The 57428-nt window shown below is 69.6% G+C and carries 55 protein-coding genes (2 of these 55 cut by a window edge); 25 read left to right on the top strand and 30 right to left on the bottom strand.

The window, feature by feature from the left end; translation table 11 throughout:
• The 3 genes from VHA73_12480 to VHA73_12470 form a co-directional block, all read right to left on the bottom strand.
• A protein-coding gene (locus VHA73_12480) for a helix-turn-helix domain-containing protein (GenBank protein HVX18842.1) crosses the window boundary here: on the bottom strand, window positions 1-651 show its 5' portion. Its footprint begins 141 nt before the window's first position; the window shows 651 of its 792 coding nt (coding positions 1-651); it begins with the start codon at window positions 649-651; the stop codon falls past the left edge of the window.
• Between the two features lie 97 nt (window positions 652-748).
• Window positions 749-1645, bottom strand: a complete 897-nt coding sequence (locus tag VHA73_12475; GenBank protein ID HVX18841.1) for a metal-dependent hydrolase — start codon at window positions 1643-1645, stop codon at window positions 749-751.
• 26 nt (window positions 1646-1671) lie between these two features.
• Window positions 1672-2802 carry a ferritin-like domain-containing protein gene (locus VHA73_12470; GenBank protein HVX18840.1) on the bottom strand — a complete coding sequence of 377 codons (1131 nt, stop codon included), beginning with the start codon at window positions 2800-2802 and terminating at the stop codon, window positions 1672-1674.
• Window positions 2803-2850: 48 nt separating this feature from the next.
• On the opposite strand from VHA73_12470, the gene VHA73_12465 reads away from it, so the two are divergent.
• From VHA73_12465 to VHA73_12450, 4 genes are all read left to right on the top strand, one after another.
• Window positions 2851-3495 carry a hypothetical protein gene (locus tag VHA73_12465; protein HVX18839.1) on the top strand — a complete coding sequence of 215 codons (645 nt, stop codon included), beginning with the start codon at window positions 2851-2853 and terminating at the stop codon, window positions 3493-3495.
• Window positions 3492-4208 (top strand): hypothetical protein, encoded by a 717-nt coding sequence (locus tag VHA73_12460; protein ID HVX18838.1) that lies wholly within the window; start codon window positions 3492-3494, stop codon window positions 4206-4208. The genes VHA73_12465 and VHA73_12460 overlap by 4 nt, the downstream gene beginning before the upstream one ends.
• Window positions 4209-4426: 218 nt before the next feature.
• Entirely contained in the window at window positions 4427-6133 is a 1707-nt protein-coding gene (locus tag VHA73_12455; GenBank protein HVX18837.1) for an amidohydrolase family protein, read from the top strand.
• A complete protein-coding gene (locus VHA73_12450) occupies window positions 6130-7152 on the top strand; it encodes a TauD/TfdA family dioxygenase (protein HVX18836.1) in 1023 nt (340 codons plus the stop codon). The genes VHA73_12455 and VHA73_12450 overlap by 4 nt, the downstream gene beginning before the upstream one ends.
• Window positions 7153-7205: 53 nt before the next feature.
• Here VHA73_12450 and VHA73_12445 read toward each other — a convergent pair whose 3' ends face one another.
• The 4 genes from VHA73_12445 to VHA73_12430 all read right to left on the bottom strand — a co-directional run bounded on the left by VHA73_12445 (window position 7206) and on the right by VHA73_12430 (window position 11520).
• Window positions 7206-8072, bottom strand: coding sequence for a mycofactocin-coupled SDR family oxidoreductase (locus tag VHA73_12445; GenBank protein HVX18835.1), 867 nt, complete (start codon window positions 8070-8072; stop codon window positions 7206-7208).
• Window positions 8073-8095: 23 nt separating this feature from the next.
• Entirely contained in the window at window positions 8096-9223 is a 1128-nt protein-coding gene (locus VHA73_12440) for an amidohydrolase family protein (GenBank protein HVX18834.1), read from the bottom strand.
• 77 nt (window positions 9224-9300) lie between these two features.
• The gene (locus VHA73_12435) at window positions 9301-9972 is read right to left on the bottom strand and encodes a helix-turn-helix domain-containing protein (protein HVX18833.1); all 672 of its coding nucleotides are present in this window, start codon (window positions 9970-9972) and stop codon (window positions 9301-9303) included.
• Window positions 9973-9981: 9 nt separating this feature from the next.
• Window positions 9982-11520: an AMP-binding protein gene (locus VHA73_12430; protein HVX18832.1), complete on the bottom strand. Its 1539-nt coding sequence runs from the start codon at window positions 11518-11520 to the stop codon at window positions 9982-9984.
• A 100-nt stretch (window positions 11521-11620) separates the two neighbouring features.
• On the opposite strand from VHA73_12430, the gene VHA73_12425 reads away from it, so the two are divergent.
• Window positions 11621-13222: an AMP-binding protein gene (locus VHA73_12425; GenBank protein HVX18831.1), complete on the top strand. Its 1602-nt coding sequence runs from the start codon at window positions 11621-11623 to the stop codon at window positions 13220-13222.
• A 31-nt stretch (window positions 13223-13253) separates the two neighbouring features.
• Here the strand turns inward: VHA73_12425 and VHA73_12420 are convergent, their stop codons facing one another.
• The 8 genes from VHA73_12420 to VHA73_12385 all read right to left on the bottom strand — a co-directional run bounded on the left by VHA73_12420 (window position 13254) and on the right by VHA73_12385 (window position 21680).
• The gene (locus VHA73_12420; protein ID HVX18830.1) at window positions 13254-14105 is read right to left on the bottom strand and encodes an enoyl-CoA hydratase/isomerase family protein; all 852 of its coding nucleotides are present in this window, start codon (window positions 14103-14105) and stop codon (window positions 13254-13256) included.
• 11 nt (window positions 14106-14116) lie between these two features.
• Entirely contained in the window at window positions 14117-15595 is a 1479-nt protein-coding gene (locus tag VHA73_12415) for an aldehyde dehydrogenase (GenBank protein HVX18829.1), read from the bottom strand.
• A gap of 23 nt (window positions 15596-15618) precedes the next feature.
• Window positions 15619-16182, bottom strand: coding sequence for a VOC family protein (locus tag VHA73_12410; GenBank protein ID HVX18828.1), 564 nt, complete (start codon window positions 16180-16182; stop codon window positions 15619-15621).
• Window positions 16183-16195: 13 nt separating this feature from the next.
• Window positions 16196-17308 (bottom strand): hypothetical protein, encoded by a 1113-nt coding sequence (locus VHA73_12405; GenBank protein ID HVX18827.1) that lies wholly within the window; start codon window positions 17306-17308, stop codon window positions 16196-16198.
• Window positions 17305-17688 carry a hypothetical protein gene (locus VHA73_12400; GenBank protein ID HVX18826.1) on the bottom strand — a complete coding sequence of 128 codons (384 nt, stop codon included), beginning with the start codon at window positions 17686-17688 and terminating at the stop codon, window positions 17305-17307. Before VHA73_12400 ends, VHA73_12405 begins: the two co-directional genes overlap by 4 nt.
• Window positions 17685-18995 (bottom strand): aromatic ring-hydroxylating dioxygenase subunit alpha, encoded by a 1311-nt coding sequence (locus VHA73_12395; protein HVX18825.1) that lies wholly within the window; start codon window positions 18993-18995, stop codon window positions 17685-17687. The genes VHA73_12400 and VHA73_12395 overlap by 4 nt, the downstream gene beginning before the upstream one ends.
• A gap of 94 nt (window positions 18996-19089) precedes the next feature.
• Entirely contained in the window at window positions 19090-20346 is a 1257-nt protein-coding gene (locus VHA73_12390; protein ID HVX18824.1) for a cytochrome P450, read from the bottom strand.
• 131 nt (window positions 20347-20477) lie between these two features.
• Complete coding sequence (locus VHA73_12385) at window positions 20478-21680, bottom strand: cytochrome P450 (protein ID HVX18823.1); 1203 nt, start codon at window positions 21678-21680, stop codon at window positions 20478-20480.
• A 77-nt stretch (window positions 21681-21757) separates the two neighbouring features.
• Here VHA73_12385 and VHA73_12380 point away from each other — a divergent pair, with 77 nt between their 5' ends.
• The 3 genes from VHA73_12380 to VHA73_12370 are packed head-to-tail and all read left to right on the top strand — an operon-like array spanning window position 21758 to window position 24860.
• Window positions 21758-22564: a GntR family transcriptional regulator gene (locus VHA73_12380; protein HVX18822.1), complete on the top strand. Its 807-nt coding sequence runs from the start codon at window positions 21758-21760 to the stop codon at window positions 22562-22564.
• Between the two features lie 3 nt (window positions 22565-22567).
• Complete coding sequence (locus tag VHA73_12375; GenBank protein HVX18821.1) at window positions 22568-23383, top strand: SDR family NAD(P)-dependent oxidoreductase; 816 nt, start codon at window positions 22568-22570, stop codon at window positions 23381-23383.
• 31 nt (window positions 23384-23414) lie between these two features.
• Entirely contained in the window at window positions 23415-24860 is a 1446-nt protein-coding gene (locus VHA73_12370; protein ID HVX18820.1) for an FCD domain-containing protein, read from the top strand.
• 37 nt (window positions 24861-24897) lie between these two features.
• On the opposite strand, the gene VHA73_12365 is transcribed toward VHA73_12370, so the two are convergent.
• Window positions 24898-25782 (bottom strand): TIGR03619 family F420-dependent LLM class oxidoreductase, encoded by an 885-nt coding sequence (locus VHA73_12365; protein ID HVX18819.1) that lies wholly within the window; start codon window positions 25780-25782, stop codon window positions 24898-24900.
• Between the two features lie 21 nt (window positions 25783-25803).
• Here VHA73_12365 and VHA73_12360 point away from each other — a divergent pair, with 21 nt between their 5' ends.
• Window positions 25804-26661 carry an SDR family oxidoreductase gene (locus tag VHA73_12360; protein ID HVX18818.1) on the top strand — a complete coding sequence of 286 codons (858 nt, stop codon included), beginning with the start codon at window positions 25804-25806 and terminating at the stop codon, window positions 26659-26661.
• Between the two features lie 91 nt (window positions 26662-26752).
• Here the strand turns inward: VHA73_12360 and VHA73_12355 are convergent, their stop codons facing one another.
• Window positions 26753-28315: an AMP-binding protein gene (locus VHA73_12355; protein ID HVX18817.1), complete on the bottom strand. Its 1563-nt coding sequence runs from the start codon at window positions 28313-28315 to the stop codon at window positions 26753-26755.
• A 98-nt stretch (window positions 28316-28413) separates the two neighbouring features.
• On the opposite strand from VHA73_12355, the gene VHA73_12350 reads away from it, so the two are divergent.
• Window positions 28414-29667, top strand: a complete 1254-nt coding sequence (locus tag VHA73_12350) for a cytochrome P450 (protein ID HVX18816.1) — start codon at window positions 28414-28416, stop codon at window positions 29665-29667.
• The gene (locus VHA73_12345; protein ID HVX18815.1) at window positions 29664-30548 is read left to right on the top strand and encodes an enoyl-CoA hydratase/isomerase family protein; all 885 of its coding nucleotides are present in this window, start codon (window positions 29664-29666) and stop codon (window positions 30546-30548) included. The genes VHA73_12350 and VHA73_12345 overlap by 4 nt, the downstream gene beginning before the upstream one ends.
• Window positions 30549-30551: 3 nt before the next feature.
• Here the strand turns inward: VHA73_12345 and VHA73_12340 are convergent, their stop codons facing one another.
• Together VHA73_12340 and VHA73_12335 are read right to left on the bottom strand one after the other, a co-directional pair.
• Complete coding sequence (locus VHA73_12340) at window positions 30552-31838, bottom strand: cytochrome P450 (GenBank protein HVX18814.1); 1287 nt, start codon at window positions 31836-31838, stop codon at window positions 30552-30554.
• A gap of 87 nt (window positions 31839-31925) precedes the next feature.
• The gene (locus VHA73_12335; protein HVX18813.1) at window positions 31926-32552 is read right to left on the bottom strand and encodes a TetR/AcrR family transcriptional regulator; all 627 of its coding nucleotides are present in this window, start codon (window positions 32550-32552) and stop codon (window positions 31926-31928) included.
• A 116-nt stretch (window positions 32553-32668) separates the two neighbouring features.
• Here VHA73_12335 and VHA73_12330 point away from each other — a divergent pair, with 116 nt between their 5' ends.
• Genes VHA73_12330 through VHA73_12320 form a run of 3 tightly spaced genes read left to right on the top strand, consistent with a single transcriptional unit; the run spans window position 32669 to window position 35332 of the window.
• The gene (locus tag VHA73_12330) at window positions 32669-33487 is read left to right on the top strand and encodes a mycofactocin-coupled SDR family oxidoreductase (protein HVX18812.1); all 819 of its coding nucleotides are present in this window, start codon (window positions 32669-32671) and stop codon (window positions 33485-33487) included.
• A gap of 5 nt (window positions 33488-33492) precedes the next feature.
• Window positions 33493-33888 (top strand): hypothetical protein, encoded by a 396-nt coding sequence (locus VHA73_12325; GenBank protein HVX18811.1) that lies wholly within the window; start codon window positions 33493-33495, stop codon window positions 33886-33888.
• Entirely contained in the window at window positions 33818-35332 is a 1515-nt protein-coding gene (locus VHA73_12320) for a hypothetical protein (protein ID HVX18810.1), read from the top strand. The genes VHA73_12325 and VHA73_12320 overlap by 71 nt, the downstream gene beginning before the upstream one ends.
• Before the next feature lie 203 nt (window positions 35333-35535).
• Here the strand turns inward: VHA73_12320 and VHA73_12315 are convergent, their stop codons facing one another.
• Entirely contained in the window at window positions 35536-36300 is a 765-nt protein-coding gene (locus VHA73_12315; GenBank protein HVX18809.1) for an SDR family oxidoreductase, read from the bottom strand.
• A gap of 46 nt (window positions 36301-36346) precedes the next feature.
• On the bottom strand, window positions 36347-37198 hold the full coding sequence (locus tag VHA73_12310) for an SDR family NAD(P)-dependent oxidoreductase (GenBank protein HVX18808.1): 852 nt from the start codon (window positions 37196-37198) through the stop codon (window positions 36347-36349).
• A gap of 57 nt (window positions 37199-37255) precedes the next feature.
• Here VHA73_12310 and VHA73_12305 point away from each other — a divergent pair, with 57 nt between their 5' ends.
• The 6 genes from VHA73_12305 to VHA73_12280 all read left to right on the top strand — a co-directional run bounded on the left by VHA73_12305 (window position 37256) and on the right by VHA73_12280 (window position 45091).
• Window positions 37256-38485, top strand: coding sequence for a CoA transferase (locus tag VHA73_12305; protein ID HVX18807.1), 1230 nt, complete (start codon window positions 37256-37258; stop codon window positions 38483-38485).
• A 168-nt stretch (window positions 38486-38653) separates the two neighbouring features.
• Entirely contained in the window at window positions 38654-40210 is a 1557-nt protein-coding gene (locus VHA73_12300) for an ABC transporter substrate-binding protein (GenBank protein HVX18806.1), read from the top strand.
• Between the two features lie 3 nt (window positions 40211-40213).
• Window positions 40214-40948 carry an ABC transporter ATP-binding protein gene (locus VHA73_12295; protein ID HVX18805.1) on the top strand — a complete coding sequence of 245 codons (735 nt, stop codon included), beginning with the start codon at window positions 40214-40216 and terminating at the stop codon, window positions 40946-40948.
• Complete coding sequence (locus tag VHA73_12290; GenBank protein ID HVX18804.1) at window positions 40948-43968, top strand: ATP-binding cassette domain-containing protein; 3021 nt, start codon at window positions 40948-40950, stop codon at window positions 43966-43968. The genes VHA73_12295 and VHA73_12290 overlap by 1 nt, the downstream gene beginning before the upstream one ends.
• A complete protein-coding gene (locus VHA73_12285) occupies window positions 43965-44204 on the top strand; it encodes a hypothetical protein (GenBank protein HVX18803.1) in 240 nt (79 codons plus the stop codon). Before VHA73_12290 ends, VHA73_12285 begins: the two co-directional genes overlap by 4 nt.
• Complete coding sequence (locus VHA73_12280) at window positions 44201-45091, top strand: hypothetical protein (protein HVX18802.1); 891 nt, start codon at window positions 44201-44203, stop codon at window positions 45089-45091. Before VHA73_12285 ends, VHA73_12280 begins: the two co-directional genes overlap by 4 nt.
• Before the next feature lie 33 nt (window positions 45092-45124).
• On the opposite strand, the gene VHA73_12275 is transcribed toward VHA73_12280, so the two are convergent.
• A complete protein-coding gene (locus VHA73_12275; GenBank protein HVX18801.1) occupies window positions 45125-45751 on the bottom strand; it encodes a TetR/AcrR family transcriptional regulator in 627 nt (208 codons plus the stop codon).
• Window positions 45752-45952: 201 nt separating this feature from the next.
• On the opposite strand from VHA73_12275, the gene VHA73_12270 reads away from it, so the two are divergent.
• Window positions 45953-46687, top strand: coding sequence for an SDR family oxidoreductase (locus VHA73_12270; protein ID HVX18800.1), 735 nt, complete (start codon window positions 45953-45955; stop codon window positions 46685-46687).
• A gap of 66 nt (window positions 46688-46753) precedes the next feature.
• On the opposite strand, the gene VHA73_12265 is transcribed toward VHA73_12270, so the two are convergent.
• Both VHA73_12265 and VHA73_12260 read right to left on the bottom strand, forming a co-directional pair.
• A complete protein-coding gene (locus VHA73_12265) occupies window positions 46754-47278 on the bottom strand; it encodes a hypothetical protein (GenBank protein HVX18799.1) in 525 nt (174 codons plus the stop codon).
• Between the two features lie 256 nt (window positions 47279-47534).
• Entirely contained in the window at window positions 47535-48053 is a 519-nt protein-coding gene (locus tag VHA73_12260; protein ID HVX18798.1) for a DinB family protein, read from the bottom strand.
• 89 nt (window positions 48054-48142) lie between these two features.
• On the opposite strand from VHA73_12260, the gene VHA73_12255 reads away from it, so the two are divergent.
• From VHA73_12255 to VHA73_12240, 4 genes are all read left to right on the top strand, one after another.
• Complete coding sequence (locus VHA73_12255; protein HVX18797.1) at window positions 48143-48820, top strand: response regulator transcription factor; 678 nt, start codon at window positions 48143-48145, stop codon at window positions 48818-48820.
• A 33-nt stretch (window positions 48821-48853) separates the two neighbouring features.
• Window positions 48854-50008, top strand: coding sequence for a GAF domain-containing protein (locus VHA73_12250; protein ID HVX18796.1), 1155 nt, complete (start codon window positions 48854-48856; stop codon window positions 50006-50008).
• 153 nt (window positions 50009-50161) lie between these two features.
• Window positions 50162-50587, top strand: a complete 426-nt coding sequence (locus tag VHA73_12245; protein HVX18795.1) for a hypothetical protein — start codon at window positions 50162-50164, stop codon at window positions 50585-50587.
• Between the two features lie 34 nt (window positions 50588-50621).
• The gene (locus VHA73_12240; GenBank protein HVX18794.1) at window positions 50622-51254 is read left to right on the top strand and encodes a hypothetical protein; all 633 of its coding nucleotides are present in this window, start codon (window positions 50622-50624) and stop codon (window positions 51252-51254) included.
• A 46-nt stretch (window positions 51255-51300) separates the two neighbouring features.
• On the opposite strand, the gene VHA73_12235 is transcribed toward VHA73_12240, so the two are convergent.
• The 6 genes from VHA73_12235 to VHA73_12210 form a co-directional block, all read right to left on the bottom strand.
• A complete protein-coding gene (locus VHA73_12235) occupies window positions 51301-51681 on the bottom strand; it encodes an MmcQ/YjbR family DNA-binding protein (protein HVX18793.1) in 381 nt (126 codons plus the stop codon).
• A 161-nt stretch (window positions 51682-51842) separates the two neighbouring features.
• On the bottom strand, window positions 51843-52691 hold the full coding sequence (locus VHA73_12230; GenBank protein ID HVX18792.1) for an acyl-CoA thioesterase domain-containing protein: 849 nt from the start codon (window positions 52689-52691) through the stop codon (window positions 51843-51845).
• 77 nt (window positions 52692-52768) lie between these two features.
• Window positions 52769-53779 (bottom strand): adenosyl-hopene transferase HpnH, encoded by a 1011-nt coding sequence (gene hpnH, locus VHA73_12225; GenBank protein HVX18791.1) that lies wholly within the window; start codon window positions 53777-53779, stop codon window positions 52769-52771.
• Between the two features lie 36 nt (window positions 53780-53815).
• The gene (gene ispH, locus VHA73_12220; GenBank protein HVX18790.1) at window positions 53816-54766 is read right to left on the bottom strand and encodes a 4-hydroxy-3-methylbut-2-enyl diphosphate reductase; all 951 of its coding nucleotides are present in this window, start codon (window positions 54764-54766) and stop codon (window positions 53816-53818) included.
• On the bottom strand, window positions 54763-56661 hold the full coding sequence (gene shc, locus VHA73_12215) for a squalene--hopene cyclase (GenBank protein ID HVX18789.1): 1899 nt from the start codon (window positions 56659-56661) through the stop codon (window positions 54763-54765). The genes ispH and shc overlap by 4 nt, the downstream gene beginning before the upstream one ends.
• Window positions 56658-57428 carry the 3' portion of a polyprenyl synthetase family protein gene (locus tag VHA73_12210; protein ID HVX18788.1) on the bottom strand. The gene runs 243 nt beyond the window's last position, so only the last 771 of its 1014 coding nucleotides appear in the window; its start codon lies beyond the right edge, outside the window; it ends in the stop codon at window positions 56658-56660. Before VHA73_12210 ends, shc begins: the two co-directional genes overlap by 4 nt.

Raw genomic sequence — 57428 nt, 5'->3', positions numbered from 1 at the left:
AGCCCGTTCAGCGACGGCGGAACGGGTGCGCACCCGCGCCAGCGGTGCCGGCTCGTCGACTTCCTCTGCTTGGCTGGACTGCAACAAGAAGTCGATGAGCTGCACGAACGTCGGCGGCGACGGCGGCTCCAGCCCGAGCGCCTCCAAGACCAACAGGCCCGATACCAGAGCAGCGAGCAACCGGGCGAGATCGGTGGGCGACAGGGCGGGGTCGATGACACCGGCTGCCTGTCCTTCCTCGGTGGCCCGAGCCACCGCGTCGAGGTACGTGTCCGCGACGGTGCGCATCCTGGCCGCGGCGTCCGGGTCGCGGCGCGCCAAGACGATCACGTCGAGCAACAGCAGCGAGCGCTGGTCGGGACGCTGGGACAAGCCCGCGCTCATCGCGATGGCGGCTTCGCTCCACGGGAGTGCAGCGGCCGCGGCCACCGTCTGCCAGAAGTCTCGGACATCGCGACCGCCGATGGCCGCCACGAGCAGGTCGAGCTTGCCGTCGAAGTGGTTGTAGATGGCGCCGGTGGTGACGCCTGCCCGCGCGGCGATGCCGGCAAGCGTGGTCCGCTCGTAGCCCTTCTCGGAGAACTCACGAATCGCCGCCTCCAGCAACGGCCTGCGCGAGCTCGTTCGCTCCCGACGTGTTGGCTCGACCACGCGGCCGATGGTACGTCGCCGGTGACCGGGCCGGATCAGCTCCAGTGGCGAGTTGGCATGGCCGCAGACCCCGGTAGCTCAGCCAGCCGGCGCGCTCTCAAGCCGGACGTTGCAACAGCCGGTGGGTCAGGGTCCCCTCGCTGCCGAACAGGCGAACGCGCCACTCGGCGAGCAGCGCCGTGGTGTCGCGCTGGTTGGGGTGGAAGTCGGGTCGCTCGAAGTCGCGAATAGCGTCCATCGTCGACTTCGAGAACAGCGGGTTGGCGCGGATGCACTTGACGCTCGCCCACAGCGCGCGGGGTCGGCGGGCCGCCCGGTCGGTGAGCACGGCTTGCAGCACCACGCCCACAGCGAGCAGCGGCAGCGTCCAGCGCGTGAAGCGCATGGCGCGGATGCGGCGCTTGGGGTCGATGCCGACGGCGCGGTACACGTCGAAGGCCACGGCCTTGTGCTCCGACTCCTCGATCGCGTGCCACAGCAGCAGGTCGTGGATCTCGCCGAACGACTCGCGGAACCGCTCGTCGGACAGCGCCAGCTCGGCCATCAGCGCGGTGAGGTGCTCATAGACCGTGGTGAACGCAAGGTCCATCTCCGGCGACGGGAACTTGTAGATGAGCCAGTTCATCCGCTTGTGGAAGCGGTCGATGCCGTACACCGGGTAGCCGAGCTCGTGGAGTCGGTCGTTGAGCGCCTGGTGCGCGCGGCTGTGCTGGGCCTCCTGGCCGATGAAGCCGGCCACCTGCCGCTTGAGCACCGGGTCGGTGAGCTGGTCGCGGTAGTGGCGCACGGCGCGCACGAAGCTGTCTTCGCCTTCGGGGAACAGCGCCGACAGCACCGCCCAGAAGTGGCTGGTCAGCAAGTCGCCGTCGGGGGCGAAGTGCATGGGGATGCGTGCCGTGGCTTCGGCGAAGTCCATTCGCCGCGCGGCGATGGTGAGGTCAGGGCTGCTGGATTGCATGGGCTCCGCGTCGTAGGGCAGGCGAACGGGTGTCACCGGGCGCCGGTCTCGTCAAGTGTGGGTCAGCTGGCGGCTTCGCGGTCCTGGGTGACCGCATCGAGCATCTCGTACTCGATAGTGGTGTCGGTCCACGTCTCGAACTGGGTGACGCCGAGGGTGTCGAACCGTTGGCGCAGCCAGCCGCCGTTGCAGTCGAGCAGGCCGAGCTTCGAGAGGTTGGGCACGATCTTCGAGAACAGCAGCATCTGGAACGGGTCCCGGTTCTTGTCGTCGCCGAACGGGTTGAGCACCGAGATGGCTTCCTTCGGGTCGACACCCATGGTGTCCCACACCTCCGGGCCGATCAGCCGGTCGCGCATGCGCACGGCAGCCTCGAACGCGAACTCCTGTCGTTCCGCCAGCTCGGCGTCGGTGAGCTCTGTGTAGAACTCCTTGAGCGACAGCACCCCGAAGGCCACGTGACGGGCTTCGTCGCTCATCACGTAGCGGAGCAGCTGCTTGAGCAGCGGTTCGGGGGTGATCGCCTGCACCATGCCGAACGCCGCCAGCGCCAGGCCCTCGACCATGATCTGCATGCCGAGGTACGTGATGTCCCAGCGGTCATCCGCGATGATGTCGTCGAGCAGCAGGCCGAGGTGCGGGTTGATCGGGTAGTGCCCGTTCATCTTCTCGTCGAGGTAGCGGGAGAACACCTCGACGTGGCGAGCTTCGTCCATCACCTGCGTCGACGCGTAGTACTTGGCGTCGATCCACGGCACGGTCTCCACGATCTTGGCGGTGCACAGCAACGCGCCCTGCTCGCCGTGGAGGAACTGTGACAGCGCCCAGTTCTGCTGCTCGATGGCGGCCTGGGTCCACTCGGCCTTGCCCCACTTCTCGAAGCTGGTGCCATTGAGGTCGACGCCCGCGGCCTCGAGCATCTCGGGCCCCGCGAGCGGCGAAGTGGCGGCGAGGTGCTCTTGGTCGACCTCGGTCTCCCACGGCAGGTCGGTGCTCGCGTTCCACTGCGCGGTCTTCGCCTTCTCGTACAACTTCGACAGCGGCGCCCGGGTGCGCTCGTAGTTCCAAGTGAAGATCGACGGCGCCGCGTCCTTCACCGCGCGGTAGATCTCCCCGGGATCAGAACGCAGTGAGAGAATCGCGTCGAGGTCGTCGACATCGTCCCGGCCCAAGAGCTCGCTGTCGTCACGCATGGTGAAAACTTACATAGTGTCGATTTTTTCGTCAAGGGTCCCAACTCGATGACCACCAAGGCACGCCGCCCGGTCGGGCGGCCGCGCGGCCCCCGCCGCGACCCAACCGAGCGCCGCGAAGAACTGCTCGATGCCTGCGAGCGCGCCATCCGGGCGAAAGGCCCCGACCTCCCCATGGCGGAGCTGGCGGCCGAGGCCGGCGTCACGCGTCCGATCCTGTACGACAACATCGGCGACCGCGACGCCATCGCTGCCGCGCTCGCCCGCCGCTACACGGGCAACCTCGGCGAGGCGCTCGGGCCGGTGGTCGCCCGCGAGGCGCCCTTCGCCGACGTGTTGCGCCACGGCATCGGCGTGTTCTGCCACTTCGTCGACCGCGAACCCGAGTTGTGGCGCTTCCTCCAAGTCGCCACTCCGCCCACCCACGACGACTCGATCGAGCAGGCGGTGGCACGCGTGCTCGCGACCGCGCTCCGCACCGCACTCGGCCGAGCGGGCGCCGACCCCGACCTCGCCGACGTGTGGGCACCCGCGATCCTCGGCGCGGTGTTCCTGGCTGCGGGCACCTGGTCGATCAGCAGGCGGATCTCCCGCCAAGAGCTCGTCGACCAGATCACCGAGCTCCTCGTCGGCGGCCTCGCCGCCACCGGCGCCCACACCGTGTCGGGCCCCTTCGGCGAGGGCTCGCGATGATCGCCATTCCTTGCCTGCGGCAAGTGGCGCTGGTCGTGAGCGACGGTGCCGCGACAGCCGCCACGCTGCGGGCCACGTTCGGCTGGCCCGATCCGTTCCACGACCCGGGCGTGGGTGAGTTCGGGCTCACCAACTCCGTGTTCGCAGTGGGCGACACGTTCCTCGAGGTGGTGTCGCCCATGCGGCCGGGCACCACTGCCGGGCGTTACCTCGAGCGTCGCGGCGCCGACAGCGGCTACATGGCGATCTTCCAGGTGGCCGACGTCGTGGCCGCACGGGCTCGGGTCGCCGATGCGGGCATGCGGGTGGTGTGGATGATCGACCTCGACGACATCGCCGGCACCCACCTCCACCCGAAGGACACGCCGGGCGCGATCGTGTCGCTCGACTCCGCCTCCCCACCGGGCGCCTGGCGCTGGGCCGGCCCCGACTGGACCGGCGCCGTGCCCGATCACGGCCCCGGTGGCATCAGCGGCATCACGGTCGAGGTCGGCGACCCGGCGGCGGCCGCACGGCAGTGGGGGCGCGCGCTCGGGCTCGACGCGTCGACCGATGGGGCCGCGTCGGTCCTCTCTCTCGACGACGCCCGACAGACGTTGCGCTTCGTCGCCACGAGCCAGGGCCGGGGCGACGGCATCACCGAAGTGTGGCTGCGTGGCGACTGGCCCGAGGCCGAGCTCGCAGGCGTCCGCTTCCGCTCCGGCCGCCCCTGACTTCCCTGCTGTGCGCGCTCGGCCACCCCACAGGTGGCCAACTGCTCACAGCTCGACGGGTTCGGGTCGGGTTCGGGTCGGGTCGGGTGGGGTGGGGTCGGGTGGGGTGGGGTCGGATGGGGTGGGGTCGGGTGGGGTGGGGTCGGGTGGGGCGTCGGGTGGGGCGTCGGGTCTCGTGATCCGCGACACTGGGACGGCCGACATCCGGAGGTGCTGATGTGACTGCCGATCTCGTGATCCGAGGGGGAACCGTCATCGACGGGTCCGGCTCGCCGGCTCGAACCGCCGATGTGGCGATCACGGACGGGCGCGTCACCGAAGTCGGACGCGTCGCCGACAAGGGCCGGCGGGAGATCGACACCAGCGGCGCGCTGATCACGCCCGGCTTCGTCGACATCCACACGCACTACGACGCGCAGGCCACGTGGGACGAACGCCTCGCACCCTCGACGAGCCACGGGGTCACCACGGTCGTGGCCGGCAACTGCGGCGTCGGGTTCGCGCCGGTCCGGGCCGCGGACCGCACGATGCTCGTCGAGCTGATGGAAGGCGTCGAGGACCTCCCCGGCGTCGTGCTGGAGGAGGGGTTGTCGTGGGAGTGGGAGTCGATCGGGGACTACCTCGACTTCCTCGACCGCCGGCAGTTCGACGCCGACCTCGCCGCGCAGGTCTGCCACGCGCCGGTGCGGGTCTACGTCATGGGCGAGCGCGGCGCGAACCGCGAAGCCGCGACGCCCGACGACATCGCAGCCATGGCCGCGATCGTCACCGAAGGCATCCGCGCCGGAGCGCTCGGGTTCACCACCTCCCGCACGTTGAACCATCGGACCAGCCGGGGGGAGCCGACCCCCACGCTGACCGCCGCGCGCGAGGAGCTGGTCGGCCTGGCCAGAGGCGTCGGCGACGCGGGCGCGGGCGTGTTGCAGGTCGTGTCCGACTTCCGGGCCGACGACGAAGCCGGCACCCTGCTCGAGATGATGCGGGCCTCGGGTCGACCCCTGTCGTTCTCGCTGCTGCAGACCGAGCCGGGACCGCGCTACCGGCGCCAACTCGCGCTGCTCGACCAGGCGCGAGCCGAGGGTCTCGAGATGCGAGCGCAAGTGGCGCCGCGGGCCGTCGGCGTGCTGATCGGCCTCCAGGCATCGATCAACCCGCTGGCGTCCTGCCCGACGTACCAGCCGGTCGCCGGCTTGCCGGTCGCCGAGCAGGCCAGGGAGCTGTCGAGACTCGAACGCCGCGAGCAGATCCGCTCTGAGCTCGCCGAGAGCCCGACCGCCCGCTGGCTGCACAACATGTACGAGCTCGGCGAGCCGCTCGACTACGAACCGACGCCCGACCAGTCGGTGGCCCGGCGGGCCGCGGCGCTCGGCGTCGACCCCGTCGACTTCTACCTCGACCTGCTGATCGAAGGAGGCGGCACCAAGCTGCTGTACTCCCCGTTCCTCAACTACGCCGACAACAGCCTCGACCCGGCCGCCGAGATGCTCGCCCACCCCTACGCCGTCCCCGGCCTCGGCGACGGCGGCGCCCACGTCGGCACGATCTGCGACGCCAGCTTCCCGACCTCGCTGCTGACCCACTGGGGCCGCGACCGCACCCGAGGAGCACGGTTCGAGCTGCCGTTCCTCGTGCACCGACAGACCCGCGCGACGGCCGAGGCCGTCGGCCTCCTCGACCGGGGCCTGCTGGCGCCGGGCTACAAGGCCGACATCAACGTGATCGACATCGACCGGCTCTCGCTGTCCGCGCCGCGCATGGCGCACGACCTGCCCGCGGGTGGGCGACGGCTCCTGCAGGACGCCACCGGCTACCTGCACACGTTCGTGTCGGGCGTCGAGGCGTCGAGCGACGGCGTCGACACCGGCAACCGACCCGGCCGGCTGGTGCGCGGCCAGAAGGCCGACCCCAAGGAGGCCACCCGATGAGCACCCCTCGCGTCCTCGAGCCGGAGTGTGAGTGGACCGCGTCCGACTTTGCCGACGACGACACGTTCACCGAACACTTCACGGCGAGCGAGCTCGACGAGCTCGACCAGTCGCTGCGTCACGCCCTGCAACGGTCCTCCGACCCGCTCGACCTCACCAGGGACGACTTCCCGCTACCCGGCCTGGCGCCGCGGCTCGCCGAGATCGAGCGCGAGCTGATCGACGGCCGCGGCTTCGTGCGGTTACGTGGCATCGACCGCGACGCGTACCGCCAAGACGAGATGGAGCTCCTGTACTGGGGCATCGGCGCGCACCTCGGTCGCCCGTGGGCACAGAACAAGCACGGCCACGTGCTCGGCGACGTCACCGACCAGGGCAAGGCGCCCGACGACCCCACGGCCCGTGGCAACGAGTTCGGCGCCATCGCGCTCCCGTTCCACTGCGACGGGTCCGACCTCGTGGGCCTGATGTGCCTGGCGAACGGGCGAGCCGGCGGCCTGTCACTCGTGTCGAACTCGGTGCGGATCCACAACCGCCTCGTGCGCGAGGAGCCCGAGCTCGCGACCGAGCTGTACGGCTGGTTCCCGTACGACTTCCGGGCCGAGCAGCCCGACGGCGGCGCGTCGTTCTACCGGCTGCCCGTGTTCACCGAGTGGGAGGACCGCCTGTTCGTGCGGTGCATCCCCGGCTACATCTGGGCGTCACAGCGTCACGCCGACGCACCGAGGCTGACCGACACCCAAGTCGAGGCGCTGCGGGCGGTGGAGCGCATGGCTGCCGAGCCCGACAACCACGTCGCGATGGACCTGCTGCCGGGCGACATCCAGTTCATCAACAACTTCCACGTCTTCCACGGCCGCACGGCGTACGAGGACCGGGCGGGTCACAACGTGCGGCACCTCAAGCGGCTGTGGCTCGAGACGTCGGTGCTCACCTCACGCCCGTCGTACTTCGCCAACCGCAGCCACTGGGAGTCGCGCCGCTCGACCAGCCGGATGCGGGTGAACGCCGAGTCGTAGCCGGCTCCCCGACGAGAACCGGCTACGCGGCGAGCGAGCGAGCGAGCCGCCGGTTACGCGCGCCCTGCGGGTGGGATCTTCAGCAACGAGCCGGCGTCGACGCGGATCTGCTGGCCGGTGATGTAGCGCGACTCGTCGCTGGCCAAGAACACGGCCAAGTTGGCGATGTCCTCCGGCTCCACGTACGGGATCGGCATGGCCTGGAAGAACGTGAAGGCCATCTCCGCGTCTTCGCGCCCGGGGTTCTCGAGGTCGGGGCGGAAGATCGCGTACATGCCCTCGTTGTGGATCAAGTGGGTGTTGCAGTTGGTCGGGTGCATCATGTTCACCCGGATGAGCCTGGGCGCGAGGTGCAGCGCGAGCTGCTCGCCGTAGTCGATCAGCACCTTCTTCGACCAGCCATAGCCGGCGCCGCCCGGCCCCATCACGGGGTTGTCGACGGTGCCGACCATCATCCCGGCGGTGGAACCGGTGATGATGATCGAGGCCCCGTCCGGGAGGTGCGGCAGCGCCACCGCGACGGTGTTCATCACGCCGACGAGGTCGACATCGGTGGCGTCGACGAAGTCGCTGACTTCCGGCTGGCCCATCGCCATCGGCAAGATCCCCGCGTTGGCCACCACGATGTCGACGCGACCGAGGTCGGTCACGCCGGCTTCGAGCGCCTGCTCGAGCTCGGGGCGATTGCGCACGTCGGCAGTGCGGGCCACCACCCGCCGGCCCAGCTCCTTGATCGCCCGCTCGGTCTCCGCCAAGTCCTCGGGCGTGGCGAGCGGGTAGGGGTTCGACTCGATCTGCCGGCAGATGTCGACGGCGATGATGTCGGCACCTTCCTCGGCCATGCGGATGGCGTGGGCACGGCCCTGCCCGCGCGCCGCGCCGGTGATGAACGCGACCTTTCCTGCGAGTCGCTCACTCATGGTGCGGTCCTTTCAGATGGGTTTCAGGCACGTGGGAAGTTGAAGACCCGACGTGCGTTGGTCTCTGCGATCGCCTGGGCTTCGTCGTCGGGGACGTCGCGCATGACCTCTTCGAGGTTCTTGCGCGACACCGGGAAGTTGCTGTCGCTGTGGGGGTAGTCACCCTCGAACATCAAGTTGTCGACACCGATGGCGTGCCGCGCCGCCACGCCGGCGTGATCGACGATGAAGCAGCCGAAGATGTGGTCGCGGAACAGGTCGGACGGCCGCACGTCGACGTTGACTCCCGTGTACCAGCGGTGCCGCTCCCAGACCCAGTCGAGCCGCTCGACGACGTACGGCATCCAGCCGATGCCGCCTTCGGAAAGCGCGACCCGCAGGCGCGGGAACTTGTGGAACACCGGCGACAGCAACAAGTCGACGGTCGTGAACTGCGAGTTCATCCCGAACAGGGCGATGGCCACGGCGAAGTTGGCGTCCGGCGCCACTTCCGGCGCGCCGCCAGAGCCGAAGTGCATGCAAAGCGGGAGGTCGGCGTCCTGGGCGGCAGCGAACAGCGGGTCCCAGTGATCGGAGTGGAACGACGGCAGGCCCAGACGGTGGGGGGCCTCGCTGAAGGTGATGGCCTTGGCGCCTTTGGCGGCCGTGCGCTGGACCTCCGCGACCGACGCCTCCACGTCCCAGAACGGGAGGATCACCATCGGGATGAAACGGTCAGGGGCCGCACCGCACCACTCGTCGATCATGAAGTCGTTCCAAGCCTGGACGCAGGCCAGCGCGAGATCCTTGTCGGCGGCACCGAAGAACGTGCCACCCGCGAAGCCGGGGAAGGTGGGGAAGCAGAGCTGCACGTGCACGCCGTCGAGGTCCATGTCGGCGAGCCGCGCGTTGGGCTCGTAACAGCCCGGCAGCATCTCGTCGAACCGCACGGGGTCGAGGCCGAAGTCCTTGGGGTCTTTGCCGGCCACCGCGTTGAGCCCGATGTTCGGCATCATCTTGTCCTCGAACAGCCAGACCTGGGCGCCGCCGTCGAGCTCCTTGATGCGCGGCCCGGCCTCCTGGTAGCGGGAGGCCAGCCGATCGACCCACACGTTCGGATGCTCCACGACGTGATCGTCGACCGACACCACTTGCACGTCGTCACGCAGCACTACTGCCCCCTAGGTCAAGTGGACCGACCGTCACGGTTCCGGTCCAATTGTCGCACTCTGACAATCTCCCGACGAATTTAGTATACCGAATGGCGCGCGCGCAACCGTGGCGACCGAGACAGGCGGAGCACCGTGTTGTCGGCCGATGCGGCGATCTCGTCGAGCAGCGACGGCGCCTGCACCACCGACTCCACCATGGCGAACTCGATGCCGGCGAGGATGCCGGCCACCAGACGCGGGCGCGGGTCGGCGTCGTGGCGAACACCGAAGCAGCGCTCGCCGTAGGCCACGAACGCCTGGAAGATGGCATCGACCCGCTCGCCTCTGACGCGCGCCTCGACCTCTTCCGCCCCTGCGGTTGCGGCGCGCCAGAGCTCGACCACGTGCGGGTCGACCGGGCTGGCGGACACGAAGTCGCGGATGGCACGCCACCCGGTCTTGACCGGGTCGTCGCCGACTTCGAGCGACTCGATCATCTCCAGCTCTGCCGCCAGGCCGCGGCGAGGGAAGCCCAGAAGGCATTCCTGCTTCGATCGGAAGTAGCGAAACAGCGTGCGCGGCGTGATGCCCGCGGCGGCCGCGATGTCGTCGACCGTGACCTCGTGATAGCCCCGCTCGGCGAACAGCTCGAGGGCGACACGCTCGTACTCGCTCAACAAGATGTTGCGCCGGCGCTCCCACCCGTCGGCCGCCTGCCGATCGGGCGCAGTGGGCTCGGCGGATGGCGACGCCGCTTGGTCGCGTGGCATGACCCGAACTTACTGCGCTGGCCCGAGGATTGTCACACCATGACCATCGCGCCGGTAGCGGTCGATGAGCATCCGCTTGTAGAGCTTGCCTGTGTCGAGGCGCGGCAGCTCGTCGACGAAATCGAACGAACGGGGGCGCTTGTACGTGCTCAACCGCCCGGCGCACCACGCGAGCAAGTCGGCCTCGAAGTCGGCTCCCGCGCGGGCGGGGTCGACCGGTTGCACCACGGCCTTCACTTCCTCGCCCAAGTCGTCGTTGGGCACACCGATCACTGCCACGTCGAAGACCTCGGGATGCGTGATCAGGACGTCTTCGATCTCCTGGGGATAGATGTTCACACCACCGCTGATGATCATGAACGTGGCGCGGTCGGTCAGGTAGAGGTAGCCGTCCGCGTCGAGGTGGCCGATGTCGCCGACCGTGGCTCGGCCACCGACCCGGCCCTCGGCGGTCTTGGCCGGGTCGTTGTGGTACTCGAACGGCGCGCCACCCTCGAACCACACGACCCCGTCGGCGCCGACCGGGAGCTCGCGACCTTCGTCGTCGAGGATCAACGGCGTCCCGAGAATCGGTCGACCCACCGACCCGGGATGGGCCAACCATTCCTCTGACGTGATGAACGTGGCGCCGTAAGCCTCGGTTGCCGAGTAGTACTCGTAGATGATCGGACCCCACCACTCGATCATCTGGTGCTTGATCTGCACCGGGCACGGCGCGGCGGCGTGCACCACCATCTGCAGGCTCGACACGTCGTGGCTGGCGCGGTCGGCCTCCGGCAGCTTCAACAGGCGCACGAACATCGTCGGGACGAGTTGCGCATGCGTGACGCGGTGACGCTCGACGAGCTCCAGCAGGTCGAGCGCGTCGAAGCGCTCCATGACGACCACCGTGGCCCCGGTGCGCACCGACGCCATGGTCCACGCCAGCGGCGCGGCGTGGTACAGCGGTGCGGGGCTCAGATAGACGGAGCCCGCGGTGAGGCCGAGCGCTTCGTACATCGAGTACGCCTCGGGCGCGTCGAGCGGCGCGTACGTGAGCGGCCGCTTGATGCCCTTGGGCCGGCCTGTGGTGCCCGACGAGTACAACATGAAGTCGCCCGCGCCTTCGTCGGCGATGGGCTCGGCCGGCATGGCCGCGATGGCGTCCTCGTAGGGCTCCCAACCCGGCGCGGCACCGTCGATCATGAGGCGGTCGATGTCGCCGATGTCCATCGCGGTCGCCGCGGCGGCGAGCGCGGAGGATGACACCACGAGCTGCGCGCCGCAGTCGCGCACGATGTAGGCCGCTTCGTCGCCCATGAGGTGCGAGTTGATGGTCGTGTAGTAGAGGCCCGCCCGGTGCGCGGCCCAGACGACCTCGAGGAAGCGGGGATGGTTCTCGAGGAACACGGCGATCACCGCGCCCCGTTCCAGTCCACGTGCGCGGAACAGCTGCGCGAGCCGCAGGGACCGCTCTTCGAGCATGGCGTACGTGACGGTCTCGCCGGTCTGCCCCATGATCAGCGCAGGTCGGTCCGCGAAGCGACGCGTGAGCGTTGCGGGGTCCATGGCTCTGTCCTCCTGGTGCGAGCCACGGAGGTTAGTGGATAGTGGACACGATCTGTCTCGTTGAGTACCCTCCGCCCTCGCAACCGGACCGGGAGGACGAGTGGACCAGACCATCTTGCCGTTGCCCGTCCTGCTCGCCGAGCGTGCGCGGTCGCATCCCGACCACGTGTTCATCGAAGAAGTCGACGGCCCGTCGTACACGTACGCCGCTTACGACGACCGGATTCGCCGTTGGGCCGCCGCGTACCAGCGCCTCGGCGTCGCGGCGGACGACCGCGTGGTCACGATGCTCCCCGCGAGCGTCGACGCTTCGTGCGCGTGGCTCGGGCTCGCCTGGCTGCGCGCCGTCGAAGTGCCGTGCAACACCGAGTACCGCGGGCAGATGCTGCGCTACCTGATCGCCAACTCGCAGGCCGAGACGATCGTGATCGCGGACGTGTTCGTCGAGCGCCTGATGGCGGTGGCCGCCGAGCTGCCCGACTTGCGCAACGTCGTGGTGGTCGGCGACGCGAGCGTCGCCACGAGCGGCAGCTGGGCCACCCACCCGCTCGACGAGTTCCTGGCCGGCGTGGAGCCGGCCGGCGGTCTCACTCCCCCGCGTCCGTCGGACTTGTGCGCGCTGCTCTACACGAGCGGGACCACCGGCAACTCGAAGGGCGTGTGCTTCCCGTGGGGCCAGCTGCACGCCCAGGCCGTCGGGTTCATCCCCATCGACGACTTCACCGACGGCGACGCGTGGTACTTGCCGTACCCCATGCACCACGTGACCGGGAAGACCCCGTTCCTCACCATGGCGATCGCCAACGGCCGCATGGTGCTGCGCGACGGCTACGACACGGCGGCGTTCTGGTCCGACATCGACCGCTACCGGTGCACGTCGACGGTGTTGATGGGACCGATGCCGTCGTTCCTGTGGAGCCAACCCCGTCGCGAGGACGATGCCGCGCACCCGCTCCGCAACATCTTCATGGTGCCGATCCCCGAGTTCATCGACGACTTCAAGGCCCGCTTCGACGTCCGGGTGGCGACGTCGTACGGCTCGGTCGAAAACAGCGTGCCGATCAAAGTGCCCGGTTGGGGTGCGTGCGCCGCCAACCGCCGCAGTTGCGGCAAACTCCGCGCCGGCTTCCCCGGCTACGAGGTCCGCGTGGTCGACGACCAAGACCACGACGTCGGCCCGGGGGTCATCGGCGAGCTGATCATGCGCACTTCCGTGCCGTGGACCATGAACCTCGGCTACTTCGCCATGGCCGACAAGACCGTGGCGGCGTGGCGCAACGGCTGGTTCCACAGCGGCGATGCGTTCACGTACGACGAAGGCGGCAACTTCTACTTCGTCGACCGCCTCAACGACTGCATCCGCCGCCGCGGCGAGAACATCTCGTCGATGGAAGTCGAAGCCGAGGTCAACGCGCATCCGAGCGTCGACAACAGCGTCGCGATCGGCGTGGCCGCCGACAGCGAACAAGAGGTGAAGGTGTGCGTGCTGCTGCGCGCGGGCGAGCAGCTCACTCCCGAGGAGCTGATCGGTTTCCTCGCGCCTCGCATGCCGCGGTTCATGGTGCCGAGGTACGTCGAGTTCGTCGACGAGCTCCCGCTGACCGAGGCCACGTTGCGGGTGCGCAAGCACCTCCTGCGGGTCGACCCCCTCAACGACCGCACGTGGGATCGCGTGGCTGCCGGGGTGGACGTCGAGCGCTGAGCCGAGCCGGAACGGGCCGCGCCGGTCGACTTCAGCCCGGTTGCCAGTCCCCCCAGGGGTCCTGGTCCCACGGGCGGTCCAAGGCCGACTGGTTGCCCCGGTAGGAGAAGAAGTTCCGCATCGCGAACAGCTCCTGGATCTGCCCGAAAGCCAGGTCGTTGACCGCGGCACGCTTGAACTCCTGCACGAGGATCGAGCGGGTGAGGCGCAACGTGAGCGGCGGGCGCATGGCCAAGTAGCGGGCGATCTCCCACGCGCGGTCCATCAACCGACCGGCGGGCAGCACCTCGTTGACCGCGCCCGCTTCGAGGAGCTCCCGGGCCGACAGCTTCTGGTTCATCAACAGGAAGTAGCGCGCCCGGTTGCGGCCGAGGACCATCGGCCAGATCGTGTGCACACCGTCGCCGGGGACCACGCCGCGGGCGAAGTGCGGGCCGTCTTGCACGTATGCGTGCTCGGCGGCCAACACGATGTCGCACATCACCGGCAGCTCGGAGTGGATCGTGCACGGGCCGTTGATGGCCGCGATCACCGGCACTTGGATGTCGAGCATGTTGAGGTGGCGCTGGCGGCCGCGCCAGCCGGACTCGTCGAGCCGCTCTGCGCCGGAGTCCTGCGTGACCGGGAAGTCGCGGGCGGGGTCAGCGGGCCCCCACTTGTCCATGAACGTGTCGCCGGTGCCGGTGAAGATCACGACGCTGATGTCGCGGTCGCCGGCGATGTCGGCGCACGCGTCGCCGAAGCTGCCGTGCGCCTCCCAGTCCCACGCGAACTCGCCGCCGTCGGTGTGCAACTGGAACAGCAGGATCTTGTCGTCGGTCTTCTCGAGCTTGAAGCGCGGATACCGGTCGCAGTAGTCGTCGAAATCGCTGCGCTTGACCAAGGTCGTCCCTCTCAGGTGCCGGCGTGTCCCGACGGCGGTCCGTCGAACACCATGAACTTCGTCTCCAGGAACGGCAGCAGGCCCTCGACGCCGCCTTCGCGCCCGATACCCGACTGCTTGTAGCCCCCGAACGCCACGCCGAAGTCGGTGCACATCGCGTTGTGCCCGACGGTCCCCGACCGCAGCCGCCCGGCGACGGCGCGGGCCCGATCGACGTCCGGCGTGAACACCGACGCGTTCAGGCCGTAGATCGTGTCGTTGGCCAACGCCACCGCGTGCTGCTCGTCGTCGGCCGGCACCACCGCGAGCACCGGCCCGAAGATCTCCTCTTGCGCGATCGTCGAACGGTTGTCGACGTCGGCGAACAGGGTGGGCTGAACGAACCAGCCGCGATCGAGCTCGGCGGGCCGTCCACCGCCGGCCACGAGCGAGGCGCCGTCGGCCACACCTTTCGCGATGTAGCCCTCGACGCGCTGGCGCTGGCGCGCCGTCGCGAGGGGGCCCATGTGGGACCGGTCGTCGAACGGGTCGCCCACACGGACTCTCGCGAAGCGCTCGGCCAGCGCGTCGACGAGATCGCGCTGGCGGTCGCGCGACACGATGATCCGCGTGAGCGACGAACAGACCTGGCCCGACAAGTAGCACTCCGCGTTGCCGAGGGTCCTGGCGGTCGCCGCCAGGTCGGCGTCGTCGAGCACCACCGCAGCAGACTTGCCGCCGAGCTCCAACGTGCAGCGGGCGATGCGCTCCCCGCACAGCGACGCGATGCGCCGCCCCGCGGCCGTCGAGCCGGTGAACGTGATCTTGTCGACACGCGGGTCGCGCACCAGCGATTCGGACACGTCCCGGTCGGCGGTGACGACGTTCAACACACCGGCCGGCAAGCCGACCTCGTGGGCGGCTTCAGCCAACAGGTAGGCCTCACCCGGCGCTTCCGGCGAAGCCTTCAACACCACCGTGCAGCCGGCGAGCAGCGCCGGCGCGACTTTCGCCCCCAACATGGTGAGCGGCGCGTTCCACGGGATGATCGCACCCACCACCCCCACCGGCTCGCGGGCCAACAGCCCGAATGCACCAACCGTCGGAGTGGCCGGCGCCTCGAAGTCGAACGTGTCCGCCAGGCCCGCGTAGTACTCGAAGCGCGCCGCCGCGTCGGGAGCGCCGCCGAGCGCGTACCGGTGCAAGATCCCGGCCTGGCGGGTCCACAGCGCGGCATGGTCGGCTGCACGGCGACGGAGCTCGTCCGCCAGCGCGCGCAGGTGGTCGGCGCGCGCCGAGTGGGTCCGGCGCGGCCAGGGGCCTTGGTCGAAGGCCCGGCGCGCCGCCGCGACCGCGCGCCCCATGTCGGCGTTCCCGGCTGCCGCGACGCGGAGGAAGACCTCCTCGGTGGTCGCGTCGACCACGTCGATCAGATCCGACGAGCTGGGCGCGACCCAGTTCCCGTCGACATACAGCCGGTCGGGATGGCCAGGGAGCTGGGGATCAGCCATGGCGGCCCCCGCGGCGTGGACGGTCATCGTGGCAGTGCGCCCGCGCCGACGGCGTGGGCCGGCGCCACGCCGACGTCCTGCTCGCCGAGCTCGCGGGTCCAGCACGCGAACTCGAGCAGCGCGCCGTCGGGGTCGAAGAAGTAGACGGACCGCAGGAACACGCCGTCGTGCATCCGCCGCGTGACCTGGTTCTCGCTGTCGTCGTGGTTGGTGATCCCGCTCGTCTCGATGCCCTTGGCGTGCAACTTGTCGACGTACTCGTCGAACTTCTCCGGCGGCACCGTGATCGCCACGTGGTTCATCGACCCCATCGCCGAGCGGGAGTCGCCGATGATCGGGAACGAGGCCGGCGCCGAGACGCCGGGAGCAGGTTCGGGTGCCTCGGGGTACCAGAAGAACGCCAGGCAGTCGCCGTTGCCGATGTCGAAGAAGAAGTGCTGGCCCATCCCGTGCGGCAGGTCGATCGTGAGCACGAGCGGCATGCCGAGCACCCCGCGGTAGAAGTCGACGGTGCGGGCCATGTCCCGGCACACGAGCGCCAGGTGGTGCACGCCACCCAGCTCGAACTCGGTGTTCGCGTTGGTCATCGCGGTCGCCTCCTCAGCAGTGGTGCGCGTCGATCCACCCTGCGATCAGGTCGGCGACGTCGTCACGGCCGCCGGTCTCGAAGTAGTGCTCGCCCGGGATCAACTCGAGCTGCTTGTCGGCAGCGCCGAGCGCGTCGCAGATCGCCCGCGCGTCGCTCGGGTAGACGCCGCGGTCGGCCAACGACTGGATCACCAGCGCCGGCACCGTGACCCGTGGCAGGTGCTGGCTGCCGTTGCACTGCGCGTCGCTCAACGACCACATCGACAGCCACGAGCGGAGCGTGCTCGAACGGCCGAGGCCGAGCGGTCCGTAGTTCGCGCGACGAGGGTCACCCGCGTAGCACCCGACCATTCGCTCGGTCGGTTCGAGCGTGAGATCCAAGAACCGCGGGTCGGCGTACAAGCGGTTGACCGTGAACACCGTGTCGGACGCGCCGTGCTCTCGCAGCCGCGCGAGCTCCGCGTGCGCCCACGCGGTGATGCGCTCGTTGCGCGCGACTTGGCCGGCGCGGTAGCGCGCCACGAACTCCGGGTCGTACGGCGCCTCGCGTCGTTCGGCGAACAAGTCGAGCTCGGGGTCGACCGAAAGGGGGTCGCGCTCGTCAACCACTGACGGGTCGGACCAGGCAGTGAGCACGTCGGGCCGGCCGGGATGGGCGTTGAGGGCGACGTACAAGTCGGCGGGGAGCAGCTCGTGCACCGCGTCGTGCAGCTCGAGGCCCGGAGCGGGCTGCACGTTGGGCTCGACCGCCTGCGACTGGTACGCCGCCATGAGCGACCCGCCACCGGAGTTGCCGAGCAGCACGACGTTGTCGACCCCGGCGGACTCGCGCAACCAGCGCACGCCGACGCCGATGTCGATGAGCGCGTTGTCGATGAGCACGTACGGCTCGTTGCCCCGGTAACGGGTGTTCCACCCGAGGAAGCCGTAGCCGCGCTCCGCCAGGTAGTCGGCGAGGTAGTGCTCGGAGAAGTCGACGTTGTAGTGCGTGGCCACGAACGCCGTGCGGGGCCGCTGGCCAGCGACATGGTGGTACAAGCCTTGGCACGGCCGGCTGCCGTGCCCGGCCCGCTTCATCGTGGGCGACTCGAGCGACACCCACTCGCGTTCGATCGACGCGCTCATACCGGCGCGCTCGACGGCTCCTGCACCCGGCGAACATAGGCCGAGCCGGTGTCGGGGACCTTCGGCTCGTCGAAGACGTCGACTGCATACGACACGACGATGAGCGAGAACAGGATCCACAGCAGGTGTTGCGCGTCGGACGGCAGCGCCTTGGGGTCGAGCCGGTCGAGGTGCGCCTGGGCTTCGGGCACCCGCGGCAACACCCGCGCGTAGAACTCACGCAGCTCCTCGATGGAGCTCGCCAACCGCTTGGCGTAGCGCTCCTCCTCGGTCGGCAAGGCCCAGCCGAGGAGGTCGGCGAGGTCGGCGAACTCGTCGGGCAGCGACGGCTCGCGCGTCGCGATCCGGACCGACGCGTCACCGGCGGGCGAGTCGGTCATGCCCGGGTCCTCGCGGCGTCGCGCTCGCGCCGGTACTCGGCGACCACGTCGCGCGACGTCTGGTGGATGTGGCGCACCACCACTTCCTCGTCGGCGAGCGGGAAGTTGTCCTTCACCCGCATCGCCAGCATCGACTGCGCGCACTCGAGCAAGTTGGCGTCCTGCAAGAGGAACTCCTTGAACTCCACGGCAGTGAGCTCTTGGGCCAGCCGGTCGGACGCGGTGCGCGGCTTGGGGAAGTACATGCGCGCCTCGAAAAGGACGCGGTCCACCGCGATCGGCCAGGTGGAGTACACCATCACCCAGCCACGCTTCCAGACCAACATGTTCATGTTCGGGTAGATGCAGAACATGTCGTTGGTCCAGCCCTGGTTGCGGCTGATGTTCACCAGGTCGGGCAGCTCGCGCACCCCGATGTCGGGGCCGTCGATGGGTCCCCACAGGTCGGAGCGGAAGAGGTCCTCCATCGGGCGGGTGGGTCGGAAGCTGATGTCGGTCGATCCGGCGGCGACCGCGACGGACCAGATCGCGTTGCGACCGAAGATCTCGAAGTGGCTGCCGGTCGCACCTCGCAGCGGCGACCGGGCGGTGTGGTCGATCAGGCGGTAGTGGAGCGTGTTGCCGTGGTACTGCTCGACCATCGCGTCGAGGAAGATCTTCCAGTTCGCCTTGGCGTCACACGTGAACGTGAACGTCTCGGTGAGCTCGTCGAACGGGTAGCCGGAGAGCCCGTCGGCGAAGTCGCCGAGCTGCTCGCGCAGCGTCTCGGCCGGGCGCGGGCTGAAGTTCACGAAGATGAACCCCTCCCACACGTCGCAAGCCACCGGCACCAGGCCGTAGTCGGCCTTGTCGAGGTCGTCGCGGAACCAGTCGGCCTTGTTCACGAGGCGCAGCTGGCCTTCGGGGTCGAACTGCCAGCCATGGTACTTGCAGACGAAACGACGACCGTTGCCGCAGACCTCTTTGCGCGGGTGGTCCTCCCACACGAGCTTGTTCCCGCGGTGCGTGCACATGTTGTAGAACGCGCGCACCTCGCCGTCGCGGCCGCGCGACACGAGGATCGACACGTCGAGGCCGGGGATCTCGCGGGTGAAGTAGTCGCCCGGGTTCGGGATCTGCACCGTGCGCCCGACGTGCAGCCACGACCGCCGGAACACCGCTTCGAGCTCGTCGGCGTAGAACTCCGGATTGATCGAGTCGTCGTAGGACACGTCGCCGGTGGGCAGGCCGGCCCGCACGGTCCACCCTTCGCCGGGCTTGTCGAACGGCATGCTGCGCGAGCGTGGTGGCGCGTCGAGATCGGTCATCGAGCCTCCTCGTTCGAGCTGGGCTGCACCGTTGGCCACCGTACGCTGCGATACATATTTCGTCAACTATCTCGTAGTAGGCGGGACGCCGAGCTCAGGCGGCCAGCGCGACGTGCAGGCTGTGCAGCGCCCGGAAGGTGACGCGGGGGTTGCGCACCGGCGGCGCGGCGAGCGCGAGCCTCGGGAACCGGGTCACCAGCGAACCAATGGCCAGCGCCCCTTCCCGCCGTGCCAGCGCCGCGCCGAGGCAGAAGTGCATCCCGGCGCCGAACGACAGCGCCTCACGTGCCGAAGCGCGCTCGAGATCGAGCACGTCGGCGTCGGGCCCGAACTTGGTCGCGTCGCGGTTCGCGGAGCCGAGGCTCAACAGCACCATCTCGCCGGGCTCCACGATCTGATCGCCGACCTCGATCGGATCGAGCGCGTATCTCCACGTGAACTGGATCGCGCTGTCGTAGCGGTTGAGCTCTTCGATCGCGGCGGGCATCAACTCGGGGTCGCGCTGCACCCGCTCGAGCTCGGCCCGGTGGCGCAACAAGTTCAGCACCCCGTTGCCGATCAGGCCCGATGTGGTCTCGTGCCCGGCCACGTAGAGCAGCGCAACCTGGTCGAGCACTTCTTGGCGGGTCGCCGACTCGTCGCGCTCGGCCTCGAGCAGCGCGCTGAGCACGTCGTCGCCGCGGTGGTCACGCTTCCACGGCAACACGTCGCCAACCAGGTAGTCGCTCAACGCGTGGTACGCGGTCGTGGCCGCCGCGATGCCGTCGGCGGTCATCGCCAAGCTCGCTTCGGTGATCGCCTGCGCCCACTCCCGTACTTGGTCGTCGTCGGTCTCGGGCATGCCGAGGATGTCGGAGATCACTTTGAACGGCAGCGGGAACGCCAGCTCCGTGGCGATGTCGATCGGCTCGCCCGTCTCCTCCCAGCGCACCTCGAGGTCGTCGAGGATCCGGTCGACCTCGAGGCTGATCCACTCCGACAGCGCGCCGATGCGCCGCGGAGTGAACATCCTGGCCATGAGCTGGCGCACCCGGGGGTGGTCGGGCGGGTCGAGGTTCAACAACGCGCGCGGGAAAAGCGGTGCCGGCGGTCGGGCCTCGCCGCCGGGGCCGGGCACGTTGGCCGGGCACACGGTCGTGCCACCGAGGCGCAGGACCCGCCAGATGTCGTCGTACGCGAAGCAGACGAGGCCCATGGGGCTGCGGTGCACCGGGTCGAGCTCCCGCAAGCGCGCGTACTGCTGGTAGGGATCGTCGAAGAAGCCGTCGGCGAGCGGGTTGAACACCACCCGCGCGGTCGACGCCTCGGTGGGTGCCTCGCCCGTCGCGCTGCCGCTCGTTGCACTGCTCATGACCCGCTCCACCTAGACGACATCAAACATAGATCGTCTCGTATCTGGTTTCGCGAGGCAAGTGGCGCGACGTTCCGCGGGCGACCGCCCCAGCCAGTTCCGCGGCGACGACGCCGCCGGAGGCCCGACGCTCAGCCGGTGAACACGGGCAGTCGGCGCCAGCCTCGCACCGTGGTGGTGTGGGCCTGTTGCGCGTTGTCCCAGTCGACGTCCCACGCGGGGAAGCGCTTGAGCACCTCTTCGAGCGCCACCCGTCCCTCGAGGCGGGCGAGTGCCGCGCCGAGGCAGAAGTGGATGCCGTAGCCGAAGCTCAAGTGGTGGTCGATCTTGCGGGTGATGTCGAACGAGTCGCCATTCTCGAACTTGCGGTCGTCGCGGTTGGCTGCCCCGTTCAAGATGACCATCACCGCCCCTTCGGGCACCGGCGTGTCGTACCACTCGACGCCGCGTGACACGTAGCGCGCCTGCACCGGCGACGGCGCCTCATAGCGCAGGATCTCCTCGATCGCGCCACGGATGAGGCTCGGGTCCTCGACAAGGGTGGCGCGCTGGTCGGGGTGCTCGGCGAGGAGCTTGCCGGTCCAGGAGATCAGCCGGGTGGTGGTCTCGTTGCCAGCCGACGCGATCAGCCCGAGGTACCCGAGGATCTCGTCGCGCCGCAGCTTCCGGGTGGTGCCCGTGTCGTCTTCGAACTCGACGTTGAGGAGGTCGGTCATGAGATCGTCGGACGGGTGCTGCTCCCGCCACTCGACGTACTCCGCGAACGGCTCGCCGGACAGCACATCGAGGTTGAGCTTGATCGACTCGAAGCTGTAGCCGTCGGTGATCTCCATGGCCTCGTCGATCAGCTCGCGGAGGCCGGTCTGGTGCTCTTCGGGGATCCCGAGGAGCATGCCGATCGTGCGCATCGGCATGTACGCGCCGAGGTCAGCCACGAAGTCGAACCCGCCGGTGCCGACGTGTGGATCGAGCGTCTCGGTGCAGAACGCACGGATCTCGGGCTCGATGGCGGCCATGCGCTTGGGCGTGAACACGCGCGACACCAAGCTGCGGTGCACGTCGTGGTCGGGGGGGTCCTCCATCAAGATGTTGCCCGGCGCGATCGGGATCCCGAGCTTGATGGCGTCGAGCACCGAGCCTCGGCCCGACCGGTACGTCTCCCAGTCGACCATCACCTTCTCGACGTCGTCGAAGCGGGTCAGGGCGAAGAAGTCGTACTTGTCGTTGTAGTAGAGCGGTTGCTCCTCCCGCATCCGACGCCACACGGGATACGGGTCCGCGTCGATGTCGAAGTCGTAAGGGTCGTAGTAGATCTCGTCTGACACGTCGGTCACGCGCTCGCCTCCTGCATCCGACCCAGTGTCGGAATCCGCTAGCGATATGTCAACCCAAATGTGGGAGACTCCGGCCGGTGACCGGGGCGAGGACTGCGAGCGAGACCGTGGCTGAGGCGATCCGCGCCCGCATCGCCACCGGCGCGCTCCGTCCCGGCGACATGTTGCCGTCGGAGCGCAGCCTGCTCGACGAGTTCGGTGTGGCCCGACCAACCATGCGCGAGGCGTTGCGGATCCTCGAGTCCGACGGGCTGGTCAGCGTGCGGCGCGGCGTGAACGGCGGCGCGCAGGTGCAAGACCACGACATCGCCACGTTGGCGCGGCGCGCCGGCCTGTACCTGCAGGCACACGACGTCCACTTGGGCGACCTCATGGCCGCGGTTCGCATCATCCAGCCCGGGGTCGTCGCCCTCGCCGCCGCTTCGGCCACCCCCGCGCAGATCCACGACCTGCGCGCCCAGATCGCGCGAGTCGCCGAGGCCGAGGGACCGCGAGCGTTCACCGACCAGGCCACGGCGTTCCTGGGCGCGCTGATGCAAGCGTCGGGCAACAGCACGCTGGCGTTCATCTCGTCGATGCTCGACCGACTGGTGAGGGTCGAGGCACGCGCGTACGTCGATGAGCACGCGACCGACCACGAGCCCGGCGCACAAGACGAGTTCCAGGCCTGGTGCATCGACCAGTACACGCACCTCGTCGACCTGATCGAAGGGGGCGAGGGAGCTGCCGCGGAGGAGTTCTGGCGCGAGCACCTCCGCGTCGTGCCGCCTCAGCTCGACGGCGACCCTCCGCTCACGATCTACGAGGCCGGCGGCGTGGATCACCGGCCAGGCGATCCCTGTCAACAGGGCCTGCACCACCATCCACTAATAGGATACCATTAGCGGATGGCCTCGAAGCCGTTGCAGGGCAAGGTCGCACTCGTCACCGGGGCGTCGCGCGGCATCGGCCACGCGACCGCGGTGGAGCTGGCGGAGCTGGGCGCCGACGTCGCCGTCACCGCCCGCACCGTCGAGCCCCGCGGCGACGACCTCACCGGCACCATTCACGAGACCGCTGCCGCAGTCACCGCGGCCGGGGCACGGGCCGTGCCGATCGCCGCCGACCTCGTGGTGCCGGCTGATCGCGCTCGGGTGGTGAGCGAGACGCTCGACGCGCTCGGCCGCATCGATATCCTCGTCAACAACGCTGCCGACACCGGCGACAACGTGTTTCGCGGGTTCTGGGAGACCACGCCGGAGGAGTGGGCCGGCCAGATCGACTTGAACCTGAACACGATGTACGCGCTGATGCGCGCCTGCGCGCCGTCGATGCGCGAGGCCGGCGCCGGGCTGATCGTGAACCTCGGCTCGATGCGCGCCATCCCCGAAGGCCTCAACGGCATGGGCGGGCGGATCACGGAGGACGTGCGCCTGGGGGCCGCGTACCCCACCAGCAAGATCGCGATCTTCGCCATGTCGACGCTGCTCGCCCAAGAGCTCGCCGAGGACGGGATCGTCGTCGTGACCATGAACCCCGGTGGCGCGGCCACCGAGTCGTTCCAGCACAACGCCACGCGCTTCGGTTGGGACCCCAACCTCGGCACGCCGGTGTGGATGCCGGCCAAGACCGTGGGCCACCTCGCCACCTGCGACGACCCGATGGCGTATGCGGGCACGTTCGTCGACGCGGTCACCTTCGCCCAGGAGAACGGGCTCGGCTGAGCCGTCGCGGCATTGGTGTACCATTTGGGGCGTGTCGGCGGCCGCGTCGCATCACCACGCCCCCCATGCGACGGTGGCCTGGAAGCGGCCCGAACGCGACGGTCCCACCAAGCGAGCGGCTCGCCTCGCGGCCCGGATCGCGGATGAGGTCATCGCCGATGGTTGGCCGGTCGGCGAGATGCTGGGGTCCGCCGGCGAGCTGACCAAGCGCTACGACGTCAGCCGGGCGGTGTTCCGTGAAGCAGTTCGGATCCTGGAGCACCAACAGGTGGTGCGCACCCGCCGGGGCTCGATGGGTGGCTTGTTCGTGTCGGAGCCGACGCTCGACGCGATCACCGACGCGGCCGTCCTGTACTTGCACCGCCTCGACACGACCGTCCGCGAGGTGTTCGAGGCCCGCATGCTGCTCGAAGCGATCGCGACCGAGCTTGCGGCTCGCCGCCTCGCAAGAGGCGGCCGCACCCGCCTGCGCGCGCACCTCGCCGGGGAGCGGTCCGGCGACATCACCGATCCGCACGTCCTGCACGAACTGCTGGCGACGCTGAGCGGCAACCCGGCACTGGAGCTGTTCGTCCACATCCTCGACCGGGTGTCGCTGCTCTACATGCGAGACGACTTGGCGGTCGACGCGCAGACCATCGCCTCCGCGTCGCGGGCGCACCGCAGGATCGTCGACGCCGTGCTCGCCCGCGACGACGCCGCCGCGGGTCGCCACATGCGCCGCCACCTCGAAGCCGAATGGCGGTTCCTGGAGCAGCGCCATGCGACGAGGCCGATGATGTCGACCAACGCCGCGCTGGCGTCGGCGTCGGCCGGCAAGCGTGCCGAGGTCGTCGCACGGGAGATCTACCTGGGCGTGGTCGCCGGCCACCTCACATCTGGCACGTACCTCGGTTCAGAGCCCGACCTGCTCGCACGGCACGGCGTGAGTCGAGCCGTGTTCCGCGAGGCGGTCCGCCTCCTCGAGCACCACGATGTCGCGGCGATGCGGCGGGGCACGGGCGGCGGCTTGTACGTCGCGGCGCCCAGCCCCGAGGCGGTCACCGACGTCGTGGCCCTCTACCTCGCCCGTCGGGGCACCGGTCTGCCGGCCGTCGCAGAGCTGCGGGTGCGGGTCGAGGAATCACTCGTCGATCTCGTGATCGATGGGCTCGACGACGACGGCGCCGCGGCCTTGGATCAGGCCGCGGAGCTCGATGAAGGGGCCGAGCAGTCTGCGGAGGCCGTACACGACCTCCACACCGCGATGGCCGCCCTGGCCGGGAACCGCGCGCTCGAGCTGGTGGCGCTCGTGCTGATCCGGCTCACGCGCTTTCGTCAGACGCGCCCGCTCACCGACGAGGCAAAGGTCGAGATCGGTCGCGACGTGCACCGGTCGCACGTGGCGATCGTCCGGTCGATCCGGGTCGGTGACCGCGACCGTGCCCGATCACGCATGCGCCGGCACCTCGACGCGCTCGCGGCGTTCCTCGACTGAGGGGGGCTGGGCCGTCCGGGGTGGCCCGACCGCGGGGTCAGGTGCTCAAGCCGACCTCGTTCGCGTAGCGCTCGATGTCGGCGAGGCCCTCGAGGCCCACCTCGCCGACCCGGCGACCAGGCCAAGGCGTGACCACCACGCGGTGGACACCCTGTTCGGCGAGAGCTGCGAGCTCCTCGTTCGAGACCGTGCCGAGCGAGATGGTCGAGTACTCGAACGGCAGATCGGCGCGGCCGGCCTCTGCCCGCAACCGCTCGATCTCGGGGATCACGTGCGTCTCGCCATACCAGCCGTCGCCGAGCTGCGCGGCACGACGCAGCGCGGGCGGGCCACCACCGCCGATGTGGATCGGCAAGGGCCGCTGCAGCGGCTTGGGCTCGAAGCCGAGTGGCCCGAAGTCGAAGAAGTCGCCGTGGAACTCCGGGGCCGGCGACTCGAACAGCACGCGCAATGCGCGGATGAGCTCGTTGCAGCGCTTGCCCCGAACCGACCAGTCGTTGCCGGTGAAGCGGTACTCGTCGGCCGTCCATCCCAAACCGGTGGCCATGTCGAGCCGGCCACCGGAGAGCACGTCGAGGGTCGCGAGCGTGCGCCCGACGAGGACCGCGTCGCGAAGGGTGAGCATGTAGATCCCGATCCCGAGGCGCACCCGTTCGGTGGCGGCCGCGACGTGCGCCAACACGATCATCGGGTCGAGGAACGGCGACGTCGGCTCGAACGGCACCATGTCGGCCGTGAACGCATCGCCCAGCACGTCGGCCAGCGGGAACGACCGCCACCAATCGTCAGTGGCGGGCAGCGACACGTGCTCACCCGACCACACCGACTCGTAACCCAACTCCTCCGCGGCCTGCGCGAACGCGACGACGTGCTGGGGCTGGGCCCAGACGATGTTGAGACCGACCTTCACCCGCGGCGCCATCGCAATAGTATACTCTTTGCGATGAGCGACGGCCGAGCATCGTTGGCCGGTCAGGCTGCGGTCGTCACCGGCGGCGGGGCCGGCATCGGGCGGGCCGCGGCGCTCGCCTTGGCCCGGCGAGGCGCGGATGTCGCGGTGATCGACATCGATCCCGAGCGAGCGGCGGAAGCGGTCGAGGCGGTCACGGCGCTCGGGCGCCGCGCCACCGCCTTCCAGGCCGACGCCACGGACGTCGATGCGGTCGCACGCGCGGTGGCCGCAGCCGACGACCACTTTGGCCGCATCGACGTGCTGGTGAACAACGTCGGCGGCGTCCGCGCCGCCCGCTTCGTCGACCAGAGCGAGCGGAGCTGGCGGCGCCACATCGACATCAACTTGGTGAGTGCCCTGGCCGCCACCAGCCTCGCCGCGACGGCCATGGTCCGCGACGGGCGCAGCGGCGCCATCGTGAACGTGTCGAGCATCGAAGGCACCAGGGCCGCGCCGATGTTCGCGGTCTACGGCGCCTGCAAGGCGGCACTGCTCTCCTTCACCCGCTCGATGGCCGTCGAGCTCGGACCGCACGGCATCCGCACCAACGCGGTGACACCCGATTGGGTCCGCACACCTGGCAACAGCGGCGTGCGATCCGGCCCCGTGCCCGAGCCCCTGCCATCCCGTCCAGCGGCAGTCGAGCGCCGGCTCGCAGCGTACGTCCCCCTCGGGCGCGAGGGCCTCGCCGAGGAATGCGGCAACGTGATCGCCTTCCTCGCCTCGCCCGAAGCGAGCTACGTCAACGGGGCGGTGATCCCGGTCGACGGCGGTACGTGGGCATCGAGCGGCTGGAACCAGCTCCCCGACGGCGGCTGGTCGCTGTTCGGCTCCGAGCCGATGTACTGACCGACTTGCCCACGCCAGCCAGTGGTGCGTGTGGCGATTGGCGGGAGGTCATGGCGGGTCGTGACCACCCCCTCACCCAGCCGACACATCACTAGACGCGGCGGCCGGCCGCTTCCCAGTACTCGTCGCGCAACAAGCGCTTGTAGAGCTTGCCGGCCTCGGTGCGCGGCAGCTCGGCTCGGAAGTCGACGCTGCGAGGGCACTTGAAGCTCGCCAAGTGCGCGCGGCAATGAGCCATGAGCTCGTCGGCCAAGGCGTCGGACGCCTCGACCGTCGGCTCGACCTCGACGATGGCCTTCACCTGCTCGCCCCACTCGGCGTCGGGCACCCCGATGACCGCCACGTCGCGCACGGCCGGATGCGACGACAGGGTGCCTTCGACCTCGGCGGGATAGATGTTCACCCCGCCGCGGATGATCATGTCCTTGGCGCGATCGCAAATGAAGAGGAACCCGTCGTCGTCGAGGTAGCCCACGTCACCGATGGTGAAGGCGTCGCCCCGACGCACCGAATCGGTCAGGTTCGGGTCGTCCTTGTAGACCCAGTCGGGGCCGTCGGAGCGGATGTACACCTGGCCGATCTCGCCCGCCGGCAGCGGTTCGCCGCCGTCGTCGAGGATGAGCACCGACACGCCCCGGACCGCCCGACCGACCGTGCCGGGCTTCTCGAGCCAGCGTTCGGGCTTGGCGATCGTGGCAGCCCCTTCCATCCCGCCGTACGTCTCCCAGATCACCGGACCCCACCACTCCATCATCTGGCGCTTGGTCTCGAGGGGGCACGGCGCCGCGGAGTGGACCACCACCTGCAAGCTCGACGTGTCGTGACGAGCCCGCACCTCGTCGGGAAGGTGGAGCAGCCGCACGAACTGGGTCGGCACCATGTACGCCGTCGTCACACGGTGGCGTTCGATGGCGCGCAGCGCCTCCTCGGCGTCGAACCGCTTGTGGATCGCCAGCGACTGGCCGACGTTCAGCGCGCCCTGCGCGAACCCGAAACAGCCCCCGTGCGAGAGCCCGGCCGTGACGAGGTGCGTGCCTTCGAACGGCAAGAAGCGGAAGGCGTGCCCGAACGACTTCATCAGGTCCGCGAGCGCCCACGGGTCCGCAGGGATCTGCTCGCGCCACACGCCTTTGGGCTTGCCGGTCGTGCCCGACGAGTACGTGATCAGGCTCCCCGCGGCACGCCCTTCCGGCGGGGTCGTCGGGTGGTCGGCGATCAGATCGTCCTGGTCGACGAAGCCAGGCGCCGAGCCGTCGACCATCACCCGGACCACCAAGTTCGGTTGTTCGCCGAGCATGGCAGCCCGGTCCTGGTAGTCGGCGTGGATCACGACCGCCTTGGCGGCAGCGTGCTGCGCGATCTCCCACATCTCCTCGGACGTCAGCGCAGGGTTCAGGGCAAGCGAGCGCATGCCAGCCTCGCTGGTGGCGAGCTGCCACACGATGATGTCGACCCCGTTCGGCAGCGCGTACGCGACGACATCCCCGTCGCCGACGCCACGGGCGCGCAGGGCGTGCACGAGCTGGTGGGCGCGGCCGGCGAGCTCGCCGAACGTCAGGACCTCGCCGGTCGGGCTTTCCACGATCGCGGGTTGCTCGGGACGGTCCTGGGCGATGTACCAGATCCCCAACCGCTGGTCCCACGGGTTGCGCATGGTCCATAGAGTATCCTATTTGCGACGGCGACCCCGGCGATGGACGGGGTTCTATGAGACACTTGACACGGATTGCCTACTAATTGACACTTGGCGTCATGTCGGCGGAACGAAGCGCCGGGGTCGACCGATCGAGCAACGCCGCGGGGTTCGACCCGACGGCGCCCGGCTTCTTCGAGGACCCCTACCCGCACTACGAGCGGCTCCGCTCGCAGAGCCCCACGCACGTCGACGGCCGCGGGATCGTCTTCGTCTTCCGCTACGACGACGTGCGCAACGTGTTGATCGACCCGCAGCGCACGAGCATGGATCGCAGCGGTGCACTGCCTCCCCGCGCCGACGGCACCCGGCGTGCGGGCCCTCCGACCTTCCCGAGCGCGGTGCTCAACTGCGACCCGCCCGACCACAAACGGCTGCGGCGCCTGCTCCAACCCGCCTTCACGCAACGCTCGCTCGACGCCCTCGAAGCGTGGATGGACGGCGAGCTCGGCCGCCTGCTCGACCGCTTGGAGCGGACCGCCGCGTCGAACGGTGGCGTCGTCGACCTCATCACCGGGTTGGCGTTCCCCTTCCCGTTCCGAGTGGTGTCGCAGATCGTCGGCATGCCACCTGGGCGCGACACCCAGATCCGCGACTGGGCCCACGCCATCCGCCTCGCGTCGGACCCGATCGTGCCGCGCGACCAGGTCGCGTCGGCGGTGACCGCGTACCAGGAGATCAACGAGTACGTCCGCCGTGAAGTGCTGCCCTGGCGCCGCGCGAACCCGGGCGACGACCTGCTCAGCCGGTTGTTGCACGCCGAAGGTGAGGATGGGCTGACCACCGAGGAGCTGCTCGACAACGTCGGGCTGCTCTACGTGGCGGGCCACGAGACCACCACTGGCCTGATCGGCAACGCAGTCCTGAACCTCCTGCGCCACCGCGAACAGCTCGAACGGCTGCGCGCCGCGCCCGACCTGCTGCCGAACGCGATCGACGAGCTCAACCGCTTCGACAGCCCGGTGCAGTTCGCCTGGCGCTACGTGACCGCCGACCTCGACGTGGCCGACGCGACGCTCACTCGCGGCGACATGGCGTTTGTGTGCGTCGGCTCCGCCAACCGAGACCCATCACAGTTCGGCGCCTCCGCCGATCGCCTCGACATCGACCGCGCCAACGCCAGCGACCTGGTGTCGTTCGGCGCGGGCCTGCACTACTGCCTCGGCGCCAACCTCGCACGGCGAGAAGCGGGCCTCGTGGTCCGCCGACTGTTCGAGCGCTTTCCAGCACTCGACCTCGCAGGCGATCCGGTCCGGGGCCGCAGCATCACGTTCCGCTCGCTCGAGCACCTTCCGGTGTCGCTCGGATCATGACCCGCTACGACCAGGACGGCCGCTATCGACGCTGGGTGCGGTTCGAGCGCTCCGATGAAGGCATCTTGCTCGTGCAGCTCCACGACGCCGGCAGCGAGTTCACCTTGACGCACCGCTCCCACGGCGCCATCGCCGACGCGTTCGCGGACGTCGCGCGCGACCGCGACCTCAGCGTGGTGATCTTCACCGGCACCGGGCCGTCGTTCATGGACCGCTGGGGCGGGGCGGACCCTGACCGGGAGTTCCCCGAGCGCAGCGATCCCGGCGCCGAGCTGCTCGACGAAACCGGCTGGGTCGGCGCGCAGCTCCACCGCAACCTGCTCGACGTGCAAGTGCCCGTGATCGCCGCGGTCAACGGCGCGTGCACGACGCACAGCGAGCTCCCGCTCATGTGCGACATCGTGCTCGCTGCCGAGCACGCCTACTTCGAGGACGGTCCGCACTTCCCCCGCGGCGTCGTGCCCGGCGATGGGGTGCACACCGTGTGGCCGATGGTCGTCGGGCACAACCGGGCCCGCCACTTCCTCCTCGGCGGGCAACGCCTGTCGGCCCGCGAGGCACAGCAGTGGGGGGCGGTCAACGAGGTCCTCCCGGGCGACGAGCTGCTACCGCGGGCATGGGAGATCGCCCGCTATCTCGCGATGCGCCCCCGACTCACGTTGCGCTCCACGCGCTCGGTGTTGATCCAACCGTTCCGGCGCGCCGCCACCGCGGACTTGGCCTCGGGCGTGTACCAAGAGCTGTACGCCATGCGCGGCTTTCTGTCGTGGCGCGGCGGCCAGCAGCCGCTGGACCGGCGCTGGGACGACCATCCCTGGCCCGGCGCCCCCGGGAGCGACCACGCGCCCGCGGTCGGGTCGCAGCCCACCGCCCCGGAGTGACCGTCAGCCCACGGCAAACGTGAGGGGGAGCGACTGCAGGCCGTGGAGCATGTAGCTCGGGTCGTACGCAACGTCGGCCCGGTCGATGCCCAAGCGGATGTCGCTGCAGCGGTCCAGCAACGCCCGCAGTGCGATCTGCGCCTCGGCGCGCGCCAACGACGACCCGAGGCAGTAGTGGGCGCCGAACCCGAACGTCAGGTGCGGCGACTTCGACGCCTGCGGGCACTGGAACGCGTCGGGGTCCGGGAACTCGTCGGGGTCGCGGTTGCCCGACGCGTACACGAGCCACAGCGCCGAGCCGGCCGGGATGTGCACGCCGCCGAGCTCACACTCGGCGTCGGCGATGCGATACGTGCCGTTGACCGGCGGCTCGGTTCGCAGCACCTCTTCGAGGAACGGTGCCACCAGGTCGGGCTCGGCCCGCAGCCGATCGGCGAGCTCGGGATCGCCGGCGAGCTGGAGCATGCAAGTCGAGATCGCCATGGCGGTGGTGTGGTTGCCGGCCAGCAGGAACTGGATCACCATGCTCACGACCTCGGCGGGAGTGAGCCGCTCGCCTTCGATCTCGGCATGGGCGAGCTTCGAGATGAGATCATCCCTCGGGTCGTCGGTCCGCTCGGCCACGAGGCCCAGCAGGTAGTCGGCCACGACGGCACGGGTCCGCAGGATCGACGCGATCTCGTCCTTGCCGAGCTCGCGGACACCCACGCCGGCCACGAGCGTGTTCGACCAGCCCATGAAGTCGTCGACCCGGTCGGCACCGACGCCGACCGCTTTGGCGATGACCGCCATCGGCAAGGGGATCGCGAACTCCGAGATGAGCTCGACTTCCCCCTTGTCGATGAAGCCGTCGATGAGCCCTTGCGCCAGCGCCTCGATCTCCGGCTCGATCGCATGGATGGCCGCGGGCGTGAACGCCCGGTTGACGAGCGCGCGCTGGCGCGGGTGCTCGGGCGGGTCGGCCTGGAGCAGCACCGCGGCCGTGGCCTCGGTCATCAACTTCACGGCGAGCTCGGCGATCTCCGGGTCCTCCGCCGCCAGCTCTGCCATGACGGTCATCAGCTTGCGGTCGGCGGCCGGGCCTGTGGCCGATCGGCTCGAGAACTGCTCGGGGTGCCGCAACACCTCGACGATGAGGTCGTAGCGGGTGACCGCGAACGCCTCGAGCTCGTCGTACCAGGCCACCGGCGCCCGGTCGCGCATCGCCGCGAACGTCGGATACGGGCACGCGACCCGCTCTGGATCGAACTCGAACAGCTCCCGCGCCCCGCTGACTGCCGCATCGGTCATGGCTGCGCAGGGTACTACATGCGACAAGTTCCGTCGAGCGTGTCATAGTGGCGACCGGCCCCGGCCGGCGTGCCTCGGGGCGAACCGTCAGGGGACGAGCGCCGGCGCGAGGAAAGTCTCGAGCAAGTGGCGGATCCGCTGCTCGTCGCGCTCGGTGGGGCTGTCGAACATCGCGAACGAGAAGATGATGCGCAACGTCCACTCGTTGAGGTCGTCGAGCTCGAGGTCGGGCCGGAGCTCGCCATCGGCCTTCGCCTGCTCGACGAACGGGCCCATGGTGGCCCGCATCGTGTCGTAGAACGCGCTCGACGCCGTCACCGCCTTCGACGCCAGCAGTGACCCTTCGGGCGTGAGCATCAACGGGAGATACTTGCCCCGCCGGACCGCTTCGATCGAGCGCAGGGTGGCCTTGATCAGCCGCTCGGCGTACGGGCCAGGCTTGCTCATCAAGGCCTGCACTTTGGCGTTGACGGCCTCGCTCTCGCGCAGGTACGCGCCGGCGATCAGGTCGCCACGACCGTCGAAGTAGCGATACACCGTGCTGCGCGACACCTTGGCCTCGCGGGCCACGTCGTCGACCGTCGTGCGCCGCAGGCCGAAGCGCTCGAAGCACCGCTCCGCGGCGTTCAGCAGGCGCTCGCGGGCATCGTCGCCGTTGTCGAGGCGTTCCTTGCCACCCCACCGGCGTTCCGGGGCACCATGTGAGATGTACATCTGGTGGCCCTCCTTCCCACGGTCGGAGTGCTGCTCGGCCCAGTGGATCAACCCCGGCCGGGGACCTCTCTATGAGACACTAGACGAATCCTGTACTTCACCGCTATGGTCCGTCCATGAGCACCCTCACCGGCAACGTCGCGTTCATCACGGGCGCCGCACGAGGCCAAGGGCGCAGCCACGCGGTCCGTCTCGCCGAGGAAGGCGCCGACATCATCGCGATCGACATCTGCGCGCCGATCGACTCCGTTCCCTACCCGTTGGCGACCAGCGACGACTTGGCGCAGACGGTGAAGGAGGTCGAGGCAGTCGGCCGGCGCGCGGTCGGGCTGACGGCCGACGTGCGCGACGCGACGGCGTTGCAGGCAGCGCTCGATGCCGGCATTGCGGAGCTCGGCCCCGTCGACATCGTCGTGGCCAATGCGGGCATCGCCCCGATGTCGCTCGAACCGGCCGACTCGGAGTGGAACGACGTGCTCGACGTGAACCTCACCGGCGCGTACAACACGGTCCGCCTCGCGATCCCCCCGATGATCGAACGCGGCGAGGGCGGCGCCATCGTGCTGGTCACGTCGATGGCCGGCCTCGCCGGCATGGGTGGCAACAGCCCCGGGATGCTCGCGTACACCGCGTCGAAGCACGGCGTCGTGGGCCTCACCCGCGCGTGGGCGAACTACCTCGCGCCGCACCACATCCGCGTCAACGGGGTGGCACCCACCGGGGTCCGCACGCCGATGGTGACGAACGATGCGTTCATGCCGTACGTCCAGGCGCACCCGGAGTTCGCCAACTCGATGGGCAACGCGCTGCCGGGCGTGGTGGTCGTCGAGCCGCTCGACATCTCGAACGCGGTGGCCTGGCTCGTCTCCGACGGAGCCCGCTACGTGACCGGCACCATCGTCCCGGTCGACGCCGGGGCGCTCAACAACCGCTGAGCCCCATGGGCGCGACTCGCCTCGATGCTTCACCGCACGCCGATGTCGACCTCGGTGTGCTCGACGAGATCCAGCGCCGCGTGCTGTGGCTCGCGGTCCGGATGGTCGACCACGCCAACCACGACCGCCCGGCGGGCCAAGTGAAGGTCGGCGGCCACCAGGCGTCGTCGGCATCGATGGTCGCCATCATGACCGCCTTGTGGTTCGGCCACCTCGACGGGCACGACAAAGTCGCCACCAAGCCGCACGCCTCGCCCGTGCTGCACGCGATCAACTACCTGACCGGCCAGCTCGACGAGTCGTACCTGCAACAGCTCCGCTCCTTCGGCGGTGCAACGCATCGTCGACGACCACGACGATGCCGAGCTTCCCTCGCTGGTCCAGGACCTCGGCGGCCATGACCTCGCGTCGCTGCTCGACTGCTACCGCGCCTGCGCCGCGGTGACCGACCGGCCGAGCGTGGTGTTCGCGTACACGGTGAAGGGTTGGGGGCTACCGATCGCCGGCGACCCGCTCAACCACTCGGCGCTGCTGCAACCCGACGACATCGCCGAGCTGCGAGCGACGCTCGGTGTCGACGCCGGCGACGAGTGGGCGCGTTTCGATCCGGCCTCTCGTGCGGGGAAGGTGTGCCGAGCCGTGGGCCGCCGCCTCGCCCACCGGCCAGCGGGCCCGCGACCGCACAATCCCGTGCCGACCTCCGCGTTGCGCTCCGTCGGCGCCAAGCCCACCAGCTCGCAGGAGACGTTCGGCCGTGCGCTCGTCCGACTGGCCGACGACCCGGCCATCCGCGATCAGCTCGTCACCGTGTCGCCCGACGTGAGCGTCAGTACCAACCTCGGGGGCTGGATCAACAAGGTCGGCGTGTTCCACCCCGACGAGCAGCCCGACTTCCTCGGCGATGCGCGGCTGCTGCGATGGCGACAGGCGCCCACCGGACAGCACATCGAGCTGGGCATCAGCGAGATGAACCTTTTCCTCATGCTCGAGGCGCTCGGGCTCGGCCACGAGTTGCACGGCACCCACCTGCTGCCCGTCGGCACCGTGTACGACCCGTTCGTGTGCCGCGGTCTCGATGCGCTCATCTACGCGCTCTACAGCGGCGCCAGGTTCGTGGTGGCGGGCACACCGGCCGGGATCACGCTCGCTCCCGAAGGCGGCGCGCACCAGAGCACGATCACCCCGTCGATCGGCCTCGAGCTCCCCGGCCTCACGTACGCGGAGCCCTGCTTCGCGCGACCGGTCGACTGGCTGTTGTGCGACGGGCTCGACCGCCTCTCGGCCCCGGACGGCGACAGCCTCTACCTGCGACTGTCGACCCGCCCGATCGACCAGGCGCCGTTCGAGGCACTGCTCGATCGCCACGACGGCGTCCAGCTCCGCGAGGCGGTGCTCGCCGGCGGCTACCGGTTGCGCGAGCCCCGCGACGCGCCCGCCGAAGTGGTGCTTGCGGCGTGCGGCCCGGTGATCCCCGAAGTCCTGGCCGCGGCCGAAGCCCTCGAAGCAGAAGGGCTGCCGTCGGTCGTCATCGACCTCACCAGTCCCGACCGGCTCTACCGCCAGTGGCGGGGCAGCCTGCGCGACGCCAGCCGAGGTGCGCGGCCCGCCGCGCCGGTGTTCCACCTGGCCCACCTCATCCAGCCGCAGGAGCGGAAGCTGCCGATCGTCACGGTCCACGACGCCGCCAGCCACACGCTGGCGTGGCTCGGCAGCGTGTTCGGGGCTCGCGTGCTGCCAGTGGGCGTCGACGAGTTCGGCCAATCAGGCTCGATCCCCGAGCTGTACCGCGCGTTCGACCTGCTACCCGACCAGATCGTCAACGCCGCGCTGGTGGCGACTGCCTGACCCGCCCCCCGGCACAGGCGCCGGCGCGTGGACCCCCGCTCGCGGTGTGTCCGGTAGGTGAGGAGTTGGTCATGGCGAGTCATTCGGTGCCGCGGGCAGGGACGCACGACGAAGGCGCGGGCGGAGCTGCGGTGAGGAGCACGACGCCCTCCAGCGGTGCCGAGGGCCGCCGGGGCCGCCCTCGCCGATTGCCAGACGCACCACTAGAAGCTGCGGACGTGGATCCTGTCGATCTTCTGGGTGCGGGGCCGGGTCACGATGAACACGTGGGCTTCGGCCACGTCGCTCACCGCCTGGCCCCCGTAGCGACCGCCCGCCGTCGCCATCAGGCCTCGCTCGACCCACAAGTTCACGGCTTCCGACGTGCGTTCGGGATCCCATTGCCAGTCGGTCGAGCCGCCGCCGGGGCCGATCGACACGCCTTGCACCAGCGTCGTGACCCGGATGTCGTCGTCTTGCAGCTCGGCGGCGAGCACTTGGCTGAACGCCTCGAGACCGGCCTTGGTGGCCACGTACATCGACAGCATCGGGAACGGGTGCAACGTCGACTCGCTCGACGTGTTCACGATGTCGGCGCCTTCCGCCGCACGCAGCAGCGGGATCGCGGCACGGCATGTGAGCACCGGGCCGACGAGGTTGGTCGACAGCTGCTGTTGGATGTCGGCGTCCGACAGATGCTCGACCGGACACGGCCGGTAGACCGCCGCGTTGTTCACGAGGATGTGGAGCTTGTCGTGGCGCTCGCCGATGCGGGCGAACGCCGCGGCGACACTCTCGGAATCACCGACGTCGCACGGCACCGCCTGCACGTCGCCAGGGAGCGACGCCACGAGCTCGTCGAGCCGCTTCGGCTCCCGCGCGAGCAGGTACACCGACGCGCCTTCCTCCGCGAAGCGGGTCGCGATGGCGCGCCCCGAGCCGCTCGACGCTCCCGTGACCGCAGCCACCTTGCCGCTCAGCACGCCCATCGGGCAGCTCCTCTCCGTCGTGTCATCAACTTCACGATCGTCGGGCTCACGTGACGCCGAGCGCCTCGCCCGGAGGACGGGTGCGGTTCCGGGCGTCGGTCTCGGCCACCAGCCCGCCGTCGATCGCGATCGACTGGCCGGTGATGAACGACGACTCGTCGCTGGCGAGGAACAACGCCAAGTTCGCGACATCGGCGGGTTCGCCCGATCGCGGCAGCGGCTGCGCGTGGGCCAACGTCCGCCGGAGGTCGTCGGGCTGCATCGGCGCGGTGAGCGCCCCGCTCTCGTAGATGATCGGCGTCACGATCGCGCCGGGACAGATGCAGTTGACCCGCACGCCGGCGGGTGCGAGCTCCATGGCGGCCACGCGCGTGAGCGAGATCACCCCGCCCTTCGCCGCGCTGTACGACCCCATGCCCGGCGCACCGAGCATGCCGGCGATCGAGCCGGTGCAGATGATCGACCCGCCGCCGCGCTCGGCCAACACCGGCGAGGCCAGCTTGATCCCGCGCCACATCGCCTTCAGGTCGACGTCGACGATGCGATCGAAGAGATCCTCGGGGCACTCGGCCACCGAGCCCTCGACGCTGCCGATCCCCGCGTTGTTGAACAGCACGTCGAGGCCGCCGAACTCGTCGAGCGCGGCGGCGAACACCTGCTCCAGCTCCGCCGCGACGGTCACGTCGGCGGGAACGAAGCGGGCTGCCGCGCCAAGCCGCTCGGCGATCGAGTGGCCATCGTGGACGCCGCCGGGACGCCGACTCGGCGGGTGATCGGCCGGCGGGAGGTCGGTGAGCACGACCCGTGCACCTTCTGCGACGAACCGTTCGACCGTTGCGAGCCCCAGACCGGAAGCACCGCCGGTGACGATCGCGACCTTCCCTTCGAGACGCCCCATCAGGGGAATAGTATACCCTTTGCGGCACTCGGGACGTGGGGCTGAGAGGAGCGAGCCGTGGCTCTCCAACCGATGCAGGGCGTGCGGGTCGTGGAGGTGGCGCAGTTCACCTTCACGCCGGCAGCAGGAGCAGTGCTGGCCGACTGGGGTGCCGACGTCATCAAGGTCGAGCACGCCGAGCACGGCGACGCGCAACGCGGCCTCCGGCTCGGGACCGGCGGCGCGGCGGAGGGCTCGTTCCAGCCGCTGATGGAGCACCCCAACCGCGGCAAGCGGAGCATCGGGCTGGCGCTCGAGAACCCGAACGCGCACGCGGTGCTGCTCGACTTGTGCCGCGGCGCCGATGTGTTCTTGACCAACTTCCTGCCCGACGCCCGTCGGCGCCTGCACATCGAGGTGGACGACATCCGGGCCGCCAACCCCGACATCATCTACGTGCGGGGCAGCGGCCACGGCCAGCGAGGGCCCGATGCCGAAAAGGGCGGCTATGACAGCCCCACGTACTGGTGTCGAGCCGGAAGTGCTTGGGCATCCACGCCACCCGACAGCCCTCGAGCGACCGGGATGCCGGGCGGCGCGTACGGCGACTCCCTCGGCGGCATGACCATCGCCGGTGGCATCGCCGGTGCGCTGTTCGCTCGTGAGCGGACGGGCGAGACGTCGGTGGTCGACGTGTCGCTGATGGGGGTCGGCACGTGGGCCATGGCGCTGTCGGTGACGACGTCGCTGCTGCTCGGCGGCCCGATACCTCCGATGCGCCTCGACGGCCCCATGACCCTCCCGGTGAACCCGCTGATCGGCACCCTCCGCACGTCCGACGGTCGGTGGATCAACCTCACCATGCTCCAACCCGGCCGCTACTTCGCCGACCTCTGTCGACACCTCGGCCTCGAACATCTCCTCGACGACGAGCGGTTCAGCACGGCCGAGGGCCTCATGGCGAACGCGGCCGAGGTGGGCGAGCACGTGGCCAACGCGATCGCGCAGCAGCCGTACGACCACTGGGTCGAGCACCTCCAGACGCTCGAAGGCCAGTGGGCTCCCGTGCAGAATCCCTACGAGCTGGCGTCGGACCCGCAAGTGGTCGCGAACGGCTACCTCCTCCCGGTGACCGACGGCGAGGGCAACGAGCGGCAGCTCGTCGCAAACCCGGTCCAGTTCGACGAGACGCCGCCGACGCTCACCCGCGGCCCGGGCTTCGCCGAGCACACCGACGACATACTCCGCGAGCTCGGCCTCGACGACGACGCGATCATCGCGCTCAAGATCGACGGCGCCTGCACCTGAACCGCGTCGGCACCGGCCCTTGAGCCGGCGACCTCACCCCGTTATTGTACTAAGTACAAGATTTGTGGAATAAGCACTGCGGGGGTCGATCCCCCATCGCTGCCGAACACCACGAAGCCCGCACGGCTCGCACGACGGCCCGTCGAACCGTCCGGCAGGGGGATACACATGCGTCTGGGGCGATCCCGATCGCCGCAAGGGTCACCAACGTTCGGTGTCGTCATCGGCCTCGTCGTGGGTGTCGTGCTGGCCAGCTTGACCGTGCCCTACATCCGCACCCAGCGGGTCGCCTCGTCGGGTTCGGGCGCGGGCGGCGGCGCCGCGCTCAGCAGCGGCGACAGCTCCGGCGGCGCGGCGAGCAGCGGCGGAGGGTCCGCGAGCGGGGGCACCACGCCCGGTTCGGGATCGGGAACCGGCACCGGCACCGGCACCGGCACCGGCACGGGATCGGGCGCTGGCGGCGCGGGCGCGGGCGCGGGCTCTGGCGCGGGTGGCGCCGGGGCGGGAGGCTCGGGAGGAGGCAGCGCGGGCGGCCAGGCCACCGACGTCGGGCTGACCAAGACCCAGATCAAGATCGGCATCGGCTACCCCGACATCGGCGTGGCGTCGCAGCTCGGCTACAGCTTCGACTTGGGTGACCAGAAGGCCCGGTGGCAGGCGCTCATCGCCGCGCAGAACGCCAAGGGCGGCATCAACGGTCGCAAGATCGTGCCGGACTACCAGGCGGTCGGGTTGGTCACCGACCCCGCCGCGGCCACCCAGGCGGCATGCGTGCACTGGACGCAGGACTCCAAGGACTTCGCAGTCCTGATGTCGACCGAGTATCCGATCGCAGGCGTCGTCTGCGTGACGGGCAACGGCCAGACACCGTTCATCACCGCCGACATGGCCGAGTCGCGCTACTACGCCAACGGTCGACTGATCACGTCGGAGTCCTCACAGAACCGGGCGCTCGCCGACGGCGCGAAGTACCTCGCATCCAGCGGCATCCTCAATGGCAAGAAGATCGGGATCGTGTCCGGCGACGGTTCCGACAACGTGGCGGTGAACAGCACGCTGGTGCCCACGCTGCGCAGCCTCGGGCACGCGCCGGTCGACGTCGAGGTCATCCCGCCGACCGGCGTGAACCGCATCCCCATCGCGGTGTCGAACTTCAAGGCGAAGGGCGTCGACTTGGTGATCTTCGCCTGCAACCCCGGGCTGCCAGGCCCGTTCGTGCAAGCCGCCACGCGCTCGGGGTTGAACCCCACTTGGGCGCTGTCGTCGTTCAACTCCGAGACCACCGACAGCACCGACTCCTACCTGCCGGACTCGTTCGACGGCACCATCGGCTTCACGCAGGACTCGTTCCCGATCTACAACAGCGGCGCGGGCTACAACGCACTCGACCGCTCGTGCATCGATCGGGTGGGCAAGGCCGACCCGAAGGTCGCCCACCCCTCCGGGCTCGCGTCGCGCAGCCCGGCGGTGCAAGTGGCGCTCCGGGAGTGTGCCGTCTTCGACTTGTGGGTGGCCGCGGCGACCCATGCCGGCAACGGGCTGACGCGCCACACGCTCATCTCGTCGTTCGAATCGCTCGGGTCGGTCACCATGGCGCGCCAACTCGGCGGATCGTTCGGACCCGGCAAGCACGATGCCGGTGACTTCGTGCTCCAAGCGGTGTGGCGCAAGTCGTGCCACTGCTGGCTCCCCGCCCATGGCAACCAGCCACGGCGGCTCGGCTGACCCATGGCGGAGACCGCGCCGTTGCTCGAGACCGAGGCAGTCGACGTCGCGTACGGGCGGATGCAGGTGCTGTTCGGCGTCGGCATCCACGTCGAGGCCGGCGAGACGGTTGCCTTGCTCGGCACCAACGGCGCCGGGAAGTCCACGCTGTTGAAGACGGTGTCGGGCCTGCAACCCGCGGCCCGCGGCACCCTCCGCTTCGAGGGCCACGACATCACTGCGTTGGCGCCGCACCGCCGGGTGGAGCTGGGCATCGTCCAAGTGTCCGGCGGCAACGCGGTGTTCCCAGGCTTGTCGGTGCGCGAGAACCTCCGAGTCGGTGCGTACACCTTCTTGCGAGACCGGCGGCGCGTCGAGACCGAGATGATCCGGGTGCTCGACCTCTTCCCGTCGCTCCGCCCCCGGCTCGACCAGGCCGCGGGATCAATGTCGGGTGGGGAACAGCAGATGGTTGCCATCGCCAAGGCCCTGCAGCTGCGTCCCAAACTCCTGATCATCGACGAGTTGTCCCTCGGCTTGGCGCCGATCATCGTCGAGCAGCTCGTGAAGGTCCTCGAAGACCTCAAGGCGCAAGGCGTCACCATGCTCATCGTCGAGCAGTCGTTGAACTTGGCGCTGTCGTTCTCGGATCGCGCCTACTTCATGGAGAAAGGCGAAGTGCGCTTCTCCGGTCCCGCCACCGAACTGCTCGAGCGCGGCGATCTCGTTCGTGCGGTGTTCCTCGGGGCCGCGACCTGATGCCCCACCTCACCATCCGCTTCGAGCTGCTCGCCACCGGCGCGATGGCTGGCTTGGGCTACGCCATCCTCGGCGCAGGCCTCGTGCTCGTCTACCGCACCACCAAGATCATCAACTTGGCCCACGGCCAGATCGGCGCGGTGGCGGCGGTCGTGCTCATCGAGCTCGGCACCAGCAACCGCCTGCCGTACTTCGTGGCGCTCCCGATCGCCGTAGCGGTCGGCGCGGTGATCGGTTGGCTCGTCGAGCGCCTGCTCGTACGGCCGCTTGCCGATCGCTCACGTCTGGCCGTCCTCGTCGGGACGATCGGCGTCACCCAAGTGCTGCTGCTGGTCCAACTCAAGTTGCCGGCGGTCACTGCCGGCCAGACGTTCCCCGTGCCGTTCGACATCAACTGGCAGCTCGACAACCTCACCATCCGCGGCGAGCACGTGGCGCTGCTGATCTTCGGCCCCCTGTTCCTCACCGCCACCGCGGGTGTGCTGCGCTGGACCCGCCTCGGGCTCGGCATCCGGGCGATGGCCGAGAACAAGGAAGCTGCCTCGCTGGCCGGCATCCGCACCGACCGCATGTCGAGCATGGTGTGGGTGCTGGCGGGCGGATTGGCGGCGATCGCCGCGATCCTCACGATGCCGCTCACGGGCTCGGTGACCGCAGCCACCTCCACCCCCACGCTCGGTCCGTCGCTCCTGCTGCGTGCGCTCGCCGCCGGGGTCGCGGGCGGCCTCACCAACTTGCCGTTGACCGTGCTGGCCGGCGTCGTCATCGGGGTCGTCGAGTCGACGCTGTACGCCAGCTACCCCGCGACCCCCGGCGTGGTCGACGCCATCTTGTTTGTGGCGATCCTGGTGCTGTTGCTCGTGCGCGTGTCACGCAGCAGCGAGCCGAACGAGTCGGTCGTGTTCGGCACCGACCCCGTTCCGCTGCGCCAGAAGGTGCGAGACCACCCGCGCGTGCGACAGCTCCGGTGGGGCGGCGGCATCGGCGCGCTGGTGATCGTGGTGCTGATCCCGTTCGTGTACTCGAAGCCGTCGCAGCTCTTCCAGCTCTCCCGAGTCCCGATCTACGCCATGATCGGCATCTCGATCGTGATGCTGACGGGCTGGGCCGGTCAGCTCAGCTTGGGCCAGATGGGCTTCGTCGGCGTCGGCGCCATGGGCACCGCCGCGCTGGCCGGCCGCGGCGTCTCGTTCGGCCCCGCCGTCGGCTACATGACCATCGTCGGCGTGCTGCTCGCCGTGGTCATCGGCATCCCGGCGCTGCGGCTGCGCGGCTTGCTGCTCGCCATCGTCACGCTCGGCTTCGCCGTGGCCGCCTACACGTACGTGTTGCCTTCACACATGTTCCACAGCAACGCGACCGAAGTCGAGACGATCGTTCCCGGCAAGCTCGGACCCTTCGACTTCGGCAACTACCGCACCCTCTATTACACGTGCGTCGTGGCGCTCGTCGGCGTGGTGTTCGTCGCGCGGCGGATGCGGTCGACCGGCGTCGGCCGCCGGGTGCTGTCGGTGGAGGGCAACGAGGACGCGGCCGCTGCCATGGCGGTGCCGCCTGCCCGGGTGAAGCTCACCGCGTTCGCGCTGTCGGGGGCCATCGCCACGTTCGCTGGAGGTCTGCTCGCCGGCGTGACCCAGAACTTCTCTGTGGGCGTCTTCAGCCCGGATCAGTCCCTGCAAGTCCTGGCCATGGCGGTGGTCGGCGGCATCGGGTCCGTGGCCGGCGCCGTCCTCGGTGCGATCTATGTGATCGGCATCCCGAGCATCTTCGGCAACACGGTGGCCGTGCAGTTGGCGGTCAGCGGCATCGGGCTGCTGCTCGTACTGCGCTTCTTCCCTGCGGGACTGATGGGCGGCGCCGAGTTGGCGCGCGATCGCCTCGTGGCGTGGATCGCGCCCGAGGTGGCCACCGAACGCCCGCGCTTCACGGCTGACGACCGCACGCCCGCCACCGTCACTGCCGACGACGCCACGGCCGATGACGACGCCTCCGCAGGGGTCAAAGTCGACGCGCTCCGGGCGCTCCAGACCCGCCACGGTCACCATGCGGCGGCCACCCCGACCGACGCCGCCCGCGCCGAGGCGGACGGCAAGACGGACCGCGGCGCCGACGGCGAGGGGCCCGACCGCCCGGCCGTCCAACCGCCCGCGCTCGACGTGCGGGGCATCTCGGTGACCTTGCGGGGGCGCCAGATCGTGCGCCATGTCGACCTCCACTTGCAGCACGACGAGATCGTCGGGCTGATCGGCGCGAACGGCGCCGGCAAGACGACCCTGATGAACGCGCTCGGCGGGTTCCTGCCGGCCACCGGCACGGTGCAGCTCGACGACGTCGAGCTCACGTCTTTGCAGCCCGCCGCCCGAGCTGCCGCCGGCCTCGGCCGGTCGTTCCAGGGCGCCATGCTCTATCCCCGGCTCACGGTCCGCGAGTGCATCCAAGTGGCGCTCGAAGTCCGCCGCACGTCGGAAGTCATTCCATCGCTCCTCGCGCTCGCTCCGTCGGTGCGGACCGAAGCCTGGAACCGGCGACGGGCCGACGAGCTGATCGACCTGCTCGGCTTGGGGCGCTACGCGGAGCAGCCCTCCGGCGCGCTGTCCACCGGCACGCGGCGCATCGTCGAGTTCGGCTGCTTGATCGCGCAGCGACCCAAGGTCGTGCTGCTCGACGAGCCCACCGCCGGCGTCGCGCAACGCGAGACCGAGGCGTTCGTCCCGCTACTGCTCGAAGTGCGCAAGGCGCTGGGCGCGTCGATCCTGATCATCGAGCACGACCTGCCGCTCGTGATGGCGATCTGCGACCGCTTGTACTGCCTGGAGTCCGGCGCGGTCATCGCGTCGGGCGCACCCACCGACGTGCGCAACGACCCGCGGGTCGTGGCCAGCTACCTCGGCACCGACGAACGGGCGATCAGCCGCAGCGGCGCACTGCCGTCGGCCACCGAGGCCGCCACCAACGGCACGCGGCGGCACACCCCGAAGGCCGGCGCGGCGGACACGACGCGCCAGGAGGTTGCACCATGACCGACCGCCGCGACGACCGCTCGAAGGGCCGCGCAGCCGAGACCGACGACGGTGAGCCGCCTACCGTGATGGGGATGCTCGCGGCGCGTGTGCGCATGACCGAAGGCCAGCTCTACACCGCGATCTTGGCCGTACTGCTCACGTTCGCGCTGATGATCACCGGATTGCCGCACGCCCACAAGCTCCCGCCCGACAACGCCGGCCTCGGTGGCGGCACGACGCAGGTGGCTCCGTGACGCGGGCCCGCCTCGCCGCCGCGGGGCTGCTGGCGCTGTTGACGTGCAGCACCTTGGTCCTTTCGGGCGCACCCCGCGCGGCGGCCGCGACGCGGTCCGCTGCCACGCCGAGCGCTGTCGACGCGCCGGCGCAGACCGCCAACCCGGCCGAGAAAGTGCTGGCGATCGTGAGCCCGATCGCCTCGCCTGCGTGCAGCGCGTCGGGCTTGGCAACCCTTCTCGTCCCGGTGGTTGGCGGGCTGCTCACCGAGAAGGCGCATCTCCCGCCCAGCGTGAAGGTCGGCGATGTGATCCTCAACGCGCTGGGGCCTGTGTTCGTCATGTGCGGCACGCTGCCCGCCGCCAAGGGCTCCCAATGCGAGATCGACCGGCAGGCCACCTCGTTCTGGCCCGCCGAGTTGAACACGTTCGGCCTGACGCCTCCGTCGCCGCTCGGGATCGTGACCGACACGCTCGACGCGGCCATGAACCTGCTCGGACTGCCACCCCTCGCTGCGCTCGAGAACGCCCTCCAGTGCACGGTCCCACCGCCGGCCGGGGCGCCGGATCCCGTTGGTGTCGCCGCGGCGCCGGCCGCCGCGCCCGCGACACCGAGCACCGGCGACGCCGGCGGCGAGGCGCTCCCGGCCGTCCCCACCGGCGGCGGCCCTCTCGTCAACGACGTGCCAGCCGACGCCGCTGCTCCGGCTGACACCGCCCCGTCGGCCACACCCACGCCGGCGGCGACCACCCCCGCGCCCCGCACGGGCCTCATCCGGTCGCTGGTCGAGGACCTGCCGGGCCCGATCCGCGCGCTGCAGTTCGTGGTGGCAGCGGTGCTCGCCGCCTTCTTGGCCATGAGCTGGCTCACCGCGTGGCGCACCAAGGTGGCGACCCGACGCAAGTAGCCGAGCCGCACCCGACCTGTGGAGGGCTGCGGGTCAGGGCGTGAGCGCCGGGACCAGGAACGTCTCGATCAGCTCCGCGACGTTCTTGCGGCTGCGCTTCTTGGCGCTGTCGAACATCGCGAACGAAAAGATGATGCGCAGGTTCCACTCGATGAAGTCGTCGAGGTCGAGGTCGGACCGCACCTCGCCGCCGGCCTTGGCCTCCTCGAAGAACGGCCCCATCGTCTCGCGGGCGCTCTCGTAGAACGCCATCGACGCAGTGATCGCCTTGGTGGCGAGCATGGCGCCCTCGGGGGTGAGCATCAGCGGCAGGTACCGACCCGATCGGATGGCGTCGATCGAGCGCATGGTGGCCTCGACCACCCGGTCGCCGAACGCACCCGGACGCCCCATCAGCGCCTTGACCTTGTCGAACACCGCTTGGCTCTCGCGCAGGTACGCGGCGACGATCAGGTCACCGCGGCCCTCGAAGTAGCGGTACACCGTGCTGCGCGACACCTTGGCCTCACGCGCGACGTCGTCGATGGTCGTGCGCCGGATGCCCATGCGCTCGAAGCAGACCTCGGCCGCGTCGACCAGCCGTTCGCGCGCTTCCTCGTCGTTGTCGACGCGCTCTTTGGCGCCCCAGCGGCGCTCCGGTGTGTTGTGTGCGATCCGCATCTCCGCGCCAGCTCCAGTCCGAGTCGCCCGCCGGACGCCCCGACTCGTTTGTCTACCACCGCGCTGACGGCACTCCGACTATCTCCTACGAAACACCCGTCACGGATCGCCCACTAGGTTTCGACCAGCCGTTCGGGACAGGACCGGCCCGTGATTGGGCCGAACCGGCGCCGTCCGCAGCCGACAGAAGGACTTGTACGCATGACTCGACGAGTCGTCGCCATAACCGGCGCCGGGGGCGCCCTCGGGGGCTCGCTGTCGGCGCACTTCGCCGCCGACCCCGACACCGACCTGGTGTTGAGCGACCTCAGCGAGGCATCGCTCGCCGCAGCCACCGACGGCCTGCCCGCCGAATCACTCGAGACCGTGCTCGCCGACGTCAGCGACGTCGCGCAAGTCGAAGCCGTGGTGGCACGGGCCGTCGAACGGTTCGGCCGCCTCGACGCGTTCATCAGCAACGCCGGAGTCCTGTCGCCCAACGGCCGGATCCACAACTTGTCGACCCAGGACTGGGAGCGGGCCTTTCACGTCAACGTGCTCGGCGCCGTCAACGCGATCCGCGCGGCCGTTCCGGTGATGCGTTCGCAAGGCGGAGGGTCGATCGTGTTGACCGCGTCGGTGTCGGGCCTCACGGCCTGGTCGCACGCCGCGCCGTACTGCGCCACCAAAGCGGCGGTCATCCAGCTCGCCAGAGTTGCTGCCGTCGAGTACGCCCGCGACCACATCCGGGTCAACACCGTGTGTCCGGGCACGTTCCGCTCGGCGATCCACGACGAGCTGCCGGAGCGAGCGATCGATGCCATCGCCTCCCGCCATCCACTCGGTCTCGGCACGGCCGAGGACCTCGTGGGCACGTACGCGCATCTCGTCAGCGACGCGTCGCGCTGGACCACCGGCTCCGCGGTCGTGGTCGACGGCGGCTACTCCGCCCCCTGAGCCAGGGCTGGGCGGAAATCCCACCGAAACGGTCGGATTGTCGCCCAGCCCCGGGGTCGTGGGCGGTCAGCCGCCGTTCTCGTCGGTCGTCTCGTTGATCGCCGCGCCGTTCTGCTTGCTCGTGGCGGCCAAGCTCGTCAGGTCGGTGTTGATGCCGTCGAGCGAACTGGTGTCACCACCGGCGATCTTGCCCTTGAGGCTGCTGAACTTCCCTTCGAGGGCGTGCAATGGCCCGATCAATATCTTGCACAAGGTGGGATTCGCCTGGACGTCCTCCTTGGCGAGCTTCAGCTCGTGGGCGTCCAACAGCGCGGTGGCGCCGGCCTTGAGCAGGGCTCGGATGCGGCCATGTGCGCCCTTCTTGAACGTGCCGGCCTTGAACGGCTTGTAGATGTAGCGGTGGAAGGTCCCCGCCGCGAGTCCGACGTGGAAGACGAACTTGGTCTTCGCGAACGACTTGGTGTTCGAGGTGGGACAGGTCGCCGTGTCGCTCCCGGTGTCGGTGGCCGCCGTCTTGGTCGACTTCCCACAGCCGGCGAACGCCAACATCGCAATGAGCACGACCGCCAAAACGGTGCGCAGTGGACGCATCTGATGCCCTTTCGGTTAGGCCCGCGCCGCGAAACCTAGCCGGTGACGTCGGAGCGTGTGCGCCAAACCACGATCCGAAGGTTGGGACAAGTCGGACATCGCGCGGGATGCCACGAACTCCCGCGCGTCGTGGCTGCGACCCTCCCGTGCCGCGAGCTCCGCCGTCTCGAGCAGCGCAGTCGCTCCCGGAAGGGGCTGAGGCCGGCCGCCCGACAGCCACACCCTCAGGCGCCGACGTGGGCGCGTCGGGCAGCGGTCACCAGCCGACTTCGCCGTCGACGAGCTCTCGCAGCAGGTCGGCGTGACCGTTGTGGCGGGCGTACTCCTCGATCATGTGCGTGTAGATCCACCGCAGCGACACCTCCTCGCCCCGGCGGAGACCCAGGTGCTCGAGCGGCAGACCGGCAGCGGCGTCGCGGCTCGCCTGACACTCGGCCTGCCACTGGGCCAGATCCGCGTCCCAGTCGGCGTCGTCGAGCGGCACCAACTCGCTGTCCTCGAGCTCCGGGTCGGACCAGATCGACGGGAGGTCGGGCTGGCGAAGCAGCGTCCGGCGGAACCAGCCCCGCTCGACCTCGGCCATGTGACGGACCAGGCCGTGCAGCGACAGCAGCGAGGTAGCGACCGGTCGGCGCTTGCGGGCCTCGACATCGAGGCCTTCGCACTTCAACAGCAACGTCGCGCGGTGGAACTCGAGCCAACCGTCGAGCATCTCGCGCTCCGGAAGTTCGTATGCGGGTTCCTCACGACGGGGATCTTCGATGTCAGCGACCATTGGTCAAGTGTCGCCCAGCGGCGCGCCACGTGCCCGGGAGACGGCACCCCGCGCGAGCAACGGCGCAGCATTCCCGACAGAATGGCGCGATGGCGTCGACCGGAGCGGAGGCCACGACCGTGCCGATTCGGGTGTTCCTCCTCGATGACCACGAGATCGTCATCCGCGGACTGCGCGAGCTGTTCGAGACCGAAGATGGCATCGAGGTGGTCGGCGAGGCATCCACTGCCGAGCAGGCGCTGCGTCGCATCCCTGCGGTCCGCCCCGACGTGGCGTTGCTCGACGTCCAGCTGCCCGATGGGACCGGCATCGAGGTGTGTCGCGAGATCCGCTCGACCCACCCCGAGATCCGCTGCCTCATGTTCACCTCGTTCGCCGAGGACGAAGCGCTGTTCAACAGCATCTTGGCCGGCGCATCGGGCTACGTGCTCAAGCAGGTGTTGGGGAACGACCTGGTGGGCAGCGTTCGACGGGTCGCCGCCGGCGAGTCGCTGCTCGACCCCGTGATGACCAACCGGGTGCTCGAGCGGCTGCGCAAGGGGCCAGAGCAGGACGAACGGCTGGCCAACCTCACACCGCAAGAGGCTCGAATCCTCGAGTTGCTCGCGCAAGGGCTCACCAACCGGCAGATCGCGGACGAGATGTTCCTCGCCGAAAAGACAGTGAAGAACTACGTTTCGAACCTGCTCGCCAAGATGGGCATGAAGCGTCGCACCGAGGCAGCGGTGTACGCGGCCCGCATCGCGGAGCGGCGCGAGCGAAGGTAGGGCGGTGCTGACCACGGTGGATCGCAGCTGACAATGTCGAATTCCGAAGGCCACGCGGGCCCACGCCAACTTCGCAAGCTGCTTCGTGCCATCGTCGCGACGGCCGAACTCGACCTCACGGTGGTGCTGCACCGGATCACCGAGGTCGCCGTCGAACTGGTCGATGCGCGCTACGGCGCGCTCGGCGTGCTCAGCCCCGATCACACCCAGCTGTCGGACTTCATCACGGTCGGCATGACCGATGAGGAAGTGAAGGCCATCGGCGAGTACCCCACGGGTCGAGGGCTCCTCGGACTCTTGATCGTCGACCCGAAACCGATCCGGCTTCCCGACATGGCCGAACACCCTGACAGCAGTGGCTTCCCACCGAACCACCCGCCCATGCGGTCGTTCCTCGGGGTGCCGGTGTTCGTGCGCGACGAGGTGTACGGAAACCTCTACCTCACCGAGAAGCGCGATGGCGGGGGCTTCACCGACATCGACGAGGAGCTGGTGGTCGCGCTGGCCGGCGCGGCCGGCGTGGCCATCGAGAACGCGCGGCTGCACGCCCGGGTACGCGAAATCGACTTGCTGGAGGACCGCGAACGCATTGCCCGCGACCTCCACGACACGGTGATCCAGCGCCTGTTCACGATCGGCCTCGGCCTCCAAGGCGCTTCCCGCCTCGCCGAGCGCGCCGAAGTGCGCGAGCGGATCGACCGGGCGGTGATCGACCTCGACGAGACGGTCCGAGAGGTCCGGTCATCGATCTTCGGCATGCTGCCGGCGGTGATGGCTGCGCAAGGCGTTCGTGGCGCGGTCCGCTCCGTGGTCGACGAGATCGCTGAGGCACTCGGCTTCGCCGCGGGCCTCCGGTTCGACGGGGCTGTCGACACCGCCATCGACGAGGATCTCGAGGCCGATGTCGTCTCGGTCGTCCGCGAGGCCCTCACCAACGTGGCGCGCCACGCCGGCGCGCGGTCAGCGCAAGTGGCGATCACGCTGCACGACGGCCGACTCGACGTCATGATCGACGACGACGGCCGAGGGATCGACGTCGCTGGCACCGGTTCCAGAGACGATCGAATCGGAGGTCGAGGTCTCGGAAACCTCCTTGGAAGAGCCGAGAACCGCGGTGGGACGTGCGTCATCCAGCCCCGCCAACCACGCGGCACCAAGGTCATGTGGTCGGTGCCGGTAGGGCGATGAGGTGTGGCGAGGGTCGGTCGACCACCACGCCAGCGCCTGCCGACCGGACACCATCTGGGTGCTGACCGACACGTACCGCAAGCGCGCCGCAGGCACGGGCGGCCGGAGTCCCAGTGCATCGATGTCAGCCTGGCGCTGCAAGTCCGTGATCTCTTGGGCGATCCCCACCACGCACACACTCCATCCAACGGCGCCCTCGGCGTCCACCTGGTCGACCTCGAAGGCCACCACCTGATGCTGAATCGCGGCTTTCGCCTTCGCGCCGAGACCGGTCTTGAACACGATCTGGTCGCCGAGAAGGCCGTAGTTCACCGGCAAGATGGTCGGCAGACCCTCGCTCGTGACGGCGATACGACCGATGCGCCCGATGTGCAGCAGTTCGAAACACTCGTCTCGAGTCAGTTCGACCAACCCGTTTCGGTCGAAGTTCTCCATGAGGCGATCATCGCCCAGGACCGCGCCGATGCGGCAGGGCCGATGGTCCCATTCCTGTGGTCCCGATCCTGCCCCGAACGTTCGGGACCTTCAGCCGGCGGAACAGGGCCGAACGACCCTCCCGCCTCCGCTTCCGCGGGTTGACGATGTGGTCACGGAACCAGACAGGAGGTCCGACATGACCAGCACCGTTCACCATCACCTCCCCCGCCTCTCGCACCGCCCTGCGAGGGCAGGCCTGACCGCGGCTCGGACTGACGGCGCCGTTGCCGGCGTACGGGCCGAGGCGGTCACCACCCACTCGCTGTGGTTCGGCGCACTGCGCTTGACGACCGGGTTCGTGTTCCTCTGGGCGTTCCTCGACAAGCTGTTCGGGCTCGGGTATTCGACCCCGTCGGCCCAGTCGTGGATCAACGGTGGATCGCCGACCAAGGGGTTCTTGTCGAGCGTGGCCGTCGGACCGTTCGCCAACGTGTTCCACGACATCGCCGGCAAGCCGTGGACCGACTGGCTGTTCATGGTCGGCCTCGCCGGCATCGGCATCGCGGTGATCCTCGGCGTCGCGCTGCGGCCCGCGGCCGTGGCCGGCACCTTGTTGATGGCGATGATGTGGGCCGCCGAGTGGCCGCTCGCAAAGCACACGTCGGCCGGCGCAGCGAGCATGTCGACCAACCCGATCGTCGACTACCACGTGGTCTACGCAGCGACGCTCATCGCGATCGCCTACTTGGGCACCCGCTACCGCTCGTTCGCCGAGGACAAGTGGCTGCAGATCCCCTTCGTGCAGCGCCACCGCGGCGTGCTCAGCTGACCAACCACGAATCCCACAACCGACTCCCCCGGCTCGGTGGTCGAGCTCAACCTTCTCGGTCGAGCTCGGCCACCAGCCGTTTTGGGGCCACCGAGCGGAACGCGTCCTCACACAGGGCGGTGACCTCGTCCCAATCGAGGTCACGGTCGAGCCGTAGGCCGATCCACCCCCGGCCACCGACATACGGCGGTCGGAAGAAGCGGTCGGGTTCGGTCTCGACCAGTTCCTCCTGCGCACCGGGAGGTGCCGCGCACCACAAGTGCGGGAAGTCGTCGTCGTGATGCCCTTCGAACCACAACATGAGGAACTGCTTGCCGGCGAAGAAGGCGGGTGCGCCGTGGCTCAGCCGCTCCTCCGTGCCCGGCAGCGCGAGGCAGATCTCGCGGATGCGGGACTCGAGCTCGCCCGGACCGGTCGCTGCCGCCATGCCTCGCACGCTACCGGCGGACCCGGCGCAACTCGGGCCCGAGGTGCTGCAGCGCGCCGAGCACTCGAGCTGCGATCGACGAGCGACTGTCCGTCCGCGGCGGCGGGTCCGTGGGGTTGGGTCGGAGTTCCGCTGACCTTCGTCGTCCGACCCTGACGCCCTCAGACCCGCCAGAGAGCTTCTTGGGACATCGACGCGACCAGCACGCCGCTGGTGTCGTAGAAGCCGCCGATGGCGAGGCCACGTGCATCGTTGTTGTTCAACGAGCGTGTCTGATAGCGGTGCCAGTGGTCGGGGACGAAGGGTCGGTGGAACCAGACCGAATGGTCGAGGCTCGCCACCATGAAGTTGCCGGGCAGGGCCGCGGTCATCGGCGGGCGCGAGGCCATCATCAACCCCATGTCGGACATGTAGGTCAGCGCGCAAGCGCGGATGATGGGGTCGTCCTCGACCGGGGTGATCATGCGGATCCAGTGCGGTGGGCCGTCGAACACATGCGGCCGCTCGCCCGGCAGGCGGAACTCGAAGTGTTCGCCCATGCTGGGCGGGAGCTCCACCGGCGACGCTTCCGCGACGCTCAACCACCGCTCCGCAGGCGGATGTGTGTCGGCACCGTCCTCGGGGACGTGGAACGAAGCGAGCATCTCCAAGATGACAACGCCTTCTTGCACTGCCGTCACCCGACGGGTGTCGAACGAGCGACCGTCGCGGGTGCGCTCGACGGTCATCTCGACGTCGACGCCCGGTCGGCCGCCCCGCACGAAGTAGAGGTGGAGCGACTGGGGCCGCTTCGCCGGGTCCTCCAACGTCGAGCAGGCCGCCGACAGCGACTGCGCCGCGATCAGCCCACCGAACAGGCGGCCGTCGTTGTTGGCGCCTTCGGGCTCGCGTGCGACGAACACGTCGCCGTCCAACCGTTCGAGGTCGAGCAGCTCGGCGATCCAGCTCCGCTCCCCCGCGCCGAGCGCGCCGCCCGAGAGGTGGCCGTCTTCCCCCAGAGTTCCGTGCACGGCGCCAAGCTAACGACGCACCATCCGACGAGTCGACCTGAGGCGCGCCGCCGGGAAGGCCCGTCGAGGGCGAACGGTCAGGTGTGGGTGCCGACGGCGGCGCGCAGCGACTGGCGCAAGGATCCCATGGTGGCGATCACGGCGCTCGGCTCGTAACCGCAGTGGGCCATGCAGTTGGCGCAGCGCGGGTCGCGCCCGCGCCCGTACGCCTCCCAGTCGGTGCTGTCGAGCAGTTCCTGCCAGCTGTCGACGTAACCGTCACCCATCAGGTAGCAGGGCACCTGCCAGCCGAGGACGCTGTAGCTCGGGATCCCCCACGGCGTGCACTGGAAGTCGGCTTTGCCCTCGAGGAAGTCGAGGAACATGGGCGAGTGGTTGAAGCGCCACTTGTTCCGCTTGCCGTCGGCGAAGGCCGACTTGAACAGCTCTCGGGTGGCCTGCACGCCGAGGAAGTGCTCCTGGTCGGGCGCCTTCTCATATGCGTACGCGGGGCTGATCATCATGGCGTCGACACCGAGGTCGTCGTTGAGGTAATCGAGCACGGCACGCACCGTGTCGGGGGAGTCGTTGGTGAAGAACGTCGAGTTGGTGGTGACCCGGAACCCCTTCTCCTTGGCAGCGCGGATGGCCGACACGGCCTTGTCGAACACCCCGTCGCGGTCGACCGCGAGGTCGTGGCGCTCCTGCAACCCGTCGACGTGCACGACGAAGCTGAACCACGGCGACGGTTCGAAGCGGTCGAGGCGACGCTCCAACAACACCGCGTTGGTGCACAAGTAGACGATCTTCCTGCGGTCGAGGAGGGCCGTCACCATCTCACTGATCTCAGGGTGCAAGAGGGGCTCGCCGCCAGCGATCGACACCGCCGGCGCACCGCACTCTTCGACCGCGTTGACCACGTCGTCGACCGACAAACGCTTGCGCAGCGTCTCGGTCGGATGCTGGATCTTGCCGCAGCCCGGGCAGCTCAAGTTGCACGTGAACAGCGGCTCGATCTCCACCAGGAACGCGAACTTGTCGTTGCGGCGCAGCTTCTGGCGCGCCAGGTAGGAACCGATGCGAAGGTTCTGACGGAACGGGATGCCCACGTGCTCACTCCTCGGCTGGGCCATCGACCGGCGTGGTCATCGGACCTCGACAGGCAACGGGAATCGGACGTGCTCCTCGACAACCGTGCGCTCCTCCACCTCGACCGGCCCGAGAGTCGCCACGGCGGCGACCACCCGGTCGACGAGGTCCGGTGGTGCGGACGCCCCAGCCGTGACCCCGATGGTGACCGCTGCGGCGAGGCGGTCGAGATCGAGGTCGGATTCGTCTTCGACCAACACCGCATCTGCGCCGCCGCGGCGAGCGACCTCGACGAGCCGGTTGGAGTTCGACGAGTTCGCCGAACCCACCACCACGACCAGGTCGGACTCGACCGCCACCGCGCGGACCGCCTCCTGGCGGTTCTGGGTGGCGTAACAGATGTCGTCGGACCGTGGCCCGACGATGGCGGGGAACCGGCGCTGCAACGCAGCCACCACGGTGGACGTCTCGTCGGTCGCCAACGTGGTCTGCGACACCCACGCCAAGCGGTCCGGGTCGTCCACCGCCAACTCGGCGACCTCGTCGGCGCTGGCGACGACCGCGACGTCGTCTGGCGCCTCACCGCGGGTGCCTTGCACCTCCTCGTGGTCGTCATGGCCGATCAGCACGACCTGACGGCCCACCCGCACGTGGCGCTGCACCTCGTGGTGCACCTTGGCGACCAGCGGGCAGGTGGCATCGACCACCCGCAGCCCGCGCCGGTCCGCGTCGGCGCGCACGAGCGGCGACACGCCATGCGCGGCAATGACGACCGTCGCCTCGTCGGGCACGTCGTCGAGCTCGGTCACGAAGCGGACGCCGCGCGCTTCGAGACGGGCGATCACGTGGGTGTTGTGGACGATCTGGCGCCGCACGTAGACGGGCGGGCCGAACCGATCGACGGCCGCCTCGACGATCGCGATGGCCCGATCGACCCCGGCGCAAAACGACCGGGGCCCCGCCAGCAACACCCGCCGACTCGTCGGACCAGCCAGCACCGCGGTCACCGCTCGGCCTCCGCCGCGAGGCGCCGGAGACGACCGAGCGCGGCCAACGGGAAGACGTGTCGGTACAGGTGGTACCGGAGGTAGAAGTCGCCGGGGAACCCGGTGCCGGTGAACCACGGCTCGTCCCAAGTCCCGTCGGGGCGCTGGGTGTCGACCAGGTACGCAACCCCGCGCTCGGTCGACTCGTCGCGCTCGCGGCCTGCGGCGAGCAGCGCGAGCAGCGCCCAGGCCGTCTGCGAGGGCGTCGACTCGCCGCGCCCGATCCACGCCGGGTCGCCGTACGAGCGCAGATCTTCGCCCCAGCCGCCATCCGGCTGCTGGCGGTGCTCGAGCCAGGCGACGGCCGCGACGACCGCGGGATGGTCGGCCGCGAGGCCGGCGGCGATCAGCGCCGGCACGACCGCGCCAGTGCCGTACACGTGGTTCGCGCCCCAACGACCGAACCACGATCCATCGCGTTCCTGGTTGGCGAGCAGCCAGGCGACGCCACCGTCGAGCACCTCGCCGCGGCGGCCGAGCACGGCCAGCATCTCGACCACGTGCGCAGTGACATCGGCCGAAGGAGGGTCGATCAGCTCTCCGAAGTCGCAGAACGGCAGCTCGCGGCACAGCGACCGGGTGTTGTCGGCGTCGAAGGCGCCCCACCCGCCGTCGCTCGACTGCATGCCCTCGAGCCAGACAAGGCCGCGTTCGACGGCCGCGCGGGCGGCCGGGTCGTCGCCTGCGCTGCGATGCAACGCCAAGATCACCTCGGCCGTGTCGTCAGTGTCGGCGTAGTTGTCGTTGTCGAACTCGAACGCCCAGCCGCTCGGTGCGAGGCCCGGCCGCCGCACCGCCCAGTCGCCGGCCACACGGATCTCCTCGCTCGTCAGCCACTGCGTGGCTCGCTGCAGTGCCGGGTGCTCGGCGGTGACCCCCGCGTCGCCGAGCGCCGTCACCGCAAGCGCGGTGTCCCACACCGGCGACTGGCAGGCTTCGAGCCGTCGCCCGCGGTCGTCACGCACGACGAACCGCTCGAGGCCGTCGATGGCCGCCTTCATCACCGGATGGTCGAGCGGGTAGCCCGAGAGGTGCAGCGCGATGATCGAGTACACCCACGGCGGTTGGATGCCGCCCCAGCAGCCGTCGGCCTCCTGCCGCTCGACGATCCACGACCGAGCACGCGCCTCGGCAGGCCGGCGCACCCATCCGATGGGCAGGCGTTCGTACACGTGGAGCACCTTGTCGAGCCCCTCGAAGAACCGCCCCCAGCTCACCAACGGTGGGCGTGCGGCGGCCGGCGGACCGCCGGGCGGGTGCAACTCGTCGAGTGAGAACGCCAGAGGCCGAGCCGGCCGCGACGCTCCCACGATGGTGAGGGGCACGATCGTCTGGCGAGCCCAGCACCCGAAGTCGTAGATGTTCAACGGGAACCACGACGGGAGGTACATGATCTCGGGTGGCAGGACGGGCAGGTCGTCCCACGACCACTCACCGAACAGCGCCAACCAGATGCGCGTGAACACGCGCGACCCCGCCACACCGCCCCCCTCACGCACGAACGTGGCGGCCTTGGCCATGTGCGGGTCGTCAGGATCGTCGCCGGCGAGGCGGAGCGCGACGTACGCCTCGATCGTGGTCGACAAGTCGCCGGGGCCGTCGAAGAACGTGGCCCACGTGCCGTCGTCGCGTTGCTGGTTGCGAATCCACCTCGCGGCATCTGCCGTGTCACGATCGCTGCGGATGTCGAGGAACTCGCGCAGCAGCAAGTCTTCGGCGTCCATCGTCACGTTGGTCTCGAGCTCGCCTTTCCACCAACCCTCCTGCTCCTGATGGTCGAGCAGCCAACTGGTGGCGCGCTCGACTGCCTCGGCGACGCCGGTCCGCGGGGTGCGGGTGGGGACGGGTTCGGTCACGAGTCACGCTCCACGACGAATCGGGCGAGGTCGGCCAGCTCTCGGGCGGCTTCGGGGACGAGCGCTGCGGTGTCGAGGGCGCCGAGCGCGGCATCGAGGTGCGTGCGGGCAAGCGCCTCGGCGTCGGCGCGGCCGTGCCACGACTCGATCAAGTCGGATGCCTCGGCCACCGCCCGCTCATCGGTGGCGGCAGCTTCGAGGAGGCCGCGGAGGCGGGCGCCGCCACCGTTGCTGCGCGCCAGCGCCGCGCTGATCGGCAGGCTCTTCTTGTTCGCGCGCAGGTCGCTGCCGACTGGCTTGCCCGTCACCTCGGCACGGCCCCAGATGCCCAACACATCGTCAACGGCTTGGAACGCCAGACCGACGTGCTCGCCATAGCGTCGCAGCGCACCCACCGCGCGGTCGTCAGCGCCCGCGCTGATCGCGCCGAGCGAAGCCGCACAGCCCAGCAGGGCGGCGGTCTTGCCGGCCTCCATGGCGAGGCACTCGTCGACCGACACCGCCGCTCGACGCTCGTAGGCCATGTCGAGCGCTTGGCCGGCGATCATGCCCTGGGTGGCGACCGCGAGGGCGGACGCGGCGGCGGCGCCGTTGGGCGCCATCGGGTCGAGCAGCACTTGGAACGCCAGCGTGAGCAGCGAGTCGCCGGCGATCACCGCGGCGTCGACGCCGTACACCGCCCACACCGTGGGGCGGTGCCGGCGTTCGACGTCATGGTCGATCACGTCGTCGTGCACGAGCGAGAAGTTGTGGACCAGCTCGATGGC

The sequence above is a fragment of the Acidimicrobiales bacterium genome (genome assembly GCA_035547835.1).
Taxonomy (GTDB): domain Bacteria; phylum Actinomycetota; class Acidimicrobiia; order Acidimicrobiales; family Iamiaceae; genus DASZTW01.
This window is presented reverse-complemented; position numbering and strand designations above follow the sequence as displayed.

Coding starts and splice junctions, on each gene's coding strand:
- VHA73_12470 (HVX18840.1), bottom strand. CDS start 2,802: ATGCGTGACGACAGCGAGCTCTTGGGCCGGGACGATGTCGACGACCTC.
- VHA73_12465 (HVX18839.1), top strand. CDS start 2,851: ATGACCACCAAGGCACGCCGCCCGGTCGGGCGGCCGCGCGGCCCCCGC.
- VHA73_12460 (HVX18838.1), top strand. CDS start 3,492: ATGATCGCCATTCCTTGCCTGCGGCAAGTGGCGCTGGTCGTGAGCGAC.
- VHA73_12450 (HVX18836.1), top strand. CDS start 6,130: ATGAGCACCCCTCGCGTCCTCGAGCCGGAGTGTGAGTGGACCGCGTCC.
- VHA73_12445 (HVX18835.1), bottom strand. CDS start 8,072: ATGAGTGAGCGACTCGCAGGAAAGGTCGCGTTCATCACCGGCGCGGCG.
- VHA73_12435 (HVX18833.1), bottom strand. CDS start 9,972: ATGCCACGCGACCAAGCGGCGTCGCCATCCGCCGAGCCCACTGCGCCC.
- VHA73_12430 (HVX18832.1), bottom strand. CDS start 11,520: ATGGACCCCGCAACGCTCACGCGTCGCTTCGCGGACCGACCTGCGCTG.
- VHA73_12415 (HVX18829.1), bottom strand. CDS start 15,595: ATGGCTGATCCCCAGCTCCCTGGCCATCCCGACCGGCTGTATGTCGAC.
- VHA73_12410 (HVX18828.1), bottom strand. CDS start 16,182: ATGACCAACGCGAACACCGAGTTCGAGCTGGGTGGCGTGCACCACCTG.
- VHA73_12405 (HVX18827.1), bottom strand. CDS start 17,308: ATGAGCGCGTCGATCGAACGCGAGTGGGTGTCGCTCGAGTCGCCCACG.
- VHA73_12400 (HVX18826.1), bottom strand. CDS start 17,688: ATGACCGACTCGCCCGCCGGTGACGCGTCGGTCCGGATCGCGACGCGC.
- VHA73_12395 (HVX18825.1), bottom strand. CDS start 18,995: ATGACCGATCTCGACGCGCCACCACGCTCGCGCAGCATGCCGTTCGAC.
- VHA73_12390 (HVX18824.1), bottom strand. CDS start 20,346: ATGAGCAGTGCAACGAGCGGCAGCGCGACGGGCGAGGCACCCACCGAG.
- VHA73_12375 (HVX18821.1), top strand. CDS start 22,568: ATGGCCTCGAAGCCGTTGCAGGGCAAGGTCGCACTCGTCACCGGGGCG.
- VHA73_12365 (HVX18819.1), bottom strand. CDS start 25,782: ATGGCGCCGCGGGTGAAGGTCGGTCTCAACATCGTCTGGGCCCAGCCC.
- VHA73_12360 (HVX18818.1), top strand. CDS start 25,804: ATGAGCGACGGCCGAGCATCGTTGGCCGGTCAGGCTGCGGTCGTCACC.
- VHA73_12355 (HVX18817.1), bottom strand. CDS start 28,315: ATGCGCAACCCGTGGGACCAGCGGTTGGGGATCTGGTACATCGCCCAG.
- VHA73_12350 (HVX18816.1), top strand. CDS start 28,414: ATGTCGGCGGAACGAAGCGCCGGGGTCGACCGATCGAGCAACGCCGCG.
- VHA73_12345 (HVX18815.1), top strand. CDS start 29,664: ATGACCCGCTACGACCAGGACGGCCGCTATCGACGCTGGGTGCGGTTC.
- VHA73_12340 (HVX18814.1), bottom strand. CDS start 31,838: ATGACCGATGCGGCAGTCAGCGGGGCGCGGGAGCTGTTCGAGTTCGAT.
- VHA73_12335 (HVX18813.1), bottom strand. CDS start 32,552: ATGTACATCTCACATGGTGCCCCGGAACGCCGGTGGGGTGGCAAGGAA.
- VHA73_12330 (HVX18812.1), top strand. CDS start 32,669: ATGAGCACCCTCACCGGCAACGTCGCGTTCATCACGGGCGCCGCACGA.
- VHA73_12325 (HVX18811.1), top strand. CDS start 33,493: ATGGGCGCGACTCGCCTCGATGCTTCACCGCACGCCGATGTCGACCTC.
- VHA73_12315 (HVX18809.1), bottom strand. CDS start 36,300: ATGGGCGTGCTGAGCGGCAAGGTGGCTGCGGTCACGGGAGCGTCGAGC.
- VHA73_12310 (HVX18808.1), bottom strand. CDS start 37,198: ATGGGGCGTCTCGAAGGGAAGGTCGCGATCGTCACCGGCGGTGCTTCC.
- VHA73_12300 (HVX18806.1), top strand. CDS start 38,654: ATGCGTCTGGGGCGATCCCGATCGCCGCAAGGGTCACCAACGTTCGGT.
- VHA73_12295 (HVX18805.1), top strand. CDS start 40,214: ATGGCGGAGACCGCGCCGTTGCTCGAGACCGAGGCAGTCGACGTCGCG.
- VHA73_12290 (HVX18804.1), top strand. CDS start 40,948: ATGCCCCACCTCACCATCCGCTTCGAGCTGCTCGCCACCGGCGCGATG.
- VHA73_12285 (HVX18803.1), top strand. CDS start 43,965: ATGACCGACCGCCGCGACGACCGCTCGAAGGGCCGCGCAGCCGAGACC.
- VHA73_12275 (HVX18801.1), bottom strand. CDS start 45,751: ATGCGGATCGCACACAACACACCGGAGCGCCGCTGGGGCGCCAAAGAG.
- VHA73_12270 (HVX18800.1), top strand. CDS start 45,953: ATGACTCGACGAGTCGTCGCCATAACCGGCGCCGGGGGCGCCCTCGGG.
- VHA73_12265 (HVX18799.1), bottom strand. CDS start 47,278: ATGCGTCCACTGCGCACCGTTTTGGCGGTCGTGCTCATTGCGATGTTG.
- VHA73_12260 (HVX18798.1), bottom strand. CDS start 48,053: ATGGTCGCTGACATCGAAGATCCCCGTCGTGAGGAACCCGCATACGAA.
- VHA73_12255 (HVX18797.1), top strand. CDS start 48,143: ATGGCGTCGACCGGAGCGGAGGCCACGACCGTGCCGATTCGGGTGTTC.
- VHA73_12250 (HVX18796.1), top strand. CDS start 48,854: ATGTCGAATTCCGAAGGCCACGCGGGCCCACGCCAACTTCGCAAGCTG.
- VHA73_12240 (HVX18794.1), top strand. CDS start 50,622: ATGACCAGCACCGTTCACCATCACCTCCCCCGCCTCTCGCACCGCCCT.
- VHA73_12235 (HVX18793.1), bottom strand. CDS start 51,681: ATGGCGGCAGCGACCGGTCCGGGCGAGCTCGAGTCCCGCATCCGCGAG.